Here is a 56,632-nt window from a genome sequence, read left to right on the forward strand (position 1 = left end):
TCGTCGGCCGCCCCGACACCTTCACCGTGCTGGCCGCGCTGGCCGCCGTCACCGACCGGCTCGGCCTGACCGGCACCATCAACTCCACGTTCAACGAGCCCTACGAGGTGGCCCGCCAGTTCGCCAGCCTCGACCACCTCTCCGGCGGCCGCTCCGCGTGGAACGTCGTCACCTCCTGGGACGCCTTCACCGGCGAGAACTTCCGCCGCGGCGGCTTCCTGCCCCAGGACGAGCGCTACTCCCGCGCCAAGGAGTTCCTCGCCACCGCGCACGAACTCTTCGACTCCTGGCGCGGCGACGAGATCCTCGCCGACCAGGCCACCGGCACCTTCCTGCGCGACGCCCGGGCCGGCGCCTTCGTCCACCGGGGCCGGCACTTCGACATCCACGGCCGGTTCAACGTCCCGCGCTCCCCGCAGGGCCGCCCGGTGATCTTCCAGGCCGGCGACTCCGAGGAGGGCCGTGAGTTCGCGGCCTCCAGCGCCGACGCGATCTTCAGCCGCTACTCCACGCTGAAGGAGGGCCAGGCCTTCTACACGGACGTGAAGTCCCGCCTCGCCGCCTACGGCCGCCGCCCCGACCAGCTGCTCATCCTGCCGGCCGCGACCTTCGTCCTCGGCGACACCGATCAGGAGGCCGCCGAACTCGCCCGCGAGGTGCGCCGGCAGCAGGTCAGCGGCGCGACCGCCATCAAGCACCTGGAGTTCGTCTGGAACCGGGACCTGTCGGCGTACGATCCGGAGGGCCCGCTGCCCGACGTCGACCCGGTGGTGAGCGAGGAGCACATCTCCCGCGGCCGCGCCCAGGTGCGGATGTACCGGGACCCGGTCGCCATCGCCCGCGAGTGGCGGCAGCTGGCCGAGGCCAACAAGTGGTCCATCCGCGACCTGGTGATCAACACCGGCAACCGGCAGACCTTCGTCGGCTCCCCGGCCACCGTCGCCAAGACCATCGACGACTTCGTGCAGGCCGACGCCTCCGACGGCTTCATCCTCGTCCCGCACATCACCCCCGGCGGCCTCGACCCCTTCGCCGACAAGGTCGTCCCCCTGCTCCAGGAACGGGGCGTGTTCCGCACCGACTACGAGGGCACGACCCTCCGCGACCACCTGGGCCTCGCCCACCCCGACGCGGACGCCGGCGCCGCGCCCGAGCGGGCCGCGTCGTGAGGTTCCTCGGCGAGGAGGCGGCGGGGGCGCACGCCTGGACCGACGAGGACCGGGCGCCGGTCCAGGACCGCCCCGGCACCCGGTTCGCCGGCTCCCCGGGCCGGGTCGCCGGCCGGTCGCACCAGCCTCAGGAGGCCACGGGCGCCGGCGAACTCCTCGTCACGACCGTCACCCACGACCATGCGGACCGGGTCCGCTCCTGCGAAACGGCGGCCAAGGAGTGGCACAGCGGATGAGGTGACGCGGGCGCCCCGGCCCACTCCCTCCGGCCGAGCCGGTGGGCCGGGGTGCCCACGGACCCGCCGTGGACGATCGCCCCGACCCGGCCGGCCGCGTCGCCGCGCCCGGCGGCGGAACGCCCTCGCGGGGAGCGCGAACGCGCGGTCGCGGTCGTCACCTCCCCCGTGGGTGACGACCGCGACCGCTTCCCCCGTTGCCGGACCGTGGTCGCTGTCGACCGTGTGCCGTCACCAGCACATGACCGCCGTTTCCCCGGACCCCCATGCGGAGTACAGGCGGACGCGGACGACGTAGCGCCGGCCCTGGACGAGCCGGACCCGGACGGCGGCGTTGTCCGGTGCGCCGCCGTCGTCGTGGCCCGCGAGGAAGCGCGGCACCCCGTCGCGCTCCTCGAAGACCACGAGCACGGTGTCGGCGTCGCCGAAGGTGCCCACGGTGTAGTCGCGGGTCTCCGGCGGCTCGACGACGAAGTCGGCCTGCTCACCCGGCCCGAGACCGAGCGGCGCCGAGCGGAACGGCACCAGCGCGGCCGGCCCCACGGGGTCGGCGGGCGGATACCAGCGCAGCACGAACTCCTTGTCGGCCGGCGACGGACCGTCGGAGGGCCCCAACCCCCCGCGGTACTGCTCCGGCTCCAGCACCAGCCCCGGCCCGAACGCGAACGTCATCACCGACTGCGGATCCCACACCGAGCCGCTCGCCTCGCCGGCGTCCAGCCGGCGCAGCACGTTCGTGTACGTCGTCTCCCGGCTCCAGAAGTTCGGCGGGCCCGCCAGCTCGGCGTACACGGCCTCGTCGTCCAAGTGCAGCCCGGCGTACGGGCTCTGGTGCTCGTGCACCATGCCGAGCGCGTGCCCGATCTGGTGCAGCACCGTGCCGCGCTCCCCGGGCCCGGTCACGTCCCAGCCCAGGTTCATGGTGCGCTGGCTCCGGCCGACCGTCAGCGCCTCGCGGCCCACCGCCGACCAGGAGCCGCCACCGGTCTGGAACCCGATCCGCAGCTCCGCCTCGCGCCGGTCGGCGACCTCGGTGAACGTGACGCCGATGCCGAGCCCCTGCCAGTCGCGGAAGGCGTCGCGGACCGCCTCCCGCTGTTCCTCGCCGCCGGCCCACGGCACCCGGCGCAGCTCACCGCTGCCGGGGACCGGGATCACCGAGGCGGCGCGGTCGTCGTCGAAGCCGTCGAAGAAGGCGTAGTGCAGCACCGTGCCGTTGACCCACATCCGCCGCCCGGCGAGCAGCGCGTCCAGCCGCCCGGCGGTCAGGCCCGGTGCGAAGCACGGGGCCGGCTGCCGCGGGAGCGAGCACAGACGTCGGGTCATGCGGCCAGCGTGCCCGCCCGCCGGGCCGGACGCCTGAGTCGGGGGCTACTCAAGTCGCCCTGTATCAAATCCGCGTAGACCGCCTCTGGTTGACGTGAGGACTTACGAACAGGACGACAGGACGACGAAGCCGCCCTGGCCGTTCACCGGCCGGGAGGACGAACTGGAGCTGGTGCGCGCCGCGTCGGCCGCCGGCCGGCCCGGCATCGTGGTGACCGGGCCGGCCGGCCACGGCAAGACCCGGCTGATCACGGAGGCGGTCCGGGGCACCGAGCACGCCCGCGTGACCGGCACGCCCGGAGCCCGGAACCTGCCCTACGCGGCCTTCGCCCACCTGCTGCCCGACGCCTCCTCGCCGCACCGCGCGGTGCGGGCCCTGTCCGGCGTACGGCTGCTCGTCGTGGACGACGCCCATCTGCTGGACGAGGCCTCCGCCGCTCTCGTCCACCAGCTCGCCGTGCACGGCCGTACCCGGCTCGTCGTGGCCGCGGTGGACGGCGTGCCCGCGCCCGCCGCGGTGTCCCGGCTGTGGAGCGGGGAACTGCTGCCCCGGCTGGCCCTCGAACCCCTGCCCCGCGAGGACATCGCCCACCTGCTGACCCCCGCCGGGCTGAACCCCCTCACCGTGCTCCGTCTGCACCGGACGTGCGGGGGAGACCTGCGGCTGCTGCGCGACGTGCTCGCCGCACTCGGCTCGACGGGCCGCTTGGTTCCCGTCCCCGGTACGCGGGAACGGGCCTGGCGGGGGGACCTGCCGGTCACCCCGGCCGTACGCGAGCGACTCGCCCCGGTGCTCGCACGCTCCCGCCCGGAGGAACGGGAGACCCTGGAGCGCCTGGCCTTCGCCGAGCCGCTGCCCCTGTCCCTGGACGACCTCGAACCGGACGTCCTGGAGCGCCTGGAGGCGGACGGCCTGATCCGTGCCGACGACCAGGGGGGCACCGTCACCCTCGCCCAGCCCCTGTACGGGGCGGCCCTGCGGGCCACCACCGGCCGGCTGCGAGCCCTGCGGCTGGCCGGCGCGCCGCGCGACCACGGACCGGCCCTCGAGACCGAACGGCGGCTCATGGCCCGGGCGATCGAGCAGCTGGACGTGCGCTCGGTGCCCGCCCCGGTGGGGGAGTGGCTGGTCGCCGAGGGTGCCGTGCTGCCGCCCGGGTACGCCGCCGTCCGCGCCCGGTTCGCACGGCTGCGCGGGGAGACACGAGAGGCTGCCGCCTGGGCGCGGGAGGGCCTGCGGGAGGCACCGGAGGACGCCGGATGCCGCGCGGAACTCCATCTGGCCGGCGGCGAGCCGGTGCGGAGCGGGGACGACGACGTGTACGCCCGGTACGACGTCGTACGCGTCGGTGACCCCGAACGGGTCGCCGGGCGGCTGCCCGCCGGCAGTGCGTTCGCGCGGCACGCCGACGCGCTGGCACGCGGTGACGGGCACGCACTGGACCGGGCCGCCGAGGCGCTGGAGCGGCGCGGCTTCCTGCTGTTCGCGGCGGAGGCACGCGCACAGGCCGTACGGGCGCACCGGGATCCCCGGGCCGCCCGGGTGTCCCGTACCCGCGCGGTGGCGCTCCTACGGCGGTGCCAGGGGGCCCGGACGCCCGCGCTGGCCGGGCTGGTGCTGGGCGAACTGACCGCCCGGCAGCGGCAGATCGTGACGCTCGCGGCGGCGGGGCTCAGCAACCGGGAGATCGCCGAGCGGCTGACCCTGTCCGTGCGGACGGTGGGGAACCATCTGTACAGCGCGTACGGCCGGCTGGGCACCGGTGACCGGGGAGCCCTGCCGTCGCTGTGCGCCTCCGCGTAGCCACGCCGCTCACGCCGCCCCGAACGCCGCGAACGCCCAGCCCGTCGCCTGGTGGACCGCGTCGCCCGGCAGGGTCGTGCGGGCGTCGCGGAGGGCCTCGGCCAGGGAGAGGCCGGTGTCGAGGCCCTTGTGCAGGGCCAGCATCAGCGGCACCACCGCCGCGTCGTTGACCGGTGCGCTGCTCGCCACCACCCCGGCCGTGCCCAGCGGCAGCAACGCGGTGACCAGGCCGAGGAGTTCGTCGGCGCCCACGGAGGCGAGGCGGGCGGTGTCGCAGCTGGAGAGGATGATCCGGTACGGACTGCGGGCGAGCCGCTCGAAGTCGTGCACGATCAGCGGGCCGTCGGCCATCCGCAGGGCCGAGAACAGCGGGCTGTCGGCGCGGAACGTCCCGTGGGCCGCCAGGTGGGCGAGCGCCGCGCCGTCGAGGTGCTCCAGCACCCGGGGCACCTGGGCCTCGTCGCCCTCCAGGACCGTCGCCGTGCCGTACCGGCCGGCCAGCTGCGGCACTTCCGCGCCGCCGGTCGCGAGCCCGGGTCCGCGCACCAGCACCTGCCGGCCCCCCGGCGGCGGTTCGGTCTCCCGGGCACGCAGCCAGCTGCCCGCCGACGGCGACACGCTGAGCACCCTCTCGCGCAGCACGGGCAGCAGCGCCCACGGCACCCGGTGCAGCGCCCCCGGCGGCACGACCACCACCGGACCCGCGCCGAGCTGTGCCGCCGCGCCGCCCAGCAGCAGCTCCTGCAGCCGCAGCCCGGCGGCCTCCACCAACGGCAGCCGGGCCTCGGCGCCGGGGTGCGCGAGACGGCGCAGCCCGGCCTGGACGTGCTCGGCCTCGGCCACCGCCTCGGCCAGCGAACCGCCGGCGAACCGCCGTACCCTGCCCTGCCCGCACAGCAGGACGTGCACCCGCCCGTCCACGACGGCGAGTTCGACCAGCCGAGCCTCGCCGAGCCGGTCCAGCAGGCGGGCCACGTCGAAGCGGTCCCCCTCGTACGGGGCGGCACCGCGCATGTGGTGGGTGCGGGAGCGGATCTCCCGCTCCAGGCGCCGCTGTTCGCGCTCCAGCGCGGGCACCGGCCGGCCCTCCATGCGGGCCTCCTCGGCGCGGGCCGCGATCTCCCGGTAGGCGGTCAGGCCGCTCAGCAGCGCCGGGTCGGCGGGCGGCCGGGTGGGCGGCGCGGACAGTACGGTCGCCCGCCAGCGCTCGCTCCACTCCAGCAGCCGTCGCGGAGTGCCCTGGGCGAGGCTCACCTCCTGGGCCAGCGCGGCCAGTTCGGCGCCCTGGGCGGTCGCGTGCGCCCGCAGCTCCGAGGCGCCGAGCGTCATCCGGTGGTCGTCCAGCACGTCCAGGCCGCGCCGGCAGGCCTCCAGCACACCCCGCCGGGACCCGGCCGCCCGCGCCCGGAGCGCCTGCGCCGCCCAGCCCGTCACCCGGGCCGGGGGCGGGCCGCCGTACCGGCTGCGCGCGGCCACCGCCAGGTGCCGTTCCGCGTCGGCCGTCCAGCCGAGCGCGAGCGCGATCCGGCCCGCGAGCAGCGACGCCTCCGGCGCGGCGGGCGAGCCGAAGGAGGCCAGCTTCGCGGCGACCGCCGCCGCGTCCGCGACCAGCCGCCCGGAGCGGCGCCCGCCCGCCACCCGCGCCTCTATCAGCACCAGCCGGGCGTGCGTCTCCCACCACGTCCGCCGCTGCGCCGCGAACAGCCGTACCGCGACGGCGGCGCGGGCCACGGCGGTGTGCGCGTCCCCGGCCGAGCGGGCGGCCCGGGCCGCGGCCAGAAGCAGCTCGGCCTTGCGGGTGGTCTGCCCGCCGATCCGGTCCAGCAGCGCGATCGTCGCGTCCGCCTCGGCGAGCGCCTCGGGCGCCAGACCGGCCGCCATCAGCACCTCGCAGCGCCGGATCGACAGCATGTAGGTGGGGGTGCCGAGTTTCGCGTACCGCTCCTCGGCCTCGTCCAGCAGCCGCAGCGCCGCCGGGATGTCCCCGGAGCGGAACGCGGCGAGCCCCCGGCTCTCCACCGCGTCGGCCTTGTCGTGCTCCTGGCCGGTGGTGTCCCACAGGCGCTCCGCCGCCGTGAAGTCCGCGACCGCCCGGTCCACCGCACCGAGCGCCAGATGGACGGTCGCCCGCAGGGTCAGCGCCCGCGCGGTCCAGATGTCGTCGCCGAGCTGCCGCAGCACCGGCAGCGCCCGCCGTACGTCCTCCAGCGCCTCCCGGTGCCGCCCCAGCACCCACCACACGTACGCCCGCCGGTACAGCACCCGGGCCCGGGTGTGGGCGCTGCCCCGCGCCACTCCCCGCTCGAAGGAGGTGAGCCCCTGCCGCGTGCGCCCCGCGTGCACCAGTGCGACCCCCAGCGTCGCGAGCACATCCGCCTCACGGTCGGCCGATTCGGCGCGCGCGGCCAGGTCCCGGGCCCGGCGCAGATGACGCAGCGCGATCCGCAGATCGCCGAAGTCCCGCTGCCAGATGCCGAGCACCTGGTGGGCGACGCTGGCGTGCAGCGGCGGCGGACCGGCCCGCAGCACCCCTTCCGCGCGCGCCCGGGCCTCGCCCGGGTCGGCGAACACCAGGGGCAGCAGCTCGAGAACCGACTCTCTTCCCGCCGTCACGCCTCGCATGGTAGTGGCCTGATGTATCAGACGGTGGCCCCGCGGCTCTCACTGTCGAACAGCGTCTCCAGGGGGAGGACAGGTCATGGCACCACAGCGGTTCCACGAGCAGTTCGAGCACATCCAGCGCTCCATGTCCGGCGTTCCGCTGGCCATGGGCCCGGACGACGACGCGCACTTCCTGTACGAGAAGGGTGTCGTCCTCGCCCGGGACGGCGAGGAGGCCCGAATCGTCGAGGACGCCGTGCGCGCCCACTTCACCGCGACCGAGGGCCTGGTCCCCGAGCACGTGCGCCGGGACGGCCCCGAGACCAACCGCACCGGCGTCACCCGCATCCGCACCGGCGAGCCCGGCGCCGGCGACGACACCGTGCCGCACGCGCTGCGCGCCCTGCGCGAGGCCGAGGACCGCCGGGGACGCCGGCTGGTGGGCCGCAACCACGTGGTGCACATCGCGGTCAACGCCTGCCCCGGCGACGAACCGGTGCCGGTCGCACGCACCCGGCAGGCCAACCCGGCGGCCGCCGAGGGCCGTTACGACGCGGACAGCGCCGTCGGTGTCCTCGTGATCGACACCGGGCTCGTGCACGACCACGGCGGCTACCCGCTGCTCGCCCACACCACGGGCGACGCCCAGCCGGCCGAGACGGACGCCGACGGGGTGCTGCGGCAGTACGCCGGACACGGCACGTTCATCGCCGGGATCCTCGCGGCCGTCGCGCCCAACACCCGGGTGACCGTCCGCGACACCCTGAGCGACGCGGGCGCGATCCTGGAGTCCGAGTTCGGTGCCCGGCTCTTCGAGGCCGTCGACGAGGGCGGCTGGCCCGACATCATCAGCCTCTCCGCCGGCACCACCACCGACGGCACCGACGGGCTCATCGGCCTGGACGCGTTCATGCGGGAACTGCGCGAGCAGCGCACCCTGCTGGTGGCCGCCGCCGGCAACAACTCCAGCAACGCTCCGTTCTGGCCCGCCGCCTACGCGGGCCGGCCCGAGTACGCGGACAGCGTCCTGTCGGTCGGCGCGCTGAGCGCCGACGGCGAGAGCGAGTCCTGCTTCAGCAACCACGGGCCCTGGGTGCGGGTCTTCGCCCCGGGCGAGCGCCTCACCAGCGCCCTCACCGGCTTCGACACGCCCGTGCCGTACATCTACCAGCACTCCACCTACGAGGCCTGCCGGTTCGGCTACGACTACTCCTGCACCTGCCAGTTCCCGCGTCACACCGGGGCGTTGAGCGAGGGCCGGGAGAGCACCGGTGCCAAGCCGCACCAGGTGATGTTCGACGGGCTCGCGCAGTGGAGCGGCACCTCCTTCGCCACGCCGGCCGTCGTGGGCCTCGTCGCCGCACACATGACGGCGCACGGGGAGCGCGACCCGCGCGCCGCCCGCGACCACCTGCTCGCGGCGGCCACCGACAGCGCGGAGGTGCGCGGGGCGCGCGTCACCGTGCTCCGGCCGCCCACCTGGCGCCCGGTCCCGGCCGTCGCTCCGGCCCTGCCCGCATGAGTGCCGGAACCCTCCGCTCCACGGCGTACGATGACGAGCCGTACACGAGGGGTGGAGCCGTGGACCGAACAGAGGTCGGCGCGCTCGTCCGGTCCGCCGTCGACGGGGACGCCGCGGCCTGGAAGGCGCTGGTGGAAGGGATGAGTCCGCTGGTGTGGTCGGTGGTGCGCGCGCACCGGCTCTCCGACGCCGACGGGCACGAGGTCTACCAGACCGTGTGGTTCCGCTTCGCGCAGCACCTGGGCGGCATCCGTGAACCCGACAAGGCCGCCTCGTGGCTGGCGAGTACGGCCCGCCACGAGTGCCTGAAGGTGCTCAAGAGCCTGACCCGGCTGACCCTGACGGACGACCCGCGGGTGCTGGACCGGGCGAGCGAGGAGCGGACCCCGGAGGAGTCGCTGATCGCTTCGGAGGAGGCCGCGGACCGGGCCGAGCGGGTCCGCCGCCTGTGGCAGGAGCTGGACGGACTGGGGGAGCGCTGCCGGCAGTTGCTGCGCGTGCTGGTGTCCTCCCCGCCGCCCAGCTACGGGGAGATCTCGGCCGCGCTCGGTATCGCGGTCGGCAGTATCGGTCCCCTGCGCCAGCGCTGTCTGCGCCGGCTGCGGGCCCGGATGGACTCACGGGGTGCGGCGTGAACGAGGACGAGAACGAGAACCGGAGCCCGCAACGGAGCACCGCTGAGGAGGAGTTGGCGGACGCCCTGCTGGAGGAGGAGCTGCGGCAGGCCGCCGCGGTCCTCGACCCGGTGCCGGAAGCCCTGCGCCAACTGGCCCTGGACGCCTACGCGCTGCACGACCTGGACGCGCGGATCGCCGAGCTGACCTTCGACTCGCTCATGGACGCGCTGCCGGTCAGGGGTGTCACGGACGCCCCGCGGATGCTGACGTTCCGCGCGGGCGAGGTCACCGTCGACGTCGAGGTCACCGAGGACGGGCTGATCGGCCAGGTGCTGCCGCCGCGGTCGGCGCGCATCGAGGTGCTCGGCGGCCCGCAGACCGCCCGCCCGGTCGCCGTCGACACCCTCGGCCGCTTCACCAGCGACACACCACCGGCCGGCCCGTTCGCCCTCAGGCTGCGGACCGGCGCGGAGGTGATCGTCACGGAGTGGCTGCGGGCCTGAATCACCCTCAGGCGGACCAGGTCACGGGCAACGTCCGCGGACCGCGGATCATCGTCCGGTGCCGCCACCGCACCTCCTCGGCCGGCACCGCGAGCCGCAGCCCGGGCAGCCGGTCCAGCAGGGTGTCCACCAGCAGCTCGGTCTGCAGCCGGGCCAGCAGGGTGCCGGTGCAGAAGTGCGGGCCGTTGCCGAACGCCACATGCGGGTTCGGCTCGCGGTCGGGGTCGATGCGGTCCGGGTCGGGGAAGACGGCCGGGTCGCGGTTGGCGGCGAGGTAGGAGACGTAGACGGGCTCGCCCGCCGCGATCCGGTGGCCGGCGATCTCCACGTCCTCCCGCGCGATCCGGGCGAGCCCGACCGAGCTGCGGTGCGGGATCCAGCGGAGCAGCTCGTCCAGCACCGGACCGCGCGCCTCGGGACGCGCGCGCATCCGCTCCATCAGTTCGGGCCGGGTCAGCATCAGGTACAGCATCTGCCCGCAGTTGTGGGTGACGGCCTCGCCGCCGATCTGCAGCGGGCCGGCCAGCCCGACGGCCTCCTCCTCGCTGATCTCCCCGCGCGCCACGGCGCCGCCGAGCATCGAGTAGACGTCCTCGCCCGGGCTGTCGGCCCGGGCCCGGATGGTCGCGGTGATCCACCCGTACAGGCCCTCCTTGGCCCGGCCGGCCGCCTCGGCCCCGTTGGTGGAGATGATCTCCCGGGTCCAGGCGTGCACCCGCTCGCGGTCGGCCGCGGGCACGCCCATCACCTCGCTCACGACGGTGAGCGGGAAGGGCTCCAGGACCCGCTCCACCAGCTCGGCCGGCGGCCCGTCCCGTACGACGTCCTCCACCAGCTCGTCCAGGATCTCCTGTGCACGGGGGCGCAGCCGCTTCATGGCGCTCACGGTGAAGGCGCCGGCGACCGGCTTGCGCAGCCGGTTGTGGTCAGGCTGGTCGGCCCAGGCGAGCGAGCCCGGGCGCGGCGCGAAGTTCGGCGCCATGCGGGTCACCTGACGCCGCGTCACCTCGGCGCGGCTGAACCGCGGGTCGTTGGTGATCAGCTTCACGTCGTCGTGGCGGGTCGCCAGCCACGCCCAGCCCTCGCCGAACGGCAACCGGATCCGGGTCAGCGGACCCTCGCGCATGAGGCCGGCGAGGACCGGGTCGAAGTCCGTGCCGTCCAGGTCGGGCGTGGACCAGTCCCGTACGGGGGGCGGGGCCTGGCCGGTGAGCGTGCTCTCCTCGGTCATGCCCTCCACCCTGGTACGGGTGCCTCCGGCTGTCCTGCGGTGGTGCTCCGAGTGTGGGACCGGGGGCCCTCGGGGGGCGGGGCCGTCCGCCGTCGGACGTGTGCGGCCGCGTGTCGGTCGCTCGCCCCCCCCGCGGCGAGACCGCAGGCCGAACACGGGCCCACGCCCCTTCGGGGGCGCCGCGCTCAGGCCGCTTCGACCAGCGCGGCCAGCGCTGTGGCCAGGCGGTCCAGGCCCGGCCCCGCCGCCCCGCCCGGCTCCGCCATGTACGTGTCCCGGCGGATCTCCACCATCAGCGCGCTGACCCGCGCGTCGCGGCCGTAGAACTCCAGTGGTATGTACGTCCCGGCGAACGGGCTGTCCAGCCCCGTCTCCCCGCACACCGCGAACGCCTCGCGGGCCGCCCTCGTCAGCTCCGGTGGCGTGTGGAAGGCGTCCGTGCCCAGGCACACCGGCGGACGCGGCCCATCGGCGTGCAGTTCGTAGGGCAGCGGCTCGGTCGGATAGGAGTGCACGTCGATCACCACAGCCCGCCCGGTCGCCGCCAGCCGCCCCGCGACCGCCTCGGACATGGCCCGGGCGTACGGCCGGAAGTACCGCTCCAGCAGCGGCTCCGGGTCGGTGCCCGCGGGCCGCAGCTCGCCCCGGTGTGTGGTCCGCGTGTACACCGCGCCCATGCCGACGGCCGTCATCTCCTCCCGCTCGTCCGGGAACCGCTCGGGATCCACGACCAGCCGCGACAGCCGGTTCACGAACCGCCAGGGCGTGACGGCGGCCAGACCGGCGGCCCGCTCCGCCAGCTCCGCGGTGTGCGCGTCGGTGATGTGGTCGAGCTCCCGCTCCAGCGCACGGTCGTCCAGCGTGATCCCGCGTCGCGCGTCCCCGGGAACCGCCCGCGCGGAGTGCGGCACGTGCAGCAGGACGGGCGACTCGGGGGCACCGGGCAGGAGTTCGAAGGAGGGCACGGGCGACTCCGGGGCGTTGTCGGTGGGCTGGTGCAGGATCAAGGTGTCACATCGACAACCGGGCGAGGGGCGGGACCGGACATGCCGATCAGCGATCCGCGGGTGGCGGCGCACGCCTTCCTGGACGGGATGTACCGGGACGGCTATGTCCCGGACCACCTCGTGGACAAGGGCCGGGCGATCCTGCTCGCCCTGTGCGCGCGGATCGAGGCCGAGCGGCCCGCCGGCCTGGCCGCGCTGTACCGGCTGACGCAGGCCGCCACCGAGGAGTTCAACGCGCTGGAGGCCGAGTTCGAGGCGGCCGGCAGTGAGATCGAGACCGTGGCCCGCGAGGAGATCGGCGCGGCCTTCCGGTTCGTCGCGCGGGCCTACGGCTTCGCCGACGCGTACGTGGAGGAGCTGATCGCCGGGAGTGGTGAGGGCCGGCCCCTCTCCCGCACCGGGGCGGCGTCCGCACATGCCTGCGCCCCGGCCGGGGTACCGGCCGGGGCGCAGGATCAATCAGGCGAGCGGCTGGGGCGCCGCCGGCGTCAGCTGAGGGACGCCAGCGCCTCGTTCCAGGTGGCCGACGGGCGCATGACCGCGTCCGCCTTGGCCTTGTCGACCTGGTAGTAGCCGCCGATGTCGGCCTGCTTGCCCTGGACCGCGATCAGCTCGTCCACGATCTCCCGCTCCTTCGCGGCGAGGGTCTCGGCGAGCGGCGCGAAGGCCTTGGCCAGGTCGGCGTCGTCGGTCTGCCGCGCCAGCTCCTGCGCCCAGTACAGGGACAGGTAAAAGTGGCTGCCGCGGTTGTCGATGCCGCCGACACGACGGGTCGGGGACTTGTCCTCGTTGAGGAAGGTCGCCGTGGCGCGGTCGAGGGTGTCGGCGAGGACCTTGGCGCGGGTGTTGCCGGTGGCCGCCGCGTACTGCTCGAAGGAGGGCACGAGCGCGAAGAACTCACCGAGGGAGTCCCAGCGCAGGTAGTTCTCCTTGACCAGCTGCTGGACGTGCTTCGGCGCCGAGCCGCCGGCGCCCGTCTCGAACAGGCCGCCGCCCGCCATCAGCGGGACGACCGACAGCATCTTGGCGCTGGTGCCCAGCTCCAGGATGGGGAAGAGGTCGGTCAGGTAGTCACGCAGCACGTTGCCGGTCACCGAGATGGTGTTCTCGCCGCGGCGGATGCGCTCCACGGACAGCTTGGTGGCCTCGACCGGGGACAGGATCCTGATGTCCAGGCCCTCGGTGTCGTGCTCCGGCAGGTACTGCTCGACCTTGGCGATGAGCTGCGCGTCGTGGGCGCGGTTCTCGTCCAGCCAGAAGACGGCCGGGTCGCCGGTGGCGCGGGCGCGGGTGACGGCCAGCTTGACCCAGTCGCGGATCGGGTCGTCCTTGGTCTGGCAGGCGCGGAAGATGTCGCCCTGCGCGACCGGCTGCTCGATGAGCACGTTGCCGGCCCGGTCGACCAGGCGGACCGTGCCGGCGGCCGGGACCTCGAAGGTCTTGTCGTGGGAGCCGTACTCCTCGGCCTTCTGCGCCATCAGGCCGACGTTCGGGACCGAGCCCATGGTCGACGGGTCGTAGGCGCCGTTGGCCCGGCAGTCCTCGATGACGGCCTGGTAGACACCGGCGTAGGAGGAGTCCGGGATGACGGCGAGGGTGTCGGCCTCCTGGCCGTCGGGGCCCCACATGTGGCCGGAGGTGCGGATCATGGCCGGCATGGAGGCGTCCACGATGACGTCCGACGGGACGTGCAGGTTGGTGATGCCCTTGTCGGAGTCGACCATGGCGAGGGCCGGGCCCTCGGCGATCTCGGCCTCGAAGGAGGCCTTGATCTCGGCGCCCTCGGGCAGGTTCTCCAGGCCCTTCAGGATGCCGCCGAGGCCGTCGTTCGGGGTGAGGCCGGCCGCCTTGAGGGTCGCGCCGTGCTTCGCGAAGGTCTTCGGGAAGAAGGCGCGCACCACGTGACCGAAGATGATCGGGTCGGAGACCTTCATCATCGTGGCCTTCAGGTGCACGGAGAACAGGACGCCGTCCTGCTTGGCGCGGGCGACCTGCGCGGCGAGGAACTGCTCCAGCTCGGCGACGTGCATGACGGAGGCGTCGACGACCTCGTCCTTCAGGACCGGTACGGACTCCTTCAGGACGGTGGTGGTGCCGTCCGCGCCGACCAGCTCGATCCTCAGCGCGCCGTCCTCGGCGATGACGACCGACTTCTCGGTGGAGCGGAAGTCGTTCTCGCCCATGGTCGCCACGTTGGTCTTGGACTCGGAGGTCCAGGCGCCCATACGGTGCGGGTGGGTCTTGGCGTAGTTCTTCACCGAGGCGGGGGCGCGGCGGTCGGAGTTGCCCTCACGCAGCACCGGGTTGACGGCGGAGCCCTTGACCTTGTCGTAGCGGGCGCGGATCTCGCGCTCCTCGTCGGTCTTCGGGTCGTCCGGGTAGGCCGGCAGCGCGTAGCCCTTGCCCTGGAGCTCGGCGATCGCGGCCTTCAGCTGCGGGATGGACGCCGAGATGTTCGGCAGCTTGATGATGTTGGCCGCGGGGGTCTTGGCCAGCTCGCCCAGCTCGGACAGCGCGTCCGGGATGCGCTGGTCCTCGTTCAGGTACTCCGGGAAGACGGCGATGATGCGCCCGGCCAGCGAGATGTCCCGGGTGGTCACGGGCACACCCGCCTGCGAGGCGTACGCCTGGATCACCGGCAGGAACGAATGCGTCGCCAGGGCCGGGGCCTCGTCTGTGTAGGTGTAGATGATGGTCGAGTCAGTCACCGGGTGCTCCGCTCCACGTCTGCAACATTGCTCGACATCAAGATATCTCGTGACCGGGATGCGCTCGACAGGGGTCCCGGCCGGAAAATCCGGCGCGTCGGCGCAACCGCGACCCGCCTTTGGTGGTCATGACAAACGATCACCCGCAGACCACGGGCGATCGTCACCGACCGGCGGCCGGACCGACCACCCGGCCGCCCGACCGAAGGCGGATCATGAGATATCGCAGCAGAGTGACGGCCCCGGCGGCCGCCCTCCTCGGTACGGCCACGGCGCTGACCGCCGGCTCCCCGGCCCGCGCGGCCGGCACCGGCAGGCGCACGGGGGAGCCGGCCCCTGAAACCCTCGGCGACCCGGTCTTCCCGACGCTCGGCAACGGCGGCTACCGCGTGTCGTCGTACCACCTCGACCTCGCCTACGACCCCACGACCAAGCGGGTGGAGTGCGCCGCCACCCTGAAGATCCGCACCACCTGTGCGCTGACCCGGTTCTCGCTCGACGCGCTCGGCCTGGACATACACACCGTGTCCGTGAGCGGCGCGACGGCCGTCTGGGAGCAGCAGCAGGAGAAGCTGCGGATCACCCCTGCCGGGCCGCTCGCGGCCGACGCGGCGGTGACCGTCCGGATCGACTACGCGGCCGACCCGCGCGGCACCCTCTCGCACACGGCCTGGGTGCCCACCCCGGACGGCTTCGCGATCTGCCCGCAGCCGAACTCCGCGCACACCGTCTTCCCGTGCAACGACCACCCCTCGGACAAGGCCGACTTCAGCTTCCGCATCACGGTGCCGAGCGGGCTGCGCGCCGTGGCGAACGGACTGCTCACCGGCACCGAGTCGCTGAGCGGCGGCCGCACGGCGTACTCGTACCACTCGGTCTCCCCGCTCGCCACCGAACTCGTCCAGATCACCGTCGGCGACTATGTGGTCAAGGACCGGCAGGGCCCGTCCGGCCTGCCGCTGCGCGACGTGGTGCCGTCGGCCCGCGCCGCGGCCCTCGAACCGGCCCTCGCCCTCACGCCGGGACAGGTGTCCTGGCTGGAGCAGCGGCTCGGATCCTTCCCGTTCGAGACGTACGGCCTGCTGCCCTGCAACTCCGACGACCCGAACGCCTTCGACTTCACCGGCCTGGAGACCCAGACCCTCACCCTGTACAAGCCGAACTTCCTGCTCCAGGAGGAGAAGAAGATCGGCTCGCACATGATGCACGAGCTGGTGCACTCCTGGTTCGGCAACCTCGTCAGCCCCGCCACCTGGGCCGACCTGTGGCTGAACGAGGGCCACGCGGACTTCTACGGGCTGCTCTACCGCTACGAGCGCGGCTGGGCCGACTCCCTCGGCCTCACCACGATGGAAGCCCGGATGAAGGACACCTACGCCCGCGGCGACCAGTGGCGCCACGACTCCGGGCCGGTGGCCGCCCCGAACGCCACGAACCTCTTCGACAGCCAGCGCTACCTCGGTGGCGTCCTCGTCCTGTACGCCTTCCGGCAGCTGGTCGGCGAGGACCTCTTCCACTCCGTCGAGCGCGCCTTCCTGGACCGCTTCCGCGGCTCCTCGGCGACCACCGAGGACTACATCGCGGTCGCCTCGGACGTCTGCGGCCAGGACCTGTCCGGCTTCCTGCGCGACTGGCTGTACGGCACGAAGACCCCGCGCATGCCGGGCCACCCCGACTGGACGGTGACCCCGGTCACGTCCTCCCTCGTGGCGCCGCACAGCAGGCGCGGCGGCCACGTGCACGATAACTCCGCGACGCTCTGATCAGCGGCGCCGGGCGGGGCCGTGAGCGGCTCCGCCCGTCATCTCCCGCTCGATCCAGCGGCAGATCACATCCACCACGTAGACATGCTCGGCACGGGTCAGCTCCCGCCCCTTGGGGATCCCGTGCCAGCGCTCCAGACAGCCCCGGCAGCAGGTGGCGGTCGCGTGCTGGGCGACGAAGACCGGGTGACCGCGGTACGGCGTCTGCCTGCCGTCCTTGTACGGCTCCGCCGGGGCGAGCCGCGCGGCGACCAGGTCGTAGGCGTGCCACCGGATCGTCGCCGGCCCCTTCAGGCCGGCGGTCGCCCGCTCCCGCCCGCGCAGGTGGAACCCGGCCCGGAAGGGCTGACGGGCGATCGCGTCCAGCCGCTGGTCCAGGGAACGGGGATCGGGCGAGGTGGTCATGCCGTGCCGAGCGTACGTCACGGGGACGTGGTTCAGCTCAGCAGCAGGCGCTTCTGGCTCTCGAACTCCTCGTCCGTCAGGATGCCCTCGGCCTTCAGGTCGGCCGGCTGCTTGAGCCGGCCGATCTTCTCGGTCATGTCGGCGGTCCACCGGGGGACCTTCCGGAGTGCCGCGCGGTGCGTGACCCGCCACCCTGGTCCCAGCGAAGGGAGCGATGTCATGCCGACCGTCGGGGTGCCGCCCACAGGCGGGGGCCGGGCGTGCCCGCGGTCTTTCCCCGGGGGATCCCGATGACACCGGCAGGGCGTCTGCAGAGGCTCACCGACCGGGCGAGATCGGTGCACCGGAAGGCGGAGAGCCGGTTCCCCGTGGTCATGCGTCTCGCGGACCGCATGGTGACCGTGAACATCTTCGACTCCGGTACCCGCATCGCCGCGCAGTGCTTCCTCACCGCGGTCCCGTTGCTGTTCGTCGTCGCGGCCTGTGCCCCGGCGGCGGTGCGCCATCAGCTGATCGCGTCCGTGACATCGATCTTCGGGCTGACGGGTGCGGCGCGTGCCGAGCTGGAGCAGGTGTTCCAGCCCACGTCCGGCGACCTGCGGCAGACGACCGGCGTGGTGGGAGGGCTGATGGTGCTGCTGTCGGCGACCGCCGTCAGCCGGGCGATGCAACGGCTGTGCAAGCGAGCCTGGGAGATCCCGCGCACCGGCACCCGGATCGCCGCCTGGCGCTGGCTGGCCTGGCTGGGTCTGTGGATCGGTGTCCTGGTGCTCCAGGGTCCTCTGCGTGACGGCTTCGGGGCCGGCGCCTGGCTCGGCGTCCCCCTCACCTGGGTCAGTCAGGTGGGCCTGTGGTGGTGGACCCAGCATCTGCTGCTCGGCGGCATGGTCGGCTGGAAGCCCCTGCTGCCGGCCGCCCTGATCACGGCCACCGTCCTCACCGCACTGGCGCTGACCGCACGTCTGTACATGCCGCAGGCCCTCGACCGGGCCCTCGCTGGCTACGGCTCCGTGGGGTCCGTGTTCGTGGTCCTGTCCTGGCTGGTCGTGCTGTGCGTCGCCACGGCCGTCGCCGTCAGCGCGGGGGCCGTACTGGCGCAGGAGCCCTTCCTGGCGCACCGCCTCGGCAGCCCGCCTCCGCTGCGCGACCGTGGAGCGCGCGGCTCCTGAAACCTCGCCGAGCACGAGCGCCGCCGCCCGCTCCGCGGCCGACACCCGGCCGGGCGGTTCGCCCGTGACGGGTGAGGCGCGTACGCGGTGCCATGGGCTGAGATGGGGTGGCGGCCGGACACACCGGACCGTCACCGACGCCGGGTGGTGGACACCGTGAAACACTGGCGCACCCTGATGGTGCTCGGGACGGCCCAGTTCCTGATGGTCCTGGACACGTCGGTCATGAACGTCTCCATCAGCCGACTGGTCGAGGACTTCCACACCGAGGTCACCGCCATCCAGGCGGTCATCACGCTGTACGCCCTGGTCATGGCCGCCTTCATGATCATCGGTGGCAGGCTGGGCGACATCCACGGCCGTCGTCGTCTGTTCCTGCTCGGCCTGATCGTGTACGGCACCGGTTCGGCCCTCACCGCCCTGGCGCCCACCCTGTGGGTGCTCGCACTGGGCTGGTCGGTGATCGAGGGGCTGGGTGCCGCGATGGTGCTGCCCGCCATGGCGGCCCTGGTCGCCGAGTCCTACGGCGGCAGGGACCGGGCCGTCGCCTACGGGGTGATCGGCGGACTGGCCGGTGCGGGCATCGCCGTGGGGCCGCTGCTGGGTGGCTGGGTGACGACCTATCTGACTTGGCGGCTCGTCTTCGCGGGCGAGGTCGTGGTCGTCGTGGTCGTCCTGCTGTGCCACCGGGTGGTCCGGGAGGCCGCGCGGACCGGGCCGCCGCCCCGGCTGGACGCGCTCGGCGCGGTCCTCTCGGCGGGCGGACTGGGGCTGGGCGTGCTCGGGGTGCTGCAGAGCAGCACCTGGGGCTGGGTGCGGCCGCGCAACCCGCCCTTCACCGTCCTCGGGTTCGCGCCCACCCTCTTCGTCGTCGGCGCCGGTGTGGCCGTGCTGGCCCTCTTCGTACGCTGGGACCGCAGACGCGAGGCCACCGGCGCAGACCCCCTGGTGCACCTGTCCCTGCTCCGCCGGCCGCCCCTGCGGTCCGGTCTGCTCACCCTGCTGAGCCAGAACCTGATCCTGCTGGGACTGTTCTTCACCATTCCGCTGTACCTTCAGGTGGTCCAGGGCTTCGACGCCTTCCAGACGGGGCTGCGGCTGCTGCCGGTCTCCGTGACGATGCTTGTCACCTCCCTCGGCGCCGCCCGGCTCGGGCGCACCCTGGGGCCGCGCCGGGTCGTCCGGCTGGGACTGCTGGCGCTGACCGGATCCATCGTGTGGCTGCTCGCCACCATCGAACCGAAGATCGACAACGGCCAGTTCGCCGGCGCCATGGCGGTGCTCGGCATCGGTATGGGGCTGCTCGCCTCCCAACTGGGCAACGTCGTCCAGTCCAGCGTCGGCGAGGCGGAACGCAGCGAGGTCGGCGGCCTGCAGTTCACGGCGCAGAACCTCGGTTCGGCGCTGGGCACCGCACTCATCGGCTCGATACTCATCGGTGCCTTGGCACACGCGTTCACCACGGAAGTGGAGACCGATCCCCTTCTGTCGGCCCAGGCACGGCAGCAGACCAGCGTCCGCCTGGAGGCCGGGATCAGCTTCGTCCCCACCGACCAGGTCCGCTCGGCCGCCCAGCGCGCCGGACTGCCACCGCACGAGGTGGACGCCCTCACGGACTCGTACGCCACGGCACAGCTCGACGGCCTGAGAGCGGCGATCCTCGCCACCGGCGGCATCACCCTGGCGAGCTTCCTCGTCACTCCGCACCTGCCGACGGGGCCCGGCCGCCGTGAGCACCCCTCGCGGGGCCCGGCACCGGCGGGCGCCGCGGGCTCCGTGGAACGATCATGAAGGTTTCGGCGATGTCCACGGCCGACCGCGCAGCAGCCCGGGCACGCCGTGCCGAGCGCCGCGCCCACGCCGACTACACGGGTGCCGTGTACGGGTCCATGCTCGCGGCCTCGGTGGTGATCGGCGCCGGCGGCCTGGGGAAGTTCCCCCGCCTGGAGCTGGCGCTGCTGGTGTTGCTCACCGGTCTCGTGTTCTGGGTCGGGCACGTTCACGCCCAGTTGTTCGGGGCCCGCCTCGCGCAACGGGCTCTGGACCGGCCCACCGTCCTGCACGTGTGCCGCGAGGAGTGGCCGATCGTCAAGGCGACCGTCCCGCCGGCCCTCGCCGTCGCTGTCAGCCCCCTGTTCGGCCTGGACGCCGACGGCGCGGTCTGGCTGGCGGTCGCCGTCGCGGTGACCGGTCAGGTGGGCTGGTCCGCGGCCGGCGCACGACAGGCCGGAGCGTCATGGCGGCTGGTGGCGGGCAGCGCCTCGGTCAATCTGGTGCTCGGCCTGGCGATCATCACGTTCAAGTTCGCTGTGACGCACTGAAGCGCGGACACCGGATCACCCGCGCGGGGTGAGGCCCGGTGCGGCCGGGCGGAACAGGATCCGGCGGGTGCCGCCCGGTCCGGTCGTCGACGAGGCACACCCCTACGGGCTGCCGAACCGCTGCCGGCCGCCGGGCCCGCGGGTCGCGGAGACGCGTCGGCCGCCGCGGTGACGGACGCTCACCGACGCGTCCGGCCGGTCCGGCGCGGCCTCGAACTCGCCGTGGCCCGAGCGCGGCGCGCGCCCGCGGGCCCGCCTGCCGAGGGCCGCCCGGTCGGCCGGAGCCGGAGAGACGGTGACGCCACTCGGAGCGGTCATGGTCCACCCTCCTGGTCCTGCGGCCTGCTCCTCGCCAGGGGCACCCGGCTCTCGCCGGAGGAGCACGGGCCGTCCGCCGGTGCTCCATCCCACCGGCCGGGCCGAGCGGAGGGATCACCCGTGGCGGGTGATCCGGCCCGGCGGCGCCCTGTGGATGCTGTCTGCGCGAGGGGCGTCGGGCTGCCCCGCCGGGCCGCGAACGGCCTGTTCCGATCACGCGAGGAGGAGCCATGACCGAACCGCGTGGACACACGCCACGACCCGGACCGTCGTATCCGCCCGGCCCGGCGGGCACCGGCCCCGCGCAGGCCATGGCGGCGCTCGCCCGCTCCTGGACCTGGATCCTGGGGTCGGCGATCGTGACGCTGGCGGCAGGCGTGCTGATCCTCGTCTGGCCGGACGAGACACTGCACGTCCTCGCCGTGGTCGTCGGCCTCTACCTGCTGCTCACCGGCGCGATCCGGTTCGTGACCGCGTTCGCCCGGGAGGATCACGGAGAGCGGCTCACCGGTCTGCTGGTCGCGGTGCTGTACGTCCTGGCCGGTGTGCTCTGCCTGCGCCATCCGCTGCAGACCGTCACCGCGCTGTCACTGCTCGTCGGGCTCGTGTGGCTGGTGTCCGGCGCCCTCACCCTCTACACGGCGATCGCCGCCGGGGAACTGCCGCACCGGGGCGTCGTCCTGGGCATCGCGCTGCTCGGCATCGTCGCCGGGATCGTGGTGCTGGCACTGCCCGCCGAGTCGGCGCGAGCGCTCACCCGGCTGCTGGGCCTGTGGCTCGTGCTGCTGGGCCTGGCCGAACTGGCGGCCGCCTTCGCCTGGCGGTCGGCCCTGCGCAGGAGCGGTGTGCTCCCGGGCGCACCCGATGCCGCGCACTGACCCGGCGGCGCGCACGCTCACCCGTCCCGGGTGAGGACACCCCCGCTCGCCGGGTGCACGGTGGAGACGGCAGGGACCGGTTCGCGATCTCTGCGAGCCGTCGACCTGGACGGAGGAAAGGCATGAGCGCACAGACCTACCTCGCGTACGACTACCCGGTGCTGGGTGTCTTCTGGTCCATGCTGGTGTTCTTCCTGTGGATCATGTGGTTCGTCCTGCTGTTCCGGGTCGTCGTGGACATCTTCCGCGACGACGCCATGAGCGGCTGGGGCAAGGCCGCCTGGACGCTCTTCGTGGTCGTGCTGCCCTTCCTGGGCGTCTTCGTGTACCTGATCGCCCGCGGCAAGGGCATGGGGCGGCGGGAGATCGCGCAGGCACGCGCCCAGCAGGAGGCCTTCGACTCCTACATCCGGCAGGCCGCGCAGGGCACCACCGGCACCAGCAGCGCCGACGAACTCGCCAAGCTCTCCGGCATGCGCGCCCACGGCGACATCAGCGAGGACGAGTTCCGCAGGGCGAAGGAGCAGGTCCTCAGCGGCGCCGGCCCGGCCCGGCGTTCCGACACCTTCACCTCCCCCGGGCGCTGAGCCGCGCCCACGAGATTCGAATCGAGGCCCTCCATGAGCGCGACACCCCCCACCAGGGCACACGCCCACGGCGCCAAGCAGGCCTGGGCGGGCGGCCTGACGTCCTTCGCGGGCGTCATGCTGATGATCGCCGGGCTGCTCGGAATATTCCGGGGCATCATGGCGATCGCCCAGGACAACGTCTTCGTCACGACGCCCAACTACGTCTTCAAGTTCGACCTCACGAGCTGGGGATGGATCCACCTGGTCCTGGGCGCCATCGCCGTGATCGTCAGCTTCGGCCTGTTCGGGCCGACGCTGTGGGCACGGGTCGCCGGCGTGGGCATCGCCGGCCTGGTCATCATCGCCAACTTCCTCTCCCTGCCGTACTACCCGGTCTGGTCCGTCGTGATGATCGCCCTGTCCGGGTTCATCATCTGGTCCCTGTGCGTCGTCCAGGGAGAGAGGTCCGCCGAGACCCCGTAGCGGGCGTCGTTCGTCCGGGTCGGCCCGGCCGGCCCTGGCGCCTCGGCCGCTCGGGGCCGGCGCCAGGGCCTTCCTCTCGGATCAGGCCGGCGGCACCGCGCCCTGCGCACCTCGCTGCTGCGGGATCACCACGGTCCCCTGCTGCAGCGTGACCGTCCGGGCGGGGGCGGGGACGCTGATGCCCTCCTCGCGGTAGCGGCGGTGGAGGCGCTTGATGAACTCGTGCTTGATGCGGTACTGGTCGCTGAACTCGCCGACGCCGAGGATCACCGTGAAGCCGATGCGGGAGTCGCCGAAGGTGTGGAAGCGGATCGCGGGCTCGTGGTCCGGGACGGCGCCCTCGACCTCCCGCATGGTCTGCGCGACGACCTCCGCGGTCACCCGCTCCACGTGCTCCAGGTCCGCGTCGTAACCCACCCCGGCCTGCACCAGGACCGTCAACCGCTGCTCGGGATGCGTGTAGTTGGTCATGTTGGCCTTGGCGAGCTGGCCGTTGGGGATGACCACGAGGTTGTTGGACAGCTGGCGGACCGTCGTCTGGCGCCAGTTGATGTCGACGACGTACCCCTCCTCGCCGCTGCTGAGCCGGATGTAGTCGCCCGGCTGGACGGTCTTGGAGGCGAGGATGTGGACGCCCGCGAAGAGGTTGGCGAGAGTGTCCTGCAGGGCGAGGGCGACCGCCAGGCCGCCGACGCCCAGGGCGGTCAGCAGGGGCGCGATGGAGATGCCGAGCGTCTGCAGGACGACCAGGAAGCCGAGCGCCAGGACGAGCACCCGGGTGATGTTGACGAAGATGGTCGCCGAGCCCGCCACGCCGGAGCGGGACTGGGTGACCGTGCGGACCAGGCCGGCGATCACCCGCGCCGCGGACAGCGTCACCACGAGGATCAGCCAGACCTCGAGGATCTGGTCGGTGTGGTGCTGCAGGGTCCGGGTGAGCGGCAGCACCGCCGCGGCCGCCGCCGCGCCGCTCGCGATCGCCGCCCACGGCACGACCGAGCGCAGCGCGTCCACGATGACGTCGTCCCCGCTCCAGCGGGTCCGCTTGGCGTGCTTGGCGAGCCAGCGCAGCAGCGTGCGGGAGAGGAAGGCGAGCAGCAGGCCCGCCGCGAGGGAGGTGCCGGCGAGGACGAGGTCGTCGAGGGTCACCGCGCGGTTCACCGGTCACCTCCGGGGCGCGCGCCGTGGGCGGAGTTGTGCAGTGTCGTCACGTTGTCACCTGCTCGATGTGCGGAATGGCGATCGCGCCGGCCGGAGGAACTCCGGTGACCGGCGCGATCGTTCATCCTGCCGTATCCGGAACTCCAGTTCGCACCCGGACCGGCGCCTCGGGCAGGCCGCTCAGATGATGCCCTCCGCGAGTTCGGCCTGGTCGCGGTCGCTGCCGTACGCGGCGGCGGTCGGGGTGCCGTACGAACGGCGGGCGACGTACCACCAGATGCTCGCGAGGACCAGGACGACGGCGAGCGCCACCGACGCGTAGTTCATGGTGTCGACGGTGACCGGCGAGGACTGCGGGAGGCAGAACAGCACCGTCACACAGGCCACCCAGATCACCGCGGTCCAGCCGATCGGCCTGCTCCAGCGGCCCAGATGCCACGGACCCGGCTGGAAGCGGTCGCCCGCGCGCAGCCGCAGCAGCACGGGGATCGCGTAGGCGGGGGTGATGCCGATGACGTTGATGGCCGTCACGGCGTTGTACGCCGTCGCCGAGTACAGCGACGGCAGGGCGAGGACACCCGCCACGACGACGGCCAGCCAGACGGCGGCGACCGGCGTCTGGGTGCGGCCGCTCACCTTGCGCCACAGGTGCGAGCCGGGCAGCGCGCCGTCGCGGCTGAACGCGAACACCATACGGCTGGCCGCGGCGACCTCGGCGTTGCCGCAGAACAGCTGGGCGATGATCACCACCAGGAGCAGGGCGCTGGCGCCGTCGGTGCCGAGGCCGTCGAGCAGGATCTGCGCGGGCGGCACACCGGTGGCGGTGGTGCGCGTGGCGTCGTAGTCCTGGATGGCGAAGGTCAGTCCGGCGAGCAGCACGAAGCCGGCGATCCAGGACACCCAGATGGACCGTACGATGCCGCGCGCCGCGGACACCGAGGCCTGCGAGGTCTCCTCCGACAGGTGCGCGGAGGCGTCGTAGCCGGAGAAGGTGTACTGCGCGAGCAGCAGGCCGATCGCCGCCACGTACAGCGGGTTGTGCCAGCCCGTCTCGTTGACGAACCTGGTGAACACGAACGACGCCGACTGGTGGTGGTCGGGGACGATCGCGAGGGCGCCGACGATGACCGCGACACCCGCGAGGTGCCACCACACACTGACCGAGTTGAGCAGGCTGACCAGACGGACGCCGAACAGGTTGAGCACCGCGTGCAGCAGCAGGATGGCGCAGAAGATCAGCATGGTCCTGCCGGGCGTCGGTGAGAAGCCCCACTGCAGGTTGGCGAACGCGCCGGTGAACAGCGCGGCGCCGTAGTCGATGCCGGCGATCGCACCGAGCAGACCGAGCAGATTCAGCCAGCCGGTGTACCAGCCCCAGCGCCGGCCGCCGAGCCGGTCGGCCATGTAGTACAGCGCGCCGGAGGTCGGATAGGCGCTGGTGACCTCGGCGAGCGCGAGGCCCACGCACAGCACGAACAGGCCGACGCCCGCCCAGCCCCACAGCATCACGGCGGGGCCGCCGGTGTTCAGGCCGAAGCCGTACAGGGTCATGCAGCCGGACAGGATCGAGATCACCGAGAAGCTGATCGCGAAGTTGCCGAAACCGCCCATGCGGCGGGCAAGCACCGGGCGGTAGCCGAGTTCGCGCAGCCGCCGCTCCTCGTCCTGCTGGGGCAGGCCCGGGGCGGGCGAGCGATCGGGGGTGGGGGACATGCGGGGCGGACCTCCGGGTCGAGGGGCTGGGGACAGGGCACGTTCAGGGGCCGTCCGCGGCCGCCCGGCAGCGGTCCCGGGCCTGGCTGAAGACCTCCACGGCACGGGCGCGGTCGGGCGTGCGGTACATCCAGGGCGGTGGCGTGAAGTACGGGCCGATGGCGTCGAACACCCGCGTCGCGTCGGGGAACCGCAACGAGCCCCACAGGGCGTGGGCCAGGTGGTTGAGGTCGAGCAGGGAGCGCTCGGCGCGATGGGTCTGCTCGAACCAGGAGTGCAGGGCATGCCGCGCCTCGCGGGCCGCGTCCTCCGCCACCCAGTGCAGGTCGAGCGCCGCGTCGTGCCCGCTGTCCCGCCGGTAGCGCTCGACCCGGACGTACAGCGGCAGCACATGCAGCGCGGAACCCGCCGGGGCCTGCCGGGCGGCCCACTGGGCGTAGCCGGCCGCCTCCGCGAGCCGGCCCGAGCCGCTCCGCGCGTAGAGGAACTGCAGCATGCGGTGGTGGGCCTCGCGGTTGTACGGGTCACGCCGGGCGGCCTCGGCCAGCAGCCCCCAGGGGCCCGGCGGCAGCATCGGCTCGGGCGCGGGCACCCGGTGCTCCTCCCAGCGCTGCTCCGGGTCCAGCTGGGCCAGCGCCAGCAGGCACACCCAGGGCACCGCGTCGCGTGGGGCGATCCGGGTGGCGGACTGCGCGGCGTCCCAGGCCTCGATCCACAACTCGTGGGTGCGCAGGTGCTTCTCCCGCTGGGCCCGCAGCGCGCGCTCCACGCCGACCCGCGCGTGCATCACCGCGGCGTGCACGCTGCCCGGCTCCTCCGCGAGCCAGGCGCGCACCACGTCGGTGCCGGCCGCGGCCGCCGCGAGGACCTGCGTGCGCTGCGTCCACTGCCACCCGGGCGCGGTGTCCGCGAGCAGCGTGCGCATGGCCATCCAGCGGCCGGTGCGCAGGTCCTGGAGCGCGGCCCGCAGGGCGGTGTCCGGGCCGGCGGGGTCGTAGGAGGGACGGGGTCCTTCTCTGGCCATCAGCCGTCGGCCCCGGGCCACTGGCACGCGGGCGAACTGGCGGGGTGGCGTGGCAACAGCCCTCCTGTGGGCGGCGATCGTGGTGTGGCTGCCTGGACGGCGGTCACTATAGAGGTGTGGGTTGCGGCGTGCCATTGTTGCCAACTCAACTGTTTGTTCAGGCAAGTTGGACGTCCGCGGGAGCTTGACTCCGGGTGCGGCGCGGCGGCAGGCTGACGCGGTGATCTTTGGTGCGGAGCGGGGGTGGGCGCGATGACGGCTGCGGTGCTCGCCGTCGACCAGGGCACGTCCGGCACCAAGGCCCTCGTGGTCTGCCCCGAGCGCGGCGTCCTGGGCTCCGGCTTCGCCGAGGTCCGGCCCCGGTACCTGCCCGGCGGACTGGCCGAGGTGGACCCCGCCGAGCTGTACGACTCCATCGTCGACGCCGGACGGCAGGCGCTCGCCGAGGCCGGCGAGGACGTCGCGGCGCTGGGCCTCGCCAACCAGGGCGAGACCGTCCTCGCCTGGGACCCCGCCACCGGCCGCCCGCTCACCGACGCGCTGGTGTGGCAGGACCGGCGCGCACAGAGCGTGTGCACCGAACTCGCGGGGCACGCCGAGGAGTTGCGGCAGCTGACCGGGCTGCCCCTCGACCCGTACTTCGCCGCGCCCAAGATGGCCTGGATCCGCCGACACCGCACCCGTGAGGGCGTCGTCACCACCTCCGACGCCTGGCTGGTCCACCGGCTCACCGGCGCCTTCGCCACCGACGCAGCCACCGCCGGCCGTACCCAGCTCCTCGACCTGGACCGCGCGCAGTGGTCGCCGAGGGCGCTGGACCTGTACGGGCTGGCGGACGAACGGCTCCCGGAGCCGGCCGACAACGCCCAGCCCGTCGGCACGACCACGGCGTTCGGCCGCGAGATCCCGCTCACCGGACTGATCGTCGACCAGCAGGCCGCCCTGCTCGCCCAGCGCGTCACCGCGCCCGGCGCCGCCAAGTGCACCTACGGCACGGGAGCGTTCCTGCTCGCGCACACCGGCGACCGCCCCCGGCGCGGCGACTCGGGCCTGGCCGCCTGTGTGGCCTGGCGGCTGGCCGGAACCTCCGCCTACTGCCTGGACGGCCAGGTCTACACCGCGGCCTCCGCCGTCCGCTGGCTCACCGACCTCGGGGTCATCAACTCCGCCGCTGACCTGGACCCCGTCGGCGGTGCCGTCCCCGACGACGGCGGTGTCACCTTCGTGCCCGCCCTCGCCGGACTCGCCGCGCCCTGGTGGCGCGGCGATCTGCGCGGCTCACTCACCGGACTCGGCCTCGGCACCACCGCCGGCCACCTGGTGCGCGCCCTGTGCGAGGGCATCGCCGCCCAGGTCGCCGAACTCGCCGACGCGGCCGCCGCCGACCTCGGCACCCCGCTGCGAACGCTCCGCGTCGACGGCGGCCTGACCCGCTCCGCCCTCCTCATGCAGACCCAGGCCGACCTGCTGCAACGCCCCGTCGAGGTCTCCGGGCTGCCCGACGCGACCGCGCTCGGCGCGGCCGCCCTCGCCCGCCTCGGCGCGGACCGTACCCTGGGCGTCGAACAGGCCCTGCCCGACTGGAAGCCCGCCGCCGTGTACGAGCCCCGCATCACCGCCGACCAGGCGGCAGAACGCCGCGACCGCTTCCGCACGGCCGTCGCCGCCCTGCTCGGCTCATGACCGTCACCGCACAGGGTCCGCTGCCCACCCGGACCTACGACGTCGTGATCGTCGGCGCCGGGGTCGTCGGCTGCGCCGTCGCCCGCGAACTCGCCGGGCATCCTCGCCTGAGCGTCGCCCTGGTCGAGGCCCAGGACGATGTCGGGCAGGGCACCTCCAAGGCCAACACCGCGATCCTGCACACCGGTTTCGACGCCGCCCCCGGGACCCTGGAGGCCCGGCTGGTCCGCGAGGGCCACGCCCTGCTCGGCGCCTACGCGGCCGCGTCCGGGATCCCCGTCGAACGCGTCGGAGCCCTGCTGGTCGCCTGGGACGAGGAGCAACTGGCCGCGCTGCCCCGGCTGGCCGAGAAGGCCGGGCGCAACGGCTACCACGAGACCGGTCTGCTGGGTCCCGGGGAGCTGTACGCCCGTGAACCGCACCTCGGGCCCGGAGCGCTCGGTGCGCTGCACGTGCCCGGCGAGAGCATCATCTGCCCCTGGACGACGACCCTCGCCTACGCCACCCAGGCGGTCCGCTCCGGAGTGGACCTGCACCTGAACACCGCCGTGCAGCAGGCCGGTTGGGCCGACGGCCACCTCCTGCGCACCTCCCGCGGCCTCCTGCGCGCCCGCCACCTGGTCAACACGGCCGGACTGCACGCCGACACCGTCGACCGGCTGCTCGGCCACGAGGACTTCACCGTCACCCCGCGCCGCGGCCAGCTCCTGGTGTACGACAAGCTCGCCCGTCCCCTGGTCCGGCACATCCTGCTGCCGGTGCCCACCGCGCTGGGCAAGGGCGTCCTGGTCGCGCCCACCGTCTACGGCAACGTCCTGCTCGGCCCCACCGCCGAGGACCTGCACGACAAGCGGGCCACCGGCTCCACCGCCGACGGCCTGGCCGGACTGCGCGACAAGGGCCGCCGTGTCCTGCCCGCCCTGCTCGACGAGGAGGTCACCGCGGCCTACGCGGGGCTCCGCGCGGCCACCGGACAGGAGGACTACCGCATCACCGCCCACCCCGAGCAGGCGTACGTCACCGTCGGCGGCATCCGGTCCACCGGCCTGACCGCCTCGATGGCCATCGCCGCCCATGTCACCGGCCTGCTGGCCGGCGCCGGGCTCGACCTCGGCCCCGTGCGCGAGCCCGAGCCGGTGACCATGCCCAACCTCGGCGTGGCGTTCCCGCGCCCCTACCAACGGGCAGAACTCATCGCCGCCGACCCCGAGTACGGCACCCTCGTCTGCCACTGCGAACGCGTCTCCAGAGGAGAGATCCGCGACGCCCTCGCCACCACGATCCCACCCCGCACCCTGGAGGGCCTGCGCCGTCGCACACGGGCCCGGGCGGGCCGCTGCCAGGGGTTCTACTGCGGGGCGGCGGTACGGGAGTTGTTCGAACGGGGCGCTGCCGGGGGCGGGGCGGGAGAGTGGGCCGCCGGGGAGCCGTCCGGGAGGGGCCGGGCATGACGAATCGACCCGTGACGAAGCGGCGGCGTGGCGGTGTCCCCGCTCCAACGAACCCGCCGCGCACGCTGGGGGGTTCGCGCTGTCGCACGGGGGCCTGGGCGGGCGTCGGGGTGCCGGTGCGGGGAGAGCGGGCCGCCGGGGAGCCGTCCGGGAGGGGCCGGGCATGACGAATCGGCCCGTGACGAAGCGGCGGCGTGTCGGTGTCCCCGCTTCAACGAACCCGCCGCGCACGCTGGGGGGTTCGCGCTGTCGCACGGGGGCCCGGGCGGGTGTCGGGGTGCCGGTGAGGGGAGAGCGGGCCGTCGGGGAGTCGTCCGGGAGGGGCCGGGCATGACGAATCGGCCCGAGATGAAGCGGCGGCGTGTCGATGTCCTGGTCGTCGGCGCCGGGCCCGCCGGACTCGTCGCCGCCGCACGGCTGGTCGCCGGGGGTGCCGGGCACGTGGAGGTGCTGGAACGGGAGGCCGAGCCGGGGGGAGTCCCACGGCACTGCGCTCACGGCGGCTTCGGCACCTGGACGCGTCCGCTGACCGGCCCGGAGTACGCCCGCCGGCTGACCGAGGCCGCCGCGCGCGCGGGCGCGGTGATCCGCACCGGGACGACGGTCCTGGACTGGGCGGGTGACGAGGCCCCGCACGTGGCGGGGGACCCGGCGACGGCGGGGCTCTCCGGGTCGGGGCCGGGTCGTGCGGACGCCGCGGTGGCCGGCGCGCCGGACACGGGTGCCGGGGCGTTCCCCGGGGAGCCCTCGGGAACCGGCCTGACCGCGCGGGCGAACGGTGCCGGAGCCGGCCCGGGCGTGCGGGCGGGCGCTGCCCCCGGCGGCGGACCGGTGTCCGGCGCCGTGGGCTCCGCAGCCGGCCCCGTGCTCACCGCCGTCGGACCCGGCGGCCCGGAGACCATCGAGGCGCGGGCCGTCGTCCTGGCCACCGGTGCCCGCGAACGCCCGCGCAGCGCCCGGCTGGTGCCGGGCACCCGGCCCGCCGGCGTCTACACCACCGGCGAACTCCAGCAGGCGGTCCATCTGTTCGGGCAGCGCATCGGGACCCGCGCGGTCGTCGTCGGCGCCGAGGACGTCTCGTACGCGGCGGCCGCCACCGTACGCGCGGCCGGTGCCGAGGTCGTCGCCCTGGTCACGGAACACCCGCGGGCCCAGACCGGCCGGGCCCGCGCGCGGCAGGCCCGGCTGTACGACCGTATTCCGCTGCTGACGCACACGACGGTCGGTGAACTCCTGGGCCACGGCCGCCTGTCCGGGGTCCGGGTCCGGCACCGCGACGGCCGCACGGCCGTTCTGGCCTGCGACACCGTCGTGTTCACCGGCGACTTCGTCCCCGACCACGAACTCGCCCGCCGCGGCGCCCTCGCCCTGGATCCCGGCACCCGCGGCCCCGCCGTCGACGGTGCCCTGCACACCACGCGCCGCGGAGTCTTCGCCGCCGGGAACCTCCTGCACCCCGTCGAGCGGGCCGGCACGGCGGCCGCCGAGGGGGCCCGGGCGGCCGGTGCCGTCCTGGACTTCCTGACGGGCGCCCGCTGGCCGGATCCCGGAGTGCCGCTCGTCGTCGAGGCGCCGCTGCGCTGGATCGCCCCGAACCGCCTCACCCCGGCCGCCCCGCCCGCCCGTTACGTCCTGCGCACCGGTGCCCCGCTGACCCGCCCGGTCCTGCGGGTCCACCAGGACGGCCGGCTCCTGCACCGTGCGCGGCCCGCACTCGGGACCGTACTGCCGAACCGCACCCTGACCCTCACCGCACGCTGGACGGGACAGGCCGATCCGCAGGGCGGTGACGTCCGGGTGAGCGTGGGCTGAGCGGACCGGGCTGTCAGTGCCGTGTGCGACGTGCGCTGGGCGGCGGCCACCGCGCCGGCCCGCCTCGGTGCCGGGGGCGCCGCGGGCGCCGTGGGCGTCGACGTGCTCACCGAACTCGCCGCCGTCGAGGCCGAACCGCCGCGGACCGGCTCCCCGCGCGTCCTCTTCCACGAGGGCGACCCGCGGGGCTATGCCGCCGCGTCGCTCGTCCTGCTCGCCGACCGGTTCCCCGGCGAGGCCCTGGACGCGGTGACGGACGCCCTGGCCGCCACCTCGGGCCCGGAGTCCTTCCCGGTCGCCGAGGCCGCGCTGCGGCCGGCGTTCGGCGAGCCGGGTCCGGCCGGCGTCGGCGCGTTCGAGGAGCTCGGCGAACGGCAGCGGCGCCTGGTGCGGGTGGTCGCCGGTCTGGGCGCCGAGACCTGGCAGTGGGTGAACCTCTGGAGCACCGTCCGGGCCTGGGGCCTGCCCACACCGCGCGACCCGCTGCGCGCCTACGCCGGGCTGCCGGAGGAGTAGGGGCGGCCCGCGCGGCTCACAGATCCGTGAACGACCCGTGCCGTCCGGCGCCGGAGGCGAACCGGGCGGCACCCTCCGCGCTCTGCGCCAGCACGCCCACGCCGTACCCGAGTTCGCCGCGCAGGGCCGCCTCCTCGGCCAGCCCCTCCTGGTCGAGGACCGAGGCGCGGTCGCTGCGCAGGCAGGCCTGCGGGAAACGGGCGATGGCCGCGGCCAGCGCCTCGGCCTCGGCGCGGGCCCGTCCGGTGGGCACCACGCGGTTGGCCAGTCCCATGTCGTAGGCCTCGCGGGCCGGCACCGGGCGGCCGGTGAGGATCATGTCCATGGCCCTGCTGGCGCCGATCAGCCGGGGCAGCCGCACCGTGCCGCCGTCGATCAGCGGTACGCCCCAGCGGCGGCAGAACACCCCGAAGACGGCGTCCTCCTCCGCGACCCGCAGATCGCACCACAGGGCCAGCTCCAGACCGCCCGCCACCGCGTGCCCGGCGACGGCGGCGATCACCGGCTTCGACAGCCGCATCCGGGTCGGCCCCATTGGCCCGTCGCCGTCCTCGGCCACCCGGTTGCCGCGTTCCGTGCCGATCGCCTTGAGGTCGGCCCCCGCGCAGAACGTGCCGCCCTCACCCCACAGCACGGCCACCCTGGCACTGTCGTCCGCCTCGAACTCCCTGAAGGCGGCGGCGAGTTCGGCGGCGGTCGGCCCGTCCACCGCGTTGCGGGCCCCGGGCCGGGACAGGACGACCGTGGTGACGTACTCCTCGCGCTCCACGCGAACCGGCATGGGTGGCCCTCCTTCTCCTGGTCCGGAAGGCCACTGTGCCTCAGATGACCTTGAGCCGTACCAGCGCCCCCAGCGTCAACGCGCCCGGCAGCAGCGGCACCCACACCGTGATGATCCGGTAGGCCAGGACCACCGCCGTGGCGACGGCGGCCGGACCGCCGACCGCGACCAGGGCCACGATCAGGGCCGCCTCGACCGAACCCAGACCGCCCGGCGTGGGCACCAGCGCCACCGCGACGGTCGCCGCGAGGTAGGCGAGCGCCATGTGCGCGGGTGGAACCGGCAGCCGCAGCGCCTGGCCGACCGCGGCGAGACCGGCCGCCTGGAGCGCGGGAAAGGCCAGCGAGCCGCCCCACAGGGCCAGGGCGCGGGCCGGCCGGGTGTGCACCGACCGCGCCTCGCCGAGGGCGTCCCGCACGAACCCGTGCACACGCCGGCGCAGCGGGCGTACCAGGGCCACGGTCGCCGCCGCCACCGCCAGCAGGCCCACCGCGCCCAGCAGCAGCGGAAGCGCCGAACCGTCCGGCAGCAGCGGACCGAGCCGCAGCGCGTCGGGGAAGGCGAGCAGCAGCGCGGCCAGCAGACCGACCCGGCCCACGGCCTCGGCCAGCAGATAGAGGGCGAGCGCGGCCGAGGAGCGGGCCAGGGGCACCCCGCACACGGTCATGAAGCGCAGGTTCACCGCGCCCGCGCCCAGGCCGGTGGGGAGCAGGTGGTTGGCCGAGGCCGCCGCGAACTGGGTGGCCAGCAGCCGAGCCTTCGGCAGCGGCTGCACCACCGCGCCCTGCCGGGTGACCGCGGCGGCCACCCAGGACAGACAGGTGGCGCCGGCGGCCGCGAGCAGCCACGGCCAGGAGGCGGCGCGCAGCTGGCCGAAGCCCTCGGCGAGCAGAGCGCGGTTGCGTACGGCGACGAGGGCGACGAGCAGCAGCGGCACCAGGCACAGCGCCTGGCGGACGGGGACGCGACGGGGGAGTCGTCCCCGGGGTGGCGGGGGAAGCGGGACGGCGGTCACATCCGCAGAGGTTCTCCGCGCCGTCCCAACGGCGGGTGAAAAGACGGGAACGTTGACCTCAACGAAGGTTGAGGTTCTACGTTCTTCCTTATGAGCATGGAGACCACAGCCTGGACGCAGCTGCACAGCGTCATGAACGCACAGTCCGAGCGCCGGCCGTTCGCCCGCGCCACGCTGCGCCGTATCGCCGCCTTCGCCCGCCCGCACCGCGCGGGCATCGTCCGTTTCGTGCTGCTCGGGGTGGTGACCGCGCTCCTCGCCGTGGCCACCCCCATGCTGGCCGGCCGCGTCGTCGACGCGATCGTGGCGGGGCACGACAGCGGCACGGTGGTCCGGCTGTCCCTGCTCATCGCGCTCGTCGCCCTCGCGGAGGCGGGGCTGGGCATCCTCGGCCGGCGCCTGTCGTCGACGCTCGGGGAGGGACTCATCCTCGATCTCAGAACGGCTGTGTTCGATCATGTGCAGCGCATGCCCGTCGCGTTCTTCACACGGACTCGTACGGGAGCGCTGGTCAGCCGTCTCAACAACGACGTGATCGGCGCCCAGCGGGCCTTCGCCAACACCCTGTCGGGCGTTGTCAGCAACCTGGTCACGCTGCTGCTCACCCTCGCGGTGATGCTCACCCTGTCCTGGCAGATCACGCTGCTCGCGCTGGCGCTGCTGCCGGTGTTCGTGCTGCCGGCCCGTCGCATGGGCGCCCGGATGGCCCGGATGCAGCGGGAGGCGGCGGCGCTGAACGCGGCCATGGGCACCCGGATGACCGAGCGCTTCTCCGCGCCCGGCGCCACCCTGGTCAAGCTGTTCGGCCGCCCCGAGGAGGAGTCGGCCGAGTTCGCTGCCCGCGCCGCCCGCGTCCGGGACATCGGCGTCCGTACGGCCACGGCCCAGTCGGTCTTCATTACCGCCCTCACCCTGGTCTCCGCCCTCGCGCTGGCCCTCGTCTACGGCCTCGGCGGCTGGTTCGCGCTGCACGGCACCCTGCAGGCCGGGGCGGTCGTCTCCCTCGCCCTGCTGCTGACCCGCCTGTACGCCCCGCTCACCGCGCTCGCCGGTGCCCGGGTCGAGGTGATGAGCGCGCTCGTCAGCTTCGAGCGGGTCTTCGAGGTGCTCGACCTGAAGCCGCTGATCGAGGAGAAGCCGGACGCCCGTGAGGTCCCCGAGGGACCGGTCGCCGTCGAGTTCGACGACGTCCACTTCTCCTACCCGGCCGCCGACCAGGTCTCCCTCGCCTCCCTGGAGGAGGTCGCCGCGCTCGACACCCGCGGCGGCTCCGAGGTCCTGCACGGCGTCTCCTTCCGCGCCGAACCCGGCGAGACCGTCGCCCTCGTCGGCTCCTCCGGCGCCGGCAAGTCCACCATCGCCCAGCTGCTGCCGCGCCTGTACGACGTCGACGCGGGCGCCGTCCGCATCGGCGGGACCGACGTCCGCGACCTGACGGCGGCCTCCCTGCGCGGCACCCTCGGCATGGTCACCCAGGACGGCCACCTGTTCCACGACACCGTCCGGGCCAACCTCCTGCTGGCCCGCCCCGACGCCACGGACGAGGACCTCTGGGACGCGCTCGGCCGCGCCCGCCTCGCCGACGTCGTACGTTCCCTGCCCGACGGCCTGGACACGGTGGTCGGCGAGCGCGGCTACCGGCTCTCCGGCGGCGAACGCCAGCGGATGACCATCGCCCGGCTGCTGCTCGCCCGGCAGCGCGTGGTCATCCTGGACGAGGCCACCGCCCACCTGGACAACACGTCCGAGGCGGCCGTCCAGGAGGCGCTCACCGAGGCCCTGGAGGGGCGCACGGCCGTGGTCATCGCCCACCGCCTCTCCACGGTCCGGGCCGCCGACCAGATCCTGGTCGTGGAGTCCGGCCGGATCGTGGAACGCGGCACCCACGAGGAACTGCTGGCGGCGGACGGCCGGTACGCCGAGCTGTACCGGACCCAGTTCGCGGAGCGGGCCGCCGCCGCGGCGGACGTGGTGGCGGACGCGGTGGCGGCCGAGGTGCCGTTCGCCTGAGCGGTCACGGCGCCTTCTCCAGCGCGAGGAGCCGGTACTGCGGATCGGGGCGGGAGCTGTCCTGCTGGGGCAGGGCCGCGAGACCGTCCCGCACCTCGGCCACCCGGGCCGACTCGGCATGCCTGCACCACGGTATGCGGCCCGTCGCGACGACCTCCTGCCACCGGCGCGGGCTGCGGCCCTGGCCGGTGCCGGGGAAGACGGTCTCGCCGACGGGCCGCAGGCCGTTGCGGGCCGCCCGGTCCGGCACCTGGCCGCGTCCGTCGGCAGCCCGGGGCCGGTACCGCTCCCGCGACCGGGCCGTGACCCGGGCGACATCGCTGTCCGGCACGAAGTAGGCGTCGTTCTTGTCGACCGTGGTGACGAGCACCCCTTCGGGCCCGAGCACCCGCGCCGCCTCGGCCGGTGCGGCCGCCGGCTCGGGCAGCAGATGGAGCAGCCCGACCATCACCGCCGCATCCACACCGCCCCGCCGGCAATGGCACCCGCGTGACGTCACCGCGCACGACACCCCCGCCGACGCGCCGGGCCGCCAGGGCGAGCATCCCCTCGGAGCGGTCCACACCCGGCACCCTCCGCCCGGGCCGCAGCAGCCCGCGGGTCACGACGCCGGTGCCGCACCCGAGGTCCAGGACGGTGCCGGGGTCCTGTGGCAGCGGTCTCTCCAGCGCCGGCGCCGCCGCCCGTGCCCGGGGCTCGCCGCCCCGGGAGGCGTCGTACCGCCGCGCCTCCTCGTCGTAGTCGATCACCCGCCCCTCCTGACCGGATGTCCGTGCAGGCGTGGTCAGTTGCTGCCGCGCCACTTGACTCCACTGGTCCGGACCTTTATTTTCACGCCTTAAACAAAGCCTACGAACGCCCCAACGCTCCTACTGTGCACCGGTGTTGGGCCACCCCCCACCCGAAAGGCCGCCCCCGCCATGGCCAGACCTCTCCCCGCGGCAGTCTCCCTCTCCGTACTGGCGCTCTCCGCAGGACTGCTCACCGCCTCCCCCGCCCAGGCCGACACCGGCGCGATCACCGGACTCGCCGGCAAGTGCCTCGACGTCGCCGGGGCCAACTCCGCCGACGGCACGCCCGTCCAGCTCTACGACTGCAACGGCACCGGCGCCCAGCAATGGACGGTCGGCACCGACGGCACCGTCCGCGCCCTCGGCAAGTGCCTGGACGTGACCGGCGATTCGACCGCCGACGGCGCCAAGGTGCAGCTGTGGACCTGCAGCGGCGGCGCGAACCAGAAGTGGACCGTCACCGCCGCCCACGACATCGTCAACCCGCAGGCCGACAAGTGCCTCGACGTCACCGACAACAACTCCGCCAACGCCACCCGGATACAGATCTGGAGCTGTAGTGGCGGCGCCAACCAGAAGTGGAACGCGCCCGCGGCGGGCGGCGGCACCACCGACCCGTCCGCACCCATGGCCGTGGCGCCGTACCTGTACAACGGCTGGGGCAGCCCGCCGAACCCCACCACCATCACCCAGGCCACCGGCGTGAAGTGGTTCACCCTCGCCTTCGTGCTCAGCAACGGCTACTGCAACCCGCAGTGGGACGGCAGCCGGGCGCTGACCGGCGGGGTCGACCAGCGGACGATCAACACCGTGCGGGCGAACGGCGGTGACGTGATCCCGTCCTTCGGCGGCTACAGCGGCAACAAGCTGGAGAGTTCCTGCTCCAGCGCGGGCGAGCTGGCGGCGGCCTACCAGAAGGTCGTCAACGCCTACGGGCTCAAGGCGATCGACATCGACATCGAGGCCGACGCCTACAGCAGCGCCACCGTGCAGCAGCGGACCGTGGACGCGCTGAAGACGGTGAAGGCGAACAACCCCGGCCTGAAGGTGTACATCACCCAGGGGACCGGGCAGTCCGGGCCCGACACGAGCCTCATCAACCGTGCCGCCTCCTCGGGCCTGACCGTGGACGCCTGGGCCATCATGCCGTTCGACTTCGGCGGCGCCGGACAGAACATGGGCAACCTCACCACGCAGGCCGCCGAGGGCCTGAAGAACGCGCTGAAGAACGCCTACCACTACAGCGACGACCAGGCCTACCGGGACATGGGCATCTCGTCGATGAACGGCGTCACCGACAACAACGAGACCGTCACGGTGAACGACTTCCGGACCATCCTGGCCTACGCGCAGACGCACCACCTCGCCCGGCTCACCTTCTGGTCCGCCAACCGCGACCGGCCGTGCACCGGCGGCCCCGCGGACAGCTGCTCCGGCGTGAGCCAGTCCGACTGGGACTACACCCGCGTCTTCGCCGGCTACACCGGCTGACCCCGGCCCTCCGCCGGCCGCGAGGACCGGCGGACTCCCCAACGGACGTGGCGGACCCGGTCCGCGACCCGTGAGTGAAGGGTGTGGCCCTCCGGACGTGTGAGGCGCCGTCGCGTGGATACGCGGTGAGGACGGACACCAGGGCCCGTCCGGGAGGTCACCCCTGCAATGACCAGCAAAGACAAGCTTCCGTCCGCTTCGGAGATCACCCTCCGGGTCAACGGCAAACCCCACACCGTGCACGTCGACCACCGACGTGTGCTGCTGGACCTGCTCCGCGAGGATCTCGGCCTCACCGGGGCGAAGAAGGGCTGCGACCACGGTCAGTGCGGTGCCTGCACCGTGCTGGCCGACGGCCGCCGCCTCAACAGCTGCCTGCTGCTCGCGGTCACCCTCGACGGCAGTGACGTCACCACCGTCGAGGGCCTCGGCGGGGACGGCGAGGAGCCGCACCCCCTGCAGCGGGCCTTCCTCGACCGCGACGCCTTCCAGTGCGGCTACTGCACCCCCGGGCAGATCTGCTCCGCCGTGGGCATGCTCGCCGAGGCCGCGGCCGGTCACCCCTCCCACGTCACCGACCCCGCGGCCCCCTCCGGCCGGCCCGTCCCGCTGGACCGTACGGAGATCCGTGAGCGGCTGAGCGGCAACCTGTGCCGTTGCGGCGCCTACCCGCGCATCGTCGAGGCCGTGGAGGACGTGGTCCCGTGAACGGCTTCGGATACCTCAGGCCCGCAACCCTCCGGGAAGCCGTCGAGGCCTACGCAACCCACCCCGGCGCCCGCTATCTGGCCGGCGGCACCAACCTGGTCGACCTGATGAAACTCGGCGTGGAGCGCCCCGGCACCCTCATCGACGTCGGCCGGCTGCCCCTGGACACGATCGAGGAGCGGCCCGACGGCTCCCTGCGCGTCGGCGGCACCGTCCGCAACAGCGACCTGGCCGCCGACCCCCGCGTCCGCGACCGCTACCCGGCGCTGTCCCAGGCCCTGCTCGCAGGCGCCTCCGGGCAGCTGCGCAACGCCGCCACCACCGGCGGCAACCTGCTCCAGCGCACCCGCTGCCCCTATTTCCAGGACCTGGCCAAACCCTGCAACAAACGCGAGCCCGGCAGCGGCTGCGGCGCCCGCGACGGCGTCCACCGCGACCACGCGGTCCTCGGCCACTCCGAGCAGTGCATCGCCACGAACCCGTCCGACATGGCGGTCGCACTGGCCGCCCTGGACGCCCAGGTGGAGCTGTACGGCACCGAGGGCACCCGGCGCCTGCCGGCAGCCGAGTTCCACCGGCTGCCGGGCGAGCACCCCGAGCGGGACACCTGGATCTGCCCGGGCGAGCTGATCACCGGTGTGCTGCTCCCCGCGGCCACCGCCGGCGTCCCGTCCGCCTACCGCAAGGCCCGCGACCGGGCGTCGTACGCCTTCGCCCTCGCCTCCGTGGCCGTCGTGCTGAAGGTCGTGGACGGCGTCGTCGACCAGGCGGGGATCGCCTTCGGTGGGCTCGCCCACAAACCCTGGCGGGCCCGGCACACCGAGCTCGCCCTGCTGGGCGCCCCCGCCACGCCCGCCGCCTTCGAGGGAGCCGTGGAGCTGGAACTCGCGCACGCCGAGCCCCTGCGCGACAACGCCTACAAGGTGTCCCTCGCCCGCAATCTCGCCCTGGACGTCCTGAACCGCCTCGCCCCCGCACCCGCGGTGGCCTGAGCCGACGCAGGAGGAGCAGGAGGAAACCCCATGACCGGCAACTCGCTCGGCGCCCCAGCCGGGCGCACGGAAGGTCGGCACACGGGCCCCGACGGTGTCCTGGGCGCCCCCGCCGAGCGCCGGGAAGGACGGCAGAAGGTCACCGGCGCCGCCCGCTACGCCGCCGAGTACGCCCCGCCCGGCCGCGCCCACGCCTGGCCGGTGCCCGCCACGATCGCGCGCGGCCGGGTCACCGCCGTCGACACCTCGGCCGCCCTCGCCCTGCCCGGCGTGCTCGCCGTCCTCACCCCCGACGACGCCCCGCGCACCGCCGCACCCGAGGACGCGACCCTCGCCGTCCTCCAGGGCCCCGACGTGCCGCACCGGGGCTGGTGCGTGGCCCTGGCCGTCGCCGACTCCCTGGAGACGGCCCGCGCCGCGGCCCGGGCGGTCCGCGTCGCCTACAAGGAGGAACCGCACCACGCCGAACTCGATCCAGGTCACCGGGACGCCTACGAGCCGGAGGAGGTCAACGCCGGCTACCCAGGCCGGGTCGAGCACGGCGCCCCGGAGGCCGCCTTCGCCGCCGCCGAGGTCCGCGTCGACGTCACCTACCGGGTGCCGCCGCTGCACAACCACCCCATGGAGCCGCACGCCAGCACGGCCCAGTGGGACGGGGACCGGCTCACCGTGTACACCTCCAGCCAGGGCGGTACGACCGTGCGCTCCGTGCTCGCCCAGATGTTCGAGCTGTCCGAGGACCGGATCACCGTCGTCACCGAGCACGTCGGCGGCGGCTTCGGCTCCAAGGGCACCCCCCGCCCGGACGTCGTCCTCGCCGTCATGGCCGCCCGGCGCACCGGCCGGCCCGTCACCGTCGCCTACCCCCGCCGGTACCTGCCCACCACCGTCGGGCACCGCGCCCCCACCGTGCAGCGCCTCCGTCTCGGCGCGAACGCGGACGGCAGGTTCACCGCCGTGCTGCACGAGGTGACCACCCACACCTCCCGGGTGAAGGAGTTCGTCGAGCAGGCCGCGGTGCCCGCCCGCATGATGTACGCCACCCCCAACCTGCTCAGCGCCCACCTGGTGGTCCCGCTCGACGTCCCCACCCCCTCGTGGATGCGCGCCCCCGGCGAGGCGCCCGGCATGTACGCCCTGGAGTCCGCCGTGGACGAACTCGCCGACGCGCTCGGCACGGACCCGGTGGAGCTGCGCATCCGCAACGAACCCGAGCGGGAGCCGGACAGCGGCAAGCCGTTCAGCAGCCGGCACCTCGTGGAGTGCCTGCGCGAGGGCGCCCGCCGCTTCGGCTGGGCCGAGCGCGACCCGCGGACCCGCTCGCGCACCGAGGGCCCGCTGCTCCTCGGCACCGGCGTGGCCGCGGCCACCTATCCGGCCGCGGCCGTCCCGGCCACCGCGACCGCCCGGGCCCTGCCCGACGGCACCTTCACCGTGCGGATCAACGCGACCGACATCGGCACCGGGGCCCGTACCGTCCTCGCGCAGATCGCCGCCGACGCCCTCGGTGCGCCCCTCGACCGGGTCCGCACCGAGATCGGGCACAGCGACCTGCCGTCGGCATGGCTGGCCGGCGGCTCCATGGGCACCGCCTCCTGGGGCTGGGCCGTGCACGAGGCGTGTGCCGAGCTGGCCTCCCGGCTCGCCGCGCACACCGGACCGCCGCCCGCCGACGGCATCGAGACCCGCGCCGACACCGCCGGGCGGGCCGACGCCGACAGCCCCTACTCCCGGCACGCCTTCGGCGCCCACTTCGCCGAGGTCGCCGTCGACACCGTGACCGGCGAGACCCGGGTACGGCGGCTGCTCGGCATCTTCGCCGCCGGGCGGATCCTCAACTCCCGCACCGCGCGTTCCCAGTTCGTCGGCGGCATGACCATGGGCCTCGGCATGGCCCTCACCGAACACAGCACACTGGACCGCGCGTTCGGCGACTTCACCGAGGCGGACCTCGCCTCCTACCACGTGCCCGCGCACGCCGACGTCCCCGACATCGAGGCCGACTGGATCGACGAGGACGACCCCCACCTCAACCCCATGGGCAGCAAGGGCATCGGGGAGATCGGCATCGTCGGCACCGCCGCCGCCATCGGCAACGCGGTCCACCACGCCACCGGCATCCGCTTCCGTGAACTGCCGCTCACCCCCGACCGGATCATCACCCGCCTGCTGTCCGAGGGGTGACCGTGACGGGGCCGACCTGGGAGTACGAGGGCTACCGGCCGGAGGAGGAACGCCTGCGGGAGTCGCTGTGCACCCTGGGCAACGGGTACTTCGCCACCCGCGGGTCGCTGCCCGAGTGCACCGCGGACGACGTCCACTACCCGGGCACCTACGCGGCCGGCTGCTACGACCGGCTCACCTCCGAGGTCGCCGGGCGCCGGGTCGAGAACGAGGACGTGGTCAACCTCCCCAACTGGCTGCCGCTGCGCTTCCGTCCGGGGGACGGCGCCTGGCTCACCCCGGACACCGCGCCCGTCACCGAGCACCACCTCATGCTGGACCTCGATCCCGGACTGCTGGAACGCCGCACCGGCTACGACCTCGGCGGCGGCGCCACACTCCACGTACGCCAGCTGCGGCTCGTGCACCTGGCCGACCGCCATCTCGCCGCCCTGCGCACGGAGTTCACCGTCGAGGGCGGCGAGGTCGAGCTGGAGGTCGAGGCCGCGCTCGACGGACGCGTCACCAACTCCGGCGTGGCCCGCTACCGGGACCTGGACGGCCGGCACCTCACCCAGGTACGCACCGGCCTCGCCGCACACGGCGCGATGTGGCTGCGCTGCCACACCCGCACCTCCCGCATCGAATGCGCCCTGGCCGCCCGGCTGACCACCGACGCGCCCGTGGCGACGGGGCACGAAGCCCTGCGCGCCGTCCAGCACCTGCGGCTGCGCCTGACGCCCGGCCGGAACGCCACCGTCGACAAGACCGTCGCGCTGCACACCTCGCGCGACCCCGCCATCGGCGACCCGCTGGACGCGGCGGTCGACCGTGTCGGCGCCGCCCCCGGCTTCGACGTGCTGCTGGAGAGCCACATCACCGCCTGGGAGCAGCTGTGGCGGCGCACCGCGTTCGAGGTCCCCGGCGAGGCGGGCAGCATCCTGCGCCTGCACCTGTTCCACGTGCTGCAGACCCTCTCGCCGCACACGGCCGACCTCGACGTGGGCGTCCCCGCGCGCGGACTGCACGGCGAGGCCTACCGCGGCCACGTCTTCTGGGACGAACTCTTCGTCCTGCCCTACCTCAACCTGCACCTTCCCGAGGTCTCCCGCGCCCTGCTGCGCTACCGGCACCGGCGCTTGGGAGCCGCCTGCCAGGCCGCCCGGGAACTCGGCCGGCGCGGTGCGCTCTACCCGTGGCAGAGCGGCAGCGACGGCCGCGAGGAGGCGCAGCAACTCCACCTCAACCCCCGCTCCGGCCGCTGGCTGCCGGACCACTCACGGCTCCAGCACCACGTCGGCTCGGCGGTCGCGTACAACGTGTGGCAGTACTGGGAGGCGACCGGCGACATCGACTTCCTGCACGGCGAGGGCGCCGAGATGATGCTGCAGATCGCCCGGTTCTGGGGCGACTTCGCGAGCTACGACGACCACCTAGGCCGGTACCGCATCCGGGGCGTGGTCGGTCCCGACGAATACCACGACGCCTACCCCGGCGCCGCCGCACCGGGCCTCGACGACAACGCGTACACCAACGTCACCGCCGCCTGGGTGCTCGCCCGGACCCTGGAACTGCTCGACACCATGCCCGAGCCGCGCCGCCGCGAACTCACCGAGAGCGCCGGACTGGACGAGGACGAGCCCGCCCGCTGGGAGGAGATCTCCCGCACCCTCCACGTGCCCTTCCACGACGGGGTGATCAGCCAGTTCGAGGGGTACGGCGACCTCGCCGAGCTGGACTGGGACGGCTACCGCAAGCGGTACGACGACATCCGGCGCCTCGACCGGATCCTGGAGGCCGAGGGCGACACGGCCAACCGGTACCGGGCGTCCAAACAGGCCGACGTCCTGATGCTCGGCTACCTCTTCTCGGCGCCCGAACTCCGTTGCCTCTTCAACCGGTTGGGCTACTGTCTCGACGACCGGACCTGGAGCGCTACCGTCGACCACTACCTGCACCGCACCAGCCACGGCTCCACCCTGAGCGGCCTGGTCCACGGCTGGATCCTGACCCGCGCCCGCCGCGCGGGCGCCTGGGCCTTCGTGCAGGAGGCACTGCGCGGCGACATCGCCGACCTGCAGGGCGGCACCACCGGTGAGGGCATCCACCTCGGTGCCATGGCCGGCACCCTCGACCTCGTCCAGCGCGGACTGACCGGCCTGGAGACCCGCGACGGCGCCCTGTGCCTGGACCCGGTCCCGCTGCCCGAACTCTCCTCCTACGGCTTCGCCCTCCGCTACCACGGCCACTGGGGCGTCCATCTGCGCCTGCGCAGCGGCCTGCTGGAGATCGCCGTGCCGTCCTCCGGCCGCGCACCCATCGACGTCTGCCTGCGCGACCGGGTGGTCCCGGTGGGACCGGGCGAGGCGGCCCGGCTCGTGGTGCCGGAGTGATGCCGCTCAGCCGTCCGTCACCCGGTACCGGTGCACGGGCGGCAGCCCCGGGAGGAGCCCCGGCCACACGGTGTCCAGGACGTGTGCGCTGGGGGTGAACAGCGGCCGGCCGAGCCGGGGCAGATCGTCGACCTCGTGCCACTCCCAGCGGTGGATCAGCCGGGGCTCGGTGACCACCGGTGTGCCGGTGAAGGAGGCCACCCGGACGGCGGCGGTCACCCGGGGGACGCCGTGCGCGCAGTCCATCAGGACGGCCCGCACCCGTGTCCCTTCCGGGTCGGCCTTCAGGGAGGTCTCCTCCTCCAGCTCCCGGACGGCCGCGGCGGCGAAGTCCTCGTCCGCCTCGTTCTTGCCGCCGGGCAACTCCCAGACACCCCGCACCGACCATCCCAGCAGCACCCGGCCCGCCGCGTCGGTGACGACGACACCGGCGCCGGTCAGGGCGTGCGGGGAGGGGCGGCCCTTGCCGGTGTACGCGGGGGCGCCGGGGGAGGGGCCGCGCAGGACGAGCATCGCCAGGCCGTCGGCGTCGTACCGGGCGGCGGACGTCCAGCCCGCGCGGAGCAGGCCGATCTCCTCCTCGTCCAGGGCGATGGCGCGCCGGTCCTCCGGCACCGCGTCCGCCACCGGTGTGATCACGCACAGCGCCCCGCCGGGACGCAGCCGCTCACGCAGCCGGTTCAGCACACGGGTGCGGTCGCGGACGAAGGCCCAGCAGAGCCGGACGGTGATCAAGTCATAGGCCGGGTGGGGGAGTCGGGCGAGGTCGTCCCGCTCGATGTCCAGGCACCGGTACGTCACGCCGGTCGCGTCGGCCTGCCCGGCCCGCGCGAGCGCTGCCCCGGACCAGTCGACGCCTGCCACCCGGTACCCGGATGCGGCCAGATGACGGGCGAGTTCGCCGAGCCCGCAGCCGACGTCCAGAGCGAGGCCGCCCACGGGTGCCGGGACATGCTCCGCCAGCAGCCGGCGCTCGGCGTCGCCCAGCTCACGGAACCGTCCGCCGCCCGCGTAGTGTGCGTCCCACTCGTCGGGCTTCACGTCTGCCACACCGGGCCTCCTCGGGCTGGTCGTCTCCACGGACTCCGGGATCCTCGCCCGGCGGCGGCCGTCGTACACCGGCGCGCGCGATCTCGACGGCGGCGGCCGCGGAGACGACCATGCACGGGTAGGGGGTTGAAGGGGAAAGGAGCCGGCGGAGATGAGCGCGAGCGACGTGCCCCTGCGGGTGCTGGCGGTCGACGACGAGGAGCCCGCGCTCGAGGAACTGCTGTACCTGCTGGGGCAGGATCCGCGGATCGGCACCGTGATGGCCGCCGCGGGGCCCACCGAGGCGCTGCGCCGGCTCGGCCGGGCCATGGAGGACGGGCCGGACGGCGAGGAGGCCGTCGACGTCGTCTTCCTCGACATCAACATGCCGGGACTCGACGGCCTCGAACTGGCCCGGCTGCTCGGGCACTTCGCCGCCCCGCCGCTGATCGTCTTCGTCACCGCCCACGACGGCTTCGCGGTCCGCGCCTTCGATCTCAAGGCCGTCGACTATCTGCTCAAGCCCCTCCGCGAGGAACGCTTCGCCGAAGCCGTACGCCGGGTCACCGAACTGGTCCGGGCCGGACAGGGGCCCCGCCCGGCCGCGTCCGCCACGCCCGTACCCGGTCCGGCACCCGCCTTCGGCGACCAGATCCCCGTGGAACTGGGTGGGGTGACCCGGTTCGTCCCCATCGCCGACATCGCCTTTGCCGAGGCACACGGCGACTACGTACGGCTGCACACCCGGCACGGCAGCCACCTGGTGCGCGTCGCGCTGTCCACCCTGGAGGAGCAGTGGCGTGCACGGGGGTTCGTGCGCATCCACCGCAGCCGGCTCGTCTCGCTCGGCCGCGTCGAGGAACTCCGCCTGGACGGCGGCAACGTCACCGTGCGGGTCGGCGACCGCGTCCTCGCCGTGAGCCGGCGCAACGCCCGGGAGCTGCGCGACCTGCTCGCCCAGCACGCGGCGGGCAGGGCCCGTTGAGCGGCGGAGGCGGGCCGCGGGTGACGGACCTGTGGCGATTCTCGTCCACCGGCTGTCTCCGCGCCGGGCGGCTGCGTACACTCGCCGCAGCACAAGGTGATCACCGCTGTGTCGGGAGTGCGTCATGGGTGCGGAATCCGTCCCTCGCAGAGAGGTGGTCACCGGACGCCCGCGCCCCTTCGCCGGCCCGTCCGCGCCCCGCCCGGTGCCCGCTCCGCACCCCCAATCGGAGGCCCTGGTAGGCCGCTTGATGCGCCGTCAGCTGCGCACGGGGCTCATCGCCACGGCCCTCCTCGCGGTCGTCCTCGGCCTGCTCCCCGTACTCCTGCGCGCCCTCCCGGCCACCGGCCCGGCGCCCCGCGTCCCCCTGGCCGTCTGGCTCGCCCTGGGCGTGGCACCCTACCCGGCCCTGCTGGCCATCGGCGCCTGGTACGTCCGCCGCGCCGAGCGCAACGAGACCGATGCTGCCGCCGGTGCCCCGCCGGAACGCCCCTGACCATGCGCCCGCCACCCGCCGGAGCCCTCCGGTGAACCAGACGTACGGGATCGTGGGCGTGACGGCCGCGATCCTCGCCACGCTGCTCGTCGGCGCGCTCGGACTGCGCATCTCCCGCACCACCTCCGACTTCTACGTCGCCTCCCGCGGCGTCGCACCCCGCCTCAACGCCTGCGCGGTCAGCGGCGAGTACCTGTCCGCCGCCTCCTTCCTCGGCGTCGCGGGGCTCGTCCTCGCCCAGGGCGTCGACATGCTGTGGTTCCCCATCGGCTACACCGCGGGGTTCCTGGTGCTGCTGGCGTTCGTCGCCGCCCCGCTGCGCCGCTCCGGCGCCTACACCCTGCCCGACTTCGCCGAGGCCCGGCTGGAGTCCAGGGCGGTGCGCCGGATCGCCGGGGTGCTGGTCGTCGGCATCGGCTGGCTGTATCTGCTGCCCCAGCTGCGCGGCGCCGGCCTCACCCTCCGACTGCTCACCGGCGCCCCCGGCTGGCTCGGCGGGCTGGTCGTCGCCGCGGTGGTGACCGGGGCCGTCGCCGCCGGCGGGATGCGCAGCATCACCTTCGTCCAGGCCTTCCAGTACTGGCTGAAACTCACCGCCCTGCTGGTACCGGTGGTGTTCCTGCTGCTCGCCTGGCGCGCCGACCACGCTCCGGCCCCCGCCTGGGACGACCGGCCCGTCTTCCACCGCTCCACCGAGGTGCGTGTCGACCGGCCGCTCACCCTCACCGTGCACGAACCGGTCCGGGTCACCGCCTCCGGAACCGTCGACGGCCGCGCGGTGCACGGGATTTCGCTGCGGCTGGGCGAGGGCCGGCACCGGATCGGCGCGGACACCGCCCTGGGCTTCCCGGCCGGGGCCCGCGTCCCCCTGCCGGACCGCGCCCCCGACCGCGCCACGCCCTCCAGCTGGGCCAAGCCCCTATCCTCGGACCGCGAACAGCACAGCCTGTACTCCACCTACGGGCTGATCCTCGCCACCTTCCTCGGCACCATGGGCCTGCCCCATGTCGTCGTCCGCTTCTACACCAACCCCGACGGCCGCGCCGCCCGCCGCACCACGGTGAGCGTGCTCGGTCTGCTCGGCGCGTTCTACCTGCTCATGCCGCTGTACGGCATCCTCGGCCGCCTGTACGCCCCCGACCTGCTGCTGACCGGTGACACCGACGCGGCGGTCCTCGTCCTGCCGCAACGGCTGGTCGGAGGGGCGGCCGGGGACCTGCTCGGCGCCCTCGTCGCGGGCGGCGCCTGCGCGGCGTTCCTCTCCACGGCCTCCGGACTCACCATGTCCGTCGCCGGTGTCCTCGCCCAGGACGTCCTGCCCACGCTCGGCGTCCGCCACTTCCGGCTCGCCACGCTGCCCGCGATCGCGGTGCCCACGGCGGCGGCCGCGGTGGTCAGCGACCTGCCCGTGGCCGACGCGGTCGGACTCGCCTTCGCCGTCTCCGCGTCCTCGTTCTGTCCGCTGCTCGTCCTCGGCATCTGGTGGCGCGGTCTGACCCCGCCGGGCGCGATCGCCGGGCTGCTCCTGGGCGGCGGCTCGGCGCTCACCGCGGTGACCACCACCATCGTCGGCGGCGCCCGTTCGGGCTGGCTGCACACCCTGCTGGCCTGGCCCGCGGTGTGGTCCGTACCCGTGGGCTTCACGGCGATGATCCTGATCTCCCTGGCCACCCGCGCCCGCGTCCCACCGGGCACCGCCGCCACCATGGCCCGCCTGCACCTGCCCGAACCGCCCCCCGTCCCCCGCACCGGACCGGCCACGACCTGACCGAGGAGCCACCGTGCCCACGACCAGCACACCCCCGGACCACACGCGATCCCCTTGGCCGACCGGCCGGACCGAGTGGAGCGCGATCACCCCGCCGAACGACCAACTGCCGCTTGCCGGGGGCGAGTCGGTCCACGGCGTGCGGGATGCGGACGTAGGGCCGGCGGGCGTCGAGCGGCTGGTGGAGGCCTCGGCTCGGGTGATGTCGCGTGCCGGGGCACAGGAGCGTGTGGGCTGTGGTGTTGCCCGGTCGGTGGTGTGTGCGAGGCGGTCGTGACGTGCGCCGGGGTCTTCCGGGTGGGGGAGGTGGCGGTGTCGTGGGGCGGGGGGTGAGGGCGGGGGACGGTCGTGCGGCCCCGGTGACCGCGGGGCCCGGCTTGCGCGGTGGCGACTCCGTCCGGAGCAGCGCCCGTGTGCCGGCCCTTCGCCTGGGCCGGGGGCCTTCCGCGTGGGCCGGCCGGGCGGCCGGCGGCGCCTGCGGCCATGTCGGCGCCGGCCCGGACCGGCGTCGCCCATGACCGTCCTCGGCACAGCTGCCCTCGCCCTGGTCGCGCTCGCGCTGTTCGTGCTCGGGGCCGCCCTGGGGCATGGTGCGGCGCGGCGGCAGCAGCAGCACTCCGCCGACAGCGACGGGTCGCGGGCGCTCGCCCATGCCCTGCACACCGCCGCGCTCGCCGCGGCACCCCTGCGCGCCGGACTCTCCCCGGACACCGCCCGCAAGGCGGCCCGCAGACTGCGCCCCCTGCTCGGCGTCCCCGCCCTCGCCGTCACCGACGACACCTCCGTGCTCGCCTGGGACGGTCCCGCCGAACACCACCGCGCGGAGGTGACGGCACAGCTCTCCCCTCTGCCCCGTGCCCGGACCTTCCCGCTGTCCTGCGACGATGACGGCTGCCCCGCCCGCTGGGCCGCCCTGGTGCCGCTCACGACGGACGGCACGCCCCTCGGCGCTCTCGCCGTGTGCGCCGCCGCCGAATCCACGGCCCTGCTCCGGGCCACCGAGGAGGCGGCCCGCCGGCTCTCCGTGGAACTCGAACTCGCCGGACTCGACCGGGCCCGCACCAGCGCCCACGAGGCCGAGGTCCGGGCCCTGCGCGCCCAGATCTCCCCGCACTTCATCTACAACTCCCTCGCCAGCATCGCCTCCTTCGTCCGCACCGACCCCGAACGCGCCCGTGAACTCCTCCAGGAATTCGCCGACTTCACCCGCTACTCGTTCCGCCGCGACGGCGATTTCACCACCCTGGCCGAGGAACTGCGCTCCATCGAGCAGTACCTGGAACTCGCCCGCGCCCGCTTCGGCCGCCGTCTCCGCGTCACCCTGCGCATCGCCCCCGAGGTGCTCCCGGTGACGCTGCCCTTCCTCTGCCTGCAGCCCCTCGTCGAGAACGCCCTCAAACACGGCCTGGAGGAGTCCGTGGAGCGCATCGGCGTCACGATCATCGCCGAGGACGAGGGCACCGAGGCCCGGGTCGTCATCGAGGACGACGGCATCGGCATGGAACCGGAACGCCTGCGCGCGATCCTGCGCGGCACGGCCGGCCCCGCCACCGGCATCGGCCTGAGCAACGTCGACCGCCGGCTGCGCCAGGTCTACGGCGACGACCACGGCCTGGTCATCGAGACGGGCGTCGGGGCGGGCACGAAGATCACGCTCCGCGTCCCGAAGTTCCGCCCGGGCATCCAGGCCCCACCACCCTGACCCCGGCCGTCAGCCATCGGCCGGCGGCGCCGCACGGCCCGTGGGCTGCCAGGGGAAGCGGGGTCTCCACCCGTGGTCGGAGGCAGGTGGAGAGCTCTCCATCGACCCGTGGGTGGTGGTGATCCACTGTCTGCGCGGAGCACCCTTGGGGCATGGGCACCCTCCACTCGGCTCTCGTAGCGATCACCGTCGTCTGCATGGTCGTCTTCGTCGCGGCCTGGATCGCGGGCGCCGTCTACTTCGGCGTGAAGAGCGAGAGAGGCGCGCGCGGCTGGGCGCGCGGACTGCGGCGCACGCTGCCGCGCCGGCTGCTGCTGGTCGCGGGCGCCTACGTGTTCTCGGTCCTGCTCGACCACACCCGTGGCTTCTGGAGTCACCTGCGGTACTGGCAGCCCGAGCTGGCGGTGGCGGGCGCCCTGCTCGCCGTGGCGTCGACGGGCCTGCTGCTGTGGGCCCGCTGGGTCCTGGGCACGATGTGGGCCAGCGTCCCGACGGTCCAGGAACACCATGAGCTGCGCACGGACGGGCCCTACCGGCTGGTCCGCCACCCCATCTACACCGGACTGCTCGGCTTGGTCATCGGCGCCATGCTGGCCTGCGGCTTCGGTGTCTGGACGGCCGTGCTCGTGGTCGCCGTGCCCTGGCTGCTGCGGCGGGTCCGCGTCGAGGACGCTCTGATGGCCGAGCGGTTCGGCGTCTCGTACGAGGCCTACCGCGCCGATGTCCCGGCACTGGTCCCCCGAATACGCCCCGCCCCCGCCAGTCCGGGCCCGCGCTCTGCCGGGAGCGGCTGGGGACCGAGGCGCTGACGGCGCACGGCGCCGATCCCCGCCGGGCGCCGGGTTCGCGGCCGCGTCGTGATGGCCGTCGCGGGCGCCATCGCCATGTGCCGCGCGCCGAGCGCAGCACGGAGCCGCTCGACCGGGTCGCCCGGCGAATGGGAACGCCGATCGCCGGCACACTCGGCCACAGCAGGTCCGGGCGCGGGCGGTGGCCGTCCCCATGACGCCCCGACCGGTGGTGGCATGATGATCGTCGACATGGGCGACGGCGGTCCGAGGAAGCCGGTGCGAGTCCGGCGCGGTCCCGCCACTGTGACCGGTGAGCGAGTCCCGGCAGGCCACCGCCCCCGACCGGGGTGGGAAGGCGGGGCGAGCGACGACCCGGGAGCCAGGAGACTCACGCGGTCGCCTCCTCGACGGACACCGGGGCGGATCTCCCCGGGAGGGGAGTGACGCGGCGTGCCCGAGCGGACGACGGCAGAGGCGGCGGACGAGCCCGGGGCGGGCAGCGGTGCGGCACCGTGCCGGGTCGTCGTGTGCCGGGACTGCTGCTGCGGCAGCCCCAAGGTGACCGGGGTCGACCACGCGGCGCAGACCGCACGCCTGCGGGCGGAGGTACCGGTGCGCGTCTCCGACTGCCTCGACGTGTGCGACCAGGCCAACGTCATCGTCGTACAGCCGTCCGCGGTGGGCCGGGCCGCCGGTGCGCGGCCGGTCTGGCTCGGGCTCGTCAACGATCCGGACGCGACCGAGGACATCGTCACCTGGGTGCGCTCCGGCGGCCCCGGCGTGGCTCCGCTCCCGGACATCCTCGACCTGTACGCGTTCACTCCACCTCGGCGCCGGGCGGATCCCCGCTGACCCCCGGCGGCCGCGGCCACCACGGCGGGCACGCCATCGAGAAGGATCGTCCGATACCCGTCTGTCCACCCCGTCCTGGAAGGAACCAACGAGATCATGTGCTTCATCGTGGCCCGCGGCCTGACGGAGGCGTCCGGATGACCGGCACCGACGACCCCGTCCTGTTCCACACCGCAGGCCGGGCCGCCCACATCACCCTCAACCGGCCCCGGGCCCTTAACGCCCTCACGCACGCCATGGTGCGCCGCATCGACGAGGCCCTCACCGCGTGGGAGCACGACCCGGCCGTGGAGACCGTCGTCATCACCGGTGCGGGGGAGCGCGGCCTGTGCGCCGGCGGCGACATCCGCGCCGTCCACGACGACGCCCGCGACGGCGACGGCACCGCCTCGGCCGCGTTCTGGCGCGACGAGTACCACCTCAACGCCCGTATCGCCCGCTACCCCAAGCCGTACGTCGCCGTCATGGACGGCATCGTGATGGGCGGCGGGGTCGGCGTCTCCGCGCACGCCAGCGTCCGTATCGTCACCGAACGCTCGCGGATCGCGATGCCCGAGACCGGTATCGGCTTCGTCCCCGACGTGGGCGGCACCCATCTCCTCGGCCTCGCCCCGGGCGAACTCGGCACCCACCTCGCCCTGACGGGAGCCCAGATCGGCGCCGCCGACGCCCTGTTGTGCGGACTCGCCGACCACTGCGTACCGTCCGCAGCCCTCGGCTCCCTCGTCGACGACCTGGCCGAGCTGCCCGTACCGGACGCCCTCGCGCGACACGTACGGCCGCCGTCCCCAGGGGAGTTGACCGCCCGACGGGAGTGGATCGACCCCTGTTACGCCGCCGACACCGTGGAGGGGATCGTCCACCGGCTGTTCGCCCACGGCGGCCCCGACGCCAAGGAGGCGGCCGAGACCCTGCTCGCCAAGTCGCCCACCGCGCTGAAGGTCACCCTGGCCGCGATCCGCCGCGCACGGCGCCTCGGGTCTCTGGAGCGGGTCCTCGACCAGGAGTACCGCGTCTCGTGCGCCGCTCTGAGCTCACCCGACCTGGTGGAGGGCGTCCGCGCCCAGATCATCGACAAGGACCGGTGTCCGCGTTGGTCCCCGGCGACGCTCGCCGAGGTCACCGACGCGGACGTGGCACGCTTCTTCGCCCCGCTCGGCGACCGTGAACTGGGACTCGCCGGGCCCGGTTCCGCCGCGGAGGCGGCATGGTGAACGCCCCCTGGTGCGCGCGCAGTTCGCCACCCGCCGGAACCGGGGCATGAGCGTCCGTACCGCCGGGCGGCCGCCGGAATCGCGCCACGGCCGACCCACTGGCCCGTACCGTCCCGCCTGGTGGGAGAGGAAGATCACGTCGGGCGGAGGCGGTCTTGGCCATGCGTGCGTCACGCGGTACGGTCGGTCCGATATCGACGACGGCGAAACGGAAGCCGGTGGGAATCCGGCACGGTCGCGCCACTGTATGCGGGACCCTCAGGGGGCCGTGAGTCAGACCCGTGGCCGTCGTCCTGTGCACCACCGAGATGGGACGCGAACTCCCGAGGAGGTCCTGCCATGGCGCAGACCGTCGCCCAGCCGACAGCCACCACCCCCGTCGTTCCCGCCAAGCTGCCGCTGAAGGCGATCGCTCCCTGGGCGGTCTTCTTCGGCGTCCTGATGCTGGTCCTGCTCTACTTCGTCGGCGCCGAGCAGGGCGCCACCTCCGTGGTCAACGGCACGGGCGTCCACGAGTGGGTGCACGACGCCCGCCATCTGCTCGGCTTCCCCTGCCACTGACGCGAGGGACGCCGCACCCCCATGAACTCCGCAACCGTACGGAACCTCCTCGTACGGGGCATGCTCGCCGGCCTCGCGGCAGGCGTGCTCGCCCTGGTCGTGGCGTACGTCCTCGGTGAGCCGAGCGTCGACAAGGCGATCGGCTTCGAGCAGGCCCACTCGCACGAGCACGAGATGGAAGTCGTCTCCCGCTCCCTGCAGTCCACCGCCGGCCTCGCCACCGGAGTCCTCGTCTACGGGGTCGCCTTCGGCGGCATCGCCGCACTCGCCTTCTGCTTCGCCCTCGGCCGCGTGGGCCGCTTCGGTCCGCGCGCGACGGCGCTGCTGCTGTCGGGCTGCGCCCTCCTCGCCGTGTACGTCGTGCCGTTCCTGAAGTACCCGGCCAATCCTCCCTCGATCGGCAACGCCGACACCATCGGCAAGCGGACCACCCTGTACTTCCTGATGATGCTGCTCAGCGTCCTGCTGGCGGTCGCCGCCACCATCCTCGGCAAGCGCCTGGCGCCGAGCCTCGGCACCTGGTGGGCGACGGTGGCCGCGGTGGCCGCGTTCGTCGTCGTGATCGGCCTGGCGTACCAGTTCCTGCCCGTCGTCAACGAGGTGCCCCAGGGCTTCCCGGCCACCCTGCTGTGGCGGTTCCGGCTGTCGGCACTGGCGATCCAGACCGTTCTGTGGGGCGGATTCGGCCTGGTCTTCGGCGAGTTGGCCGAGAGGCTGCTCAATCCCAGGCCGGCGACGGCCGGGAGCGGGAGAGCCGTTCCGGCCGCGCGCTGAACCCTTCCCGACAACAGAGGGCCCTTCGGAACCGACCGGGGCCCTCTGACGTTCTCCGGCCGCCGATGCGCGGGGATTCCCGGCAGAACAGGAAGCGGGTGGCGCATCGCCCTCGGTGGGCGCGAGGCGCCCGCCCTCACTCCGGAGGAACACAGGCAACCGGGCGCCGCCCGACGGCAGGCCGAGCGCACCGAACGGCTCCCGCACGAGCGGGAGGCTCTGACAGCCGCCAAGGGGACGCCTGCCCGGGACACCCCCACAGGCCGCCGACGCCTGCCCGTACCGCGCCATCACGGCGCGGCCGTGCCGGCACCGGGACCGGCGCCGTGAACCGCGGGCCGTCGGCGCCTACTCGGCCTCCAACGCGCCCGGCGGACGCCCCAGACGCAGATTCCAGCGCCCGGCCCGGCCACTGAGCTCCGTCAAGGACAGCGGCGGCACGTCCAGGCGCCAGAAGAGCGATGCGGGCATGCCCAGGGCGTCGACGACCGCCGCCCGTACCACCTCCGGCTCGACCACCGCGAGCGTACGACCCTCCAGGCCCTGAGCGTCCACCAGCCACCGCCCGACCCGCGCGCACAGGTCCCGCACGGACTCACCCCCGTGCGGCGCGCAGCCGGGGTCGGTGAGCCAGCGCCCCACCGCCTCCGGCTCGGCCGCCCCCACCTCCTCCAGGGTGCGTCCCCGCCAGCGCCCCACATCAAGACCCGCCAGCTCCGGCACCGGCACCGCGTCGAGGCCCAGCGCCGCGGCCGTCTCCCGGCAGCGCACGCCGGAGGACATGAGGACACGGACGGCGGACGGCAGCGACCCGGCCACCGACCGGGCCCGTGCCGCGCCGGCGTCGTCGATCGAGCCGCCGTCGTCGAAGCGGGCCTGCCGCAACGCCACGCTCATGGCGGGAGAGACGAAAAGGACTCGGCTGGTCACGCGGTGACTCCCGGTGCTGTCGTGGGCGCCGTCGGCGGGTCGCCGTCCCCCGCCGCACGCCACCCCGACCGGATCCGCCCACCCGCGTGCGAACATAGCAGGCCCACCGACCCGTCTCCCGGGACGGCCCCGGCACGGAAATCAGTCGCCCAGGTCCACGACGACGTGGAAGTGTGCTGAGGTGACTGACTTCAGCATCCTTGGTGAACGCGCGGAATGGCAGCGGGACTTCGAACGGCGGCTGCACGCCTCGTACACGGCGGTCGGGCTCGACGCGGCCGCGGCGGAACGCATGGTCGACAGCGCGCGCGACGGCATCGACGACTGGACCGTCGCCGAGATCACGGACGGCGGGACCCGGGTGGGACACGTCGCCGTGGCCGTGGCCGACGACAAGGGGACGCCCGCGGGCCGTATCGGCGACCTGCACGTCGACGCGTCCCACGCCGGCCGGGGGCACGAGCAGGCAGCACGGGACTGGGCCGAGACATGGTGCGCGCAGCGCGGCGCGACGCGGCTGGACATACGGCTCACCGAGCCCGCCGGCGAACTGTTCGACGGTTACGCCGTCCGCGCCCAGCTCAGGACGCGGCGCGTCGGCTCCCTGCCGGAACCACTCGACGGCGTCACCGCACGGCCGATGGCACAGGCCGAGTATCCCGCTTGGCTCGCCGCCGAGAAGGCCGCCTACACCGACGACATCATCCGGTCGGGAGTCCTCGGTCCCGAGGAGGCGGAACGCAAGTCCGACCGCGACTTCGCGAAGCTGATTACCGACGGCCTGGCGACGCCCGACAACACGTTCCTGGTGCTCGAGGCGGCGGGGGAGCGGATCGGCACCGGCTGGCTGAAGCACGGGTTCCTGCCGGGGGTCACCTACGGCTACTCGCTGCACGTCGAGGAGCGGCACCGCGGCAAAGGATACGGGCGGGCCGCGATGGCGGTCGGCGAACGGGCGACCCTGGCAGCCGGCGACTCGGTACTGATGTTCACGGTGTGGGGCGGCAACGAGGTGGCGATGAACCTGTACACCGGCGTGGGCTACCGGGTGATCGAGGAAAACCGTTCCATCGACCTTCCCCGCCCGGCGGCCCGACCCGACCCGCGCCGGCACCCATGAGCGACGGCCGCCTTGGCGCGCCCACGAGCGACGGGGCCGCCGCCGTGCCCGCACCGGCGGCGAGCACCGGTCGGCG

48 protein-coding genes, 4 pseudogenes and 2 riboswitches (1 of these 54 only partly in view) are annotated in these 56,632 nt (G+C 74.1%); of the genes and pseudogenes, 35 read left to right on the forward strand and 17 right to left on the reverse strand.

What is annotated here, in order from left to right:
- A protein-coding gene (locus AB0D93_RS30115; RefSeq protein ID WP_362125903.1) for an NtaA/DmoA family FMN-dependent monooxygenase crosses the window boundary here: on the forward strand, positions 1–1,169 show its 3' portion. 214 nt of this gene lie to the left of the window's left edge; 1,169 of the gene's 1,383 nt are visible here — the last part of the coding sequence; its start codon lies off the left edge, out of view; its stop codon occupies positions 1,167–1,169.
- Between the two features lie 14 nt (positions 1,170–1,183).
- Positions 1,184–1,405 (forward strand): annotated as a pseudogene (locus AB0D93_RS30120) (LLM class flavin-dependent oxidoreductase); the annotation flags it as partial.
- A gap of 231 nt (positions 1,406–1,636) precedes the next feature.
- On the opposite strand, the gene AB0D93_RS30125 reads toward AB0D93_RS30120, so the two are convergent.
- Entirely contained in the window at positions 1,637–2,731 is a 1,095-nt protein-coding gene (locus AB0D93_RS30125) for a M12 family metallopeptidase (RefSeq protein WP_362125906.1), read from the reverse strand.
- Positions 2,732–2,825: 94 nt separating this feature from the next.
- On the opposite strand from AB0D93_RS30125, the gene AB0D93_RS30130 reads away from it, so the two are divergent.
- Positions 2,826–4,535 carry a LuxR C-terminal-related transcriptional regulator gene (locus tag AB0D93_RS30130; protein ID WP_362125909.1) on the forward strand — a complete coding sequence of 570 codons (1,710 nt, stop codon included), beginning with the start codon at positions 2,826–2,828 and terminating at the stop codon, positions 4,533–4,535.
- A 9-nt stretch (positions 4,536–4,544) separates the two neighbouring features.
- Here the strand turns inward: AB0D93_RS30130 and AB0D93_RS30135 are convergent, their stop codons facing one another.
- On the reverse strand, positions 4,545–7,157 hold the full coding sequence (locus AB0D93_RS30135) for a CHAT domain-containing protein (RefSeq protein WP_362125911.1): 2,613 nt from the start codon (positions 7,155–7,157) through the stop codon (positions 4,545–4,547).
- A 76-nt stretch (positions 7,158–7,233) separates the two neighbouring features.
- Between AB0D93_RS30135 and AB0D93_RS30140 the strand changes: the two genes are divergently transcribed.
- From AB0D93_RS30140 to AB0D93_RS30150, 3 genes are read left to right on the forward strand one after another with little or no spacing between them, the layout of a single operon-like run.
- Positions 7,234–8,658: a S8/S53 family peptidase gene (locus tag AB0D93_RS30140; RefSeq protein WP_362125914.1), complete on the forward strand. Its 1,425-nt coding sequence runs from the start codon at positions 7,234–7,236 to the stop codon at positions 8,656–8,658.
- On the forward strand, positions 8,655–9,293 hold the full coding sequence (locus tag AB0D93_RS30145; RefSeq protein ID WP_362125917.1) for a sigma-70 family RNA polymerase sigma factor: 639 nt from the start codon (positions 8,655–8,657) through the stop codon (positions 9,291–9,293). The genes AB0D93_RS30140 and AB0D93_RS30145 overlap by 4 nt, the downstream gene beginning before the upstream one ends.
- Positions 9,294–9,346: 53 nt before the next feature.
- Positions 9,347–9,778, forward strand: coding sequence for a hypothetical protein (locus tag AB0D93_RS30150; protein WP_362126078.1), 432 nt, complete (start codon positions 9,347–9,349; stop codon positions 9,776–9,778).
- A gap of 7 nt (positions 9,779–9,785) precedes the next feature.
- On the opposite strand, the gene AB0D93_RS30155 is transcribed toward AB0D93_RS30150, so the two are convergent.
- Positions 9,786–11,009 carry a cytochrome P450 gene (locus tag AB0D93_RS30155; RefSeq protein WP_362125920.1) on the reverse strand — a complete coding sequence of 408 codons (1,224 nt, stop codon included), beginning with the start codon at positions 11,007–11,009 and terminating at the stop codon, positions 9,786–9,788.
- A 185-nt stretch (positions 11,010–11,194) separates the two neighbouring features.
- Positions 11,195–12,013, reverse strand: coding sequence for an N-formylglutamate amidohydrolase (locus AB0D93_RS30160; protein ID WP_362126081.1), 819 nt, complete (start codon positions 12,011–12,013; stop codon positions 11,195–11,197).
- A 42-nt stretch (positions 12,014–12,055) separates the two neighbouring features.
- On the opposite strand from AB0D93_RS30160, the pseudogene AB0D93_RS30165 reads away from it, so the two are divergent.
- Positions 12,056–12,382 (forward strand): annotated as a pseudogene (locus AB0D93_RS30165) (DUF5713 family protein); the annotation flags it as partial.
- A 122-nt stretch (positions 12,383–12,504) separates the two neighbouring features.
- On the opposite strand, the gene AB0D93_RS30170 reads toward AB0D93_RS30165, so the two are convergent.
- Positions 12,505–14,724, reverse strand: coding sequence for an NADP-dependent isocitrate dehydrogenase (locus tag AB0D93_RS30170; protein ID WP_362125923.1), 2,220 nt, complete (start codon positions 14,722–14,724; stop codon positions 12,505–12,507).
- A gap of 215 nt (positions 14,725–14,939) precedes the next feature.
- Between AB0D93_RS30170 and AB0D93_RS30175 the strand changes: the two genes are divergently transcribed.
- Positions 14,940–16,487, forward strand: coding sequence for a M1 family metallopeptidase (locus AB0D93_RS30175; RefSeq protein ID WP_362125930.1), 1,548 nt, complete (start codon positions 14,940–14,942; stop codon positions 16,485–16,487).
- On the opposite strand, the gene AB0D93_RS30180 is transcribed toward AB0D93_RS30175, so the two are convergent.
- Both AB0D93_RS30180 and AB0D93_RS30185 read right to left on the reverse strand, forming a co-directional pair.
- Positions 16,488–16,892, reverse strand: a complete 405-nt coding sequence (locus AB0D93_RS30180; protein WP_362125933.1) for a DUF4186 domain-containing protein — start codon at positions 16,890–16,892, stop codon at positions 16,488–16,490. It lies immediately after the preceding gene.
- A 32-nt stretch (positions 16,893–16,924) separates the two neighbouring features.
- A complete protein-coding gene (locus tag AB0D93_RS30185) occupies positions 16,925–17,029 on the reverse strand; it encodes an SHOCT domain-containing protein (protein ID WP_362125936.1) in 105 nt (34 codons plus the stop codon).
- A 237-nt stretch (positions 17,030–17,266) separates the two neighbouring features.
- On the opposite strand from AB0D93_RS30185, the gene AB0D93_RS30190 reads away from it, so the two are divergent.
- The 3 genes from AB0D93_RS30190 to AB0D93_RS30200 all read left to right on the forward strand — a co-directional run bounded on the left by AB0D93_RS30190 (position 17,267) and on the right by AB0D93_RS30200 (position 20,382).
- Positions 17,267–18,061 carry a YhjD/YihY/BrkB family envelope integrity protein gene (locus tag AB0D93_RS30190; protein ID WP_362125939.1) on the forward strand — a complete coding sequence of 265 codons (795 nt, stop codon included), beginning with the start codon at positions 17,267–17,269 and terminating at the stop codon, positions 18,059–18,061.
- Between the two features lie 156 nt (positions 18,062–18,217).
- Positions 18,218–19,852 carry an MFS transporter gene (locus AB0D93_RS30195; protein ID WP_362125940.1) on the forward strand — a complete coding sequence of 545 codons (1,635 nt, stop codon included), beginning with the start codon at positions 18,218–18,220 and terminating at the stop codon, positions 19,850–19,852.
- 11 nt (positions 19,853–19,863) lie between these two features.
- Positions 19,864–20,382 carry a hypothetical protein gene (locus tag AB0D93_RS30200; protein ID WP_362125943.1) on the forward strand — a complete coding sequence of 173 codons (519 nt, stop codon included), beginning with the start codon at positions 19,864–19,866 and terminating at the stop codon, positions 20,380–20,382.
- Between the two features lie 102 nt (positions 20,383–20,484).
- Here the strand turns inward: AB0D93_RS30200 and AB0D93_RS30205 are convergent, their stop codons facing one another.
- The gene (locus AB0D93_RS30205) at positions 20,485–20,700 is read right to left on the reverse strand and encodes a hypothetical protein (RefSeq protein ID WP_362125946.1); all 216 of its coding nucleotides are present in this window, start codon (positions 20,698–20,700) and stop codon (positions 20,485–20,487) included.
- Between the two features lie 311 nt (positions 20,701–21,011).
- On the opposite strand from AB0D93_RS30205, the gene AB0D93_RS30210 reads away from it, so the two are divergent.
- From AB0D93_RS30210 to AB0D93_RS30220, 3 genes are all read left to right on the forward strand, one after another.
- The gene (locus AB0D93_RS30210; protein WP_362126084.1) at positions 21,012–21,578 is read left to right on the forward strand and encodes a DUF308 domain-containing protein; all 567 of its coding nucleotides are present in this window, start codon (positions 21,012–21,014) and stop codon (positions 21,576–21,578) included.
- Positions 21,579–21,700: 122 nt separating this feature from the next.
- Positions 21,701–22,165 carry an SHOCT domain-containing protein gene (locus AB0D93_RS30215; protein ID WP_362125949.1) on the forward strand — a complete coding sequence of 155 codons (465 nt, stop codon included), beginning with the start codon at positions 21,701–21,703 and terminating at the stop codon, positions 22,163–22,165.
- A gap of 33 nt (positions 22,166–22,198) precedes the next feature.
- Positions 22,199–22,630, forward strand: coding sequence for a hypothetical protein (locus AB0D93_RS30220; RefSeq protein ID WP_362125952.1), 432 nt, complete (start codon positions 22,199–22,201; stop codon positions 22,628–22,630).
- Positions 22,631–22,711: 81 nt separating this feature from the next.
- Here the strand turns inward: AB0D93_RS30220 and AB0D93_RS30225 are convergent, their stop codons facing one another.
- From AB0D93_RS30225 to AB0D93_RS30235, 3 genes are all read right to left on the reverse strand, one after another.
- A complete protein-coding gene (locus tag AB0D93_RS30225; RefSeq protein WP_362125955.1) occupies positions 22,712–23,791 on the reverse strand; it encodes a mechanosensitive ion channel family protein in 1,080 nt (359 codons plus the stop codon).
- A 180-nt stretch (positions 23,792–23,971) separates the two neighbouring features.
- A complete protein-coding gene (locus AB0D93_RS30230) occupies positions 23,972–25,504 on the reverse strand; it encodes an amino acid permease (protein WP_362125958.1) in 1,533 nt (510 codons plus the stop codon).
- A gap of 43 nt (positions 25,505–25,547) precedes the next feature.
- Complete coding sequence (locus tag AB0D93_RS30235; protein ID WP_362125961.1) at positions 25,548–26,528, reverse strand: hypothetical protein; 981 nt, start codon at positions 26,526–26,528, stop codon at positions 25,548–25,550.
- 252 nt (positions 26,529–26,780) lie between these two features.
- Here AB0D93_RS30235 and AB0D93_RS30240 point away from each other — a divergent pair, with 252 nt between their 5' ends.
- The 4 genes from AB0D93_RS30240 to AB0D93_RS30255 all read left to right on the forward strand — a co-directional run bounded on the left by AB0D93_RS30240 (position 26,781) and on the right by AB0D93_RS30255 (position 31,990).
- Positions 26,781–28,211, forward strand: coding sequence for an FGGY family carbohydrate kinase (locus AB0D93_RS30240; RefSeq protein ID WP_362125963.1), 1,431 nt, complete (start codon positions 26,781–26,783; stop codon positions 28,209–28,211).
- The gene (locus tag AB0D93_RS30245) at positions 28,208–29,662 is read left to right on the forward strand and encodes an FAD-dependent oxidoreductase (RefSeq protein ID WP_362125966.1); all 1,455 of its coding nucleotides are present in this window, start codon (positions 28,208–28,210) and stop codon (positions 29,660–29,662) included. Before AB0D93_RS30240 ends, AB0D93_RS30245 begins: the two co-directional genes overlap by 4 nt.
- Before the next feature lie 330 nt (positions 29,663–29,992).
- The gene (locus AB0D93_RS30250) at positions 29,993–31,474 is read left to right on the forward strand and encodes an FAD-dependent oxidoreductase (RefSeq protein ID WP_362125969.1); all 1,482 of its coding nucleotides are present in this window, start codon (positions 29,993–29,995) and stop codon (positions 31,472–31,474) included.
- 30 nt (positions 31,475–31,504) lie between these two features.
- The gene (locus AB0D93_RS30255) at positions 31,505–31,990 is read left to right on the forward strand and encodes a hypothetical protein (protein ID WP_362125972.1); all 486 of its coding nucleotides are present in this window, start codon (positions 31,505–31,507) and stop codon (positions 31,988–31,990) included.
- A 16-nt stretch (positions 31,991–32,006) separates the two neighbouring features.
- On the opposite strand, the gene AB0D93_RS30260 is transcribed toward AB0D93_RS30255, so the two are convergent.
- Entirely contained in the window at positions 32,007–32,771 is a 765-nt protein-coding gene (locus AB0D93_RS30260; protein ID WP_362125975.1) for a crotonase/enoyl-CoA hydratase family protein, read from the reverse strand.
- A gap of 40 nt (positions 32,772–32,811) precedes the next feature.
- Positions 32,812–33,786 (reverse strand): lysylphosphatidylglycerol synthase transmembrane domain-containing protein, encoded by a 975-nt coding sequence (locus AB0D93_RS30265; protein ID WP_362125978.1) that lies wholly within the window; start codon positions 33,784–33,786, stop codon positions 32,812–32,814.
- Between the two features lie 96 nt (positions 33,787–33,882).
- Between AB0D93_RS30265 and AB0D93_RS30270 the strand changes: the two genes are divergently transcribed.
- Complete coding sequence (locus tag AB0D93_RS30270; protein WP_362126088.1) at positions 33,883–35,796, forward strand: ABC transporter ATP-binding protein; 1,914 nt, start codon at positions 33,883–33,885, stop codon at positions 35,794–35,796.
- 4 nt (positions 35,797–35,800) lie between these two features.
- Here the strand turns inward: AB0D93_RS30270 and AB0D93_RS30275 are convergent, their stop codons facing one another.
- Positions 35,801–36,247, reverse strand: coding sequence for a hypothetical protein (locus AB0D93_RS30275; RefSeq protein WP_362125981.1), 447 nt, complete (start codon positions 36,245–36,247; stop codon positions 35,801–35,803).
- A gap of 73 nt (positions 36,248–36,320) precedes the next feature.
- A pseudogene (locus AB0D93_RS30280) lies at positions 36,321–36,599 on the reverse strand (class I SAM-dependent methyltransferase); the annotation flags it as partial.
- Positions 36,600–36,716: 117 nt separating this feature from the next.
- On the opposite strand from AB0D93_RS30280, the gene AB0D93_RS30285 reads away from it, so the two are divergent.
- The 5 genes from AB0D93_RS30285 (at position 36,717) to AB0D93_RS30305 (ending at position 44,334) form a co-directional block, all read left to right on the forward strand.
- Entirely contained in the window at positions 36,717–38,078 is a 1,362-nt protein-coding gene (locus AB0D93_RS30285) for a lectin (RefSeq protein WP_362125984.1), read from the forward strand.
- A 168-nt stretch (positions 38,079–38,246) separates the two neighbouring features.
- On the forward strand, positions 38,247–38,786 hold the full coding sequence (locus tag AB0D93_RS30290; RefSeq protein ID WP_362125987.1) for a (2Fe-2S)-binding protein: 540 nt from the start codon (positions 38,247–38,249) through the stop codon (positions 38,784–38,786).
- Complete coding sequence (locus tag AB0D93_RS30295; RefSeq protein ID WP_362125990.1) at positions 38,783–39,778, forward strand: xanthine dehydrogenase family protein subunit M; 996 nt, start codon at positions 38,783–38,785, stop codon at positions 39,776–39,778. Before AB0D93_RS30290 ends, AB0D93_RS30295 begins: the two co-directional genes overlap by 4 nt.
- A gap of 30 nt (positions 39,779–39,808) precedes the next feature.
- Complete coding sequence (locus AB0D93_RS30300) at positions 39,809–41,962, forward strand: xanthine dehydrogenase family protein molybdopterin-binding subunit (protein WP_362125993.1); 2,154 nt, start codon at positions 39,809–39,811, stop codon at positions 41,960–41,962.
- Positions 41,963–41,964: 2 nt separating this feature from the next.
- Positions 41,965–44,334 carry a glycosyl hydrolase family 65 protein gene (locus AB0D93_RS30305; RefSeq protein WP_362125996.1) on the forward strand — a complete coding sequence of 790 codons (2,370 nt, stop codon included), beginning with the start codon at positions 41,965–41,967 and terminating at the stop codon, positions 44,332–44,334.
- A 6-nt stretch (positions 44,335–44,340) separates the two neighbouring features.
- Here AB0D93_RS30305 and AB0D93_RS30310 read toward each other — a convergent pair whose 3' ends face one another.
- Positions 44,341–45,384: an NUDIX domain-containing protein gene (locus tag AB0D93_RS30310; RefSeq protein ID WP_362125998.1), complete on the reverse strand. Its 1,044-nt coding sequence runs from the start codon at positions 45,382–45,384 to the stop codon at positions 44,341–44,343.
- A gap of 151 nt (positions 45,385–45,535) precedes the next feature.
- On the opposite strand from AB0D93_RS30310, the gene AB0D93_RS30315 reads away from it, so the two are divergent.
- The 10 genes and pseudogenes from AB0D93_RS30315 (at position 45,536) to AB0D93_RS30360 (ending at position 54,506) form a co-directional block, all read left to right on the forward strand.
- A complete protein-coding gene (locus tag AB0D93_RS30315) occupies positions 45,536–46,348 on the forward strand; it encodes a LytTR family DNA-binding domain-containing protein (protein WP_362126001.1) in 813 nt (270 codons plus the stop codon).
- Between the two features lie 250 nt (positions 46,349–46,598).
- Complete coding sequence (locus tag AB0D93_RS30320) at positions 46,599–46,844, forward strand: hypothetical protein (protein ID WP_362126004.1); 246 nt, start codon at positions 46,599–46,601, stop codon at positions 46,842–46,844.
- Positions 46,845–46,875: 31 nt separating this feature from the next.
- Positions 46,876–48,612 (forward strand): cation acetate symporter, encoded by a 1,737-nt coding sequence (locus tag AB0D93_RS30325; RefSeq protein WP_362126007.1) that lies wholly within the window; start codon positions 46,876–46,878, stop codon positions 48,610–48,612.
- A gap of 514 nt (positions 48,613–49,126) precedes the next feature.
- Positions 49,127–50,314, forward strand: coding sequence for a histidine kinase (locus tag AB0D93_RS30330; protein WP_362126009.1), 1,188 nt, complete (start codon positions 49,127–49,129; stop codon positions 50,312–50,314).
- 152 nt (positions 50,315–50,466) lie between these two features.
- Entirely contained in the window at positions 50,467–51,123 is a 657-nt protein-coding gene (locus AB0D93_RS30335) for an isoprenylcysteine carboxylmethyltransferase family protein (protein WP_362126012.1), read from the forward strand.
- Positions 51,124–51,371: 248 nt separating this feature from the next.
- Positions 51,372–51,495, forward strand: a riboswitch (cobalamin riboswitch).
- A gap of 60 nt (positions 51,496–51,555) precedes the next feature.
- Entirely contained in the window at positions 51,556–51,957 is a 402-nt protein-coding gene (locus AB0D93_RS30340; RefSeq protein ID WP_362126015.1) for a (2Fe-2S) ferredoxin domain-containing protein, read from the forward strand.
- 5 nt (positions 51,958–51,962) lie between these two features.
- Positions 51,963–52,098: pseudogene (locus AB0D93_RS30345) on the forward strand (acyl-CoA dehydrogenase); the annotation flags it as partial.
- The gene (locus AB0D93_RS30350) at positions 52,095–53,171 is read left to right on the forward strand and encodes an enoyl-CoA hydratase/isomerase family protein (protein WP_362126018.1); all 1,077 of its coding nucleotides are present in this window, start codon (positions 52,095–52,097) and stop codon (positions 53,169–53,171) included. The pseudogene AB0D93_RS30345 and the gene AB0D93_RS30350, both read left to right, overlap by 4 nt.
- 167 nt (positions 53,172–53,338) lie before the next feature.
- A riboswitch (cobalamin riboswitch) is annotated at positions 53,339–53,476 on the forward strand.
- Positions 53,477–53,510: 34 nt separating this feature from the next.
- Positions 53,511–53,732 carry a CbtB-domain containing protein gene (locus tag AB0D93_RS30355; protein ID WP_362126021.1) on the forward strand — a complete coding sequence of 74 codons (222 nt, stop codon included), beginning with the start codon at positions 53,511–53,513 and terminating at the stop codon, positions 53,730–53,732.
- 21 nt (positions 53,733–53,753) lie between these two features.
- Positions 53,754–54,506 carry a CbtA family protein gene (locus AB0D93_RS30360; RefSeq protein WP_362126024.1) on the forward strand — a complete coding sequence of 251 codons (753 nt, stop codon included), beginning with the start codon at positions 53,754–53,756 and terminating at the stop codon, positions 54,504–54,506.
- 348 nt (positions 54,507–54,854) lie between these two features.
- Here AB0D93_RS30360 and AB0D93_RS30365 read toward each other — a convergent pair whose 3' ends face one another.
- The gene (locus AB0D93_RS30365) at positions 54,855–55,436 is read right to left on the reverse strand and encodes a histidine phosphatase family protein (RefSeq protein ID WP_362126026.1); all 582 of its coding nucleotides are present in this window, start codon (positions 55,434–55,436) and stop codon (positions 54,855–54,857) included.
- A 181-nt stretch (positions 55,437–55,617) separates the two neighbouring features.
- Here AB0D93_RS30365 and AB0D93_RS30370 point away from each other — a divergent pair, with 181 nt between their 5' ends.
- A complete protein-coding gene (locus AB0D93_RS30370) occupies positions 55,618–56,556 on the forward strand; it encodes a GNAT family N-acetyltransferase (RefSeq protein ID WP_362126029.1) in 939 nt (312 codons plus the stop codon).
- Positions 56,557–56,632: the final 76 nt, after the last annotated feature.

It is taken from the genome of Streptomyces sp. NPDC048191, from assembly GCF_040652655.1.
Classification (GTDB): Bacteria; Actinomycetota; Actinomycetes; order Streptomycetales; family Streptomycetaceae; genus Streptomyces.

Coding starts and splice junctions, on each gene's coding strand:
- AB0D93_RS30125 (WP_362125906.1), bottom strand. CDS start 2,731: ATGACCCGACGTCTGTGCTCGCTCCCGCGGCAGCCGGCCCCGTGCTTC.
- AB0D93_RS30135 (WP_362125911.1), bottom strand. CDS start 7,157: ATGCGAGGCGTGACGGCGGGAAGAGAGTCGGTTCTCGAGCTGCTGCCC.
- AB0D93_RS30140 (WP_362125914.1), top strand. CDS start 7,234: ATGGCACCACAGCGGTTCCACGAGCAGTTCGAGCACATCCAGCGCTCC.
- AB0D93_RS30145 (WP_362125917.1), top strand. CDS start 8,655: ATGAGTGCCGGAACCCTCCGCTCCACGGCGTACGATGACGAGCCGTAC.
- AB0D93_RS30155 (WP_362125920.1), bottom strand. CDS start 11,009: ATGACCGAGGAGAGCACGCTCACCGGCCAGGCCCCGCCCCCCGTACGG.
- AB0D93_RS30175 (WP_362125930.1), top strand. CDS start 14,940: ATGAGATATCGCAGCAGAGTGACGGCCCCGGCGGCCGCCCTCCTCGGT.
- AB0D93_RS30180 (WP_362125933.1), bottom strand. CDS start 16,892: ATGACCACCTCGCCCGATCCCCGTTCCCTGGACCAGCGGCTGGACGCG.
- AB0D93_RS30185 (WP_362125936.1), bottom strand. CDS start 17,029: ATGACCGAGAAGATCGGCCGGCTCAAGCAGCCGGCCGACCTGAAGGCC.
- AB0D93_RS30190 (WP_362125939.1), top strand. CDS start 17,267: ATGCGTCTCGCGGACCGCATGGTGACCGTGAACATCTTCGACTCCGGT.
- AB0D93_RS30200 (WP_362125943.1), top strand. CDS start 19,864: ATGTCCACGGCCGACCGCGCAGCAGCCCGGGCACGCCGTGCCGAGCGC.
- AB0D93_RS30205 (WP_362125946.1), bottom strand. CDS start 20,700: ATGACCGCTCCGAGTGGCGTCACCGTCTCTCCGGCTCCGGCCGACCGG.
- AB0D93_RS30210 (WP_362126084.1), top strand. CDS start 21,012: ATGGCGGCGCTCGCCCGCTCCTGGACCTGGATCCTGGGGTCGGCGATC.
- AB0D93_RS30215 (WP_362125949.1), top strand. CDS start 21,701: ATGAGCGCACAGACCTACCTCGCGTACGACTACCCGGTGCTGGGTGTC.
- AB0D93_RS30220 (WP_362125952.1), top strand. CDS start 22,199: ATGAGCGCGACACCCCCCACCAGGGCACACGCCCACGGCGCCAAGCAG.
- AB0D93_RS30230 (WP_362125958.1), bottom strand. CDS start 25,504: ATGTCCCCCACCCCCGATCGCTCGCCCGCCCCGGGCCTGCCCCAGCAG.
- AB0D93_RS30235 (WP_362125961.1), bottom strand. CDS start 26,528: ATGGCCAGAGAAGGACCCCGTCCCTCCTACGACCCCGCCGGCCCGGAC.
- AB0D93_RS30240 (WP_362125963.1), top strand. CDS start 26,781: ATGACGGCTGCGGTGCTCGCCGTCGACCAGGGCACGTCCGGCACCAAG.
- AB0D93_RS30245 (WP_362125966.1), top strand. CDS start 28,208: ATGACCGTCACCGCACAGGGTCCGCTGCCCACCCGGACCTACGACGTC.
- AB0D93_RS30250 (WP_362125969.1), top strand. CDS start 29,993: ATGACGAATCGGCCCGAGATGAAGCGGCGGCGTGTCGATGTCCTGGTC.
- AB0D93_RS30260 (WP_362125975.1), bottom strand. CDS start 32,771: ATGCCGGTTCGCGTGGAGCGCGAGGAGTACGTCACCACGGTCGTCCTG.
- AB0D93_RS30270 (WP_362126088.1), top strand. CDS start 33,883: ATGGAGACCACAGCCTGGACGCAGCTGCACAGCGTCATGAACGCACAG.
- AB0D93_RS30285 (WP_362125984.1), top strand. CDS start 36,717: ATGGCCAGACCTCTCCCCGCGGCAGTCTCCCTCTCCGTACTGGCGCTC.
- AB0D93_RS30290 (WP_362125987.1), top strand. CDS start 38,247: ATGACCAGCAAAGACAAGCTTCCGTCCGCTTCGGAGATCACCCTCCGG.
- AB0D93_RS30300 (WP_362125993.1), top strand. CDS start 39,809: ATGACCGGCAACTCGCTCGGCGCCCCAGCCGGGCGCACGGAAGGTCGG.
- AB0D93_RS30315 (WP_362126001.1), top strand. CDS start 45,536: ATGAGCGCGAGCGACGTGCCCCTGCGGGTGCTGGCGGTCGACGACGAG.
- AB0D93_RS30320 (WP_362126004.1), top strand. CDS start 46,599: ATGCGCCGTCAGCTGCGCACGGGGCTCATCGCCACGGCCCTCCTCGCG.
- AB0D93_RS30330 (WP_362126009.1), top strand. CDS start 49,127: ATGACCGTCCTCGGCACAGCTGCCCTCGCCCTGGTCGCGCTCGCGCTG.
- AB0D93_RS30335 (WP_362126012.1), top strand. CDS start 50,467: ATGGGCACCCTCCACTCGGCTCTCGTAGCGATCACCGTCGTCTGCATG.
- AB0D93_RS30350 (WP_362126018.1), top strand. CDS start 52,095: ATGACCGGCACCGACGACCCCGTCCTGTTCCACACCGCAGGCCGGGCC.
- AB0D93_RS30355 (WP_362126021.1), top strand. CDS start 53,511: ATGGCGCAGACCGTCGCCCAGCCGACAGCCACCACCCCCGTCGTTCCC.
- AB0D93_RS30360 (WP_362126024.1), top strand. CDS start 53,754: ATGAACTCCGCAACCGTACGGAACCTCCTCGTACGGGGCATGCTCGCC.